Origin of the sequence: Dyadobacter sp. CY323 (genome assembly GCF_021390245.1) — a bacterium.
In the GTDB taxonomy this organism is placed as follows: domain Bacteria; phylum Bacteroidota; class Bacteroidia; order Cytophagales; family Spirosomataceae; genus Dyadobacter.
Genome location: NZ_JAJUXH010000029.1, coordinates 1 through 57,671 on the forward strand (window position 1 = coordinate 1; position 57,671 = coordinate 57,671).

The following is a 57,671-nucleotide window of genomic DNA, read 5'->3' on the forward strand; positions in this document are numbered from 1 at the left end:
CTCTTGGATTCTCCTAAGAATGTAATATGTACAGTCAATGATTATGCAGGTCGTTTCACTGGCGTGGACTGCAACTATATCCAAGGTTGGGCCTGGGACAAAAACTTTCCTAATGCCGCAGTCACGGTGGAGGTTTATGAAGGTAGTATAGTATACGCGACAGCGGTAGCAAATATTTACTTGGAGGATCTTAAGAACAGTGGGACCGGTACCGGTAATTATGGCTTTAAAATAGCTACTCCCGCAAGTCTTCGGGATGGCAAAGCCCATCAATTGAGCATGCGAGTTAAGGGGGCTAGTTCTGTACTTTCAACGTCTTCTCAGAATATAACCTGCGCTGCCAACGAGTATGCTGGCCGTCTCAAAGGAGCGGACTGCGACTATATCCAAGGTTGGGCTTGGGATAAAAATGCTCCTGATGGTGCAGTTACGGTGGAGGTTTATGAAGGCAGTACTGTTCACGCCACAGCAGTTGCGAATATTTACCGGGAAGATGTAAAGGTTAGCGGGATTGGCACGGGTTATTATGGTTTTAAAATCCCTACCCCGCTAAGCCTTAAAGATGGCAAATCACATCCATTGAGTGTAAGGGTCAAAGGCAGCAGCACAATCCTTACGGATTCTCCCAAAAGCGTAACCTGTGTAGGTAACCAGTATGCCGGCCGTTTAAAAGGAGCAGACTGCAACTATATCCAAGGTTGGGCGTGGGACAAAAACTTCCCTGATGTCGCTGTTACGGTTGAGATTTATGAAGGCAGTACAGTTTACGCGACAGCCGTAGCGGATATTTACAGGGAAGATGTAAAAGCTAGTGGAATTGGTACTGGCTATTATGGTTTCAAAATTTCCACCCCATCAACCCTTAAAGATGGGAAAGCCCATCAGTTGAGCGTGCGCGTAAAAGGGAGTGCCACAGTCTTGCTCGATTCTCCTAAGATTATAACTTGTGCTGCGTCAGCCAGATTAGCAGCAATCACTGAGGCCCAAATGGAGCCAGAAGCCGTTGAGGCGAAGGATCTTGAATTATTTATAGCACCCAATCCTACAAATGGGAAGTTAGTAGCGACTTTTAGTTTGAAAAAAAATCAAACAGCCTCATTAGCCGTAATGAATACTCAGGGGCAAGTTGTCTGGACGCAATCAGCTGTTGGACAGCACGGAACAGTTCGCCGGGCGGTTGATGTCAGCAATCATGAAAATGGGGTCTACTTTTTTCAGCTTATAATAAAAGGTCAAATACAAACAAAGCGTTTTGTATTAATAAGGTAACTCGGTTTCTAGCTCGGCTAAGTCCGATGTTGAACTGTCACTGGACGGAATCGAGGCTCTAACCTGAACGAATTCCTGGCGTCGAGACGTTTCAGCTGGTGTGCCGCACTATGGTTTTGGCTCCTAGGTTTGCAAATTGATTCCAAAAGTAAATAGGCCTACGCGCTTTTGCCAAGTTTTGTGATCGGTTCCTACTTCTTAACAAAAAGGGATCCATAGAGACACGTATTCTAACCTAATAGTTGTTTTTTTAACCGCATGGTAAGGTGTCATTGGCCCGTAGCACTTTTAACGACTCATCGCCCTGGCCAATTTCAACTATAAAATGGATACACGATGGTTAGGCGTGATCCGACTTTGACATTTTCTTTCTGTAAGACAGCTTCACAATTTTTACATCACCTCCTAGAAGTTTGTTTGGTTCGGCTCTCGCCATAACTAGCCTGCATGTCTGACCTGCCCAAGCTCGAAGCGATCAGGTTTCGTCAATTTAGTCTAAGACATGGGGCTTTTCTACTGAGAAATCAGAGCTTTCGAACAAATCGGTGAGAACCCAGAAAGGGTTCGTCAGCAGTGCTGCAAGAACTTCATGCAATACATCGTATAGGGATAGCAGTAAAAGCTTAACTAAGAAATCTGCATTACCCAATAAACTATTTGCAAAAACTTATAAATATGAGAACATTTACCGATTTTAATCGGGATGAAAACGAAGGACGAGCTCTTTGAAAATTGTATTACTGGGCTAATCCATTGACAGCCATTTAGGTAGAGAGGGTTATAAACCAATGCTTAATTCAGAATAAAAAGTAGCACGGTGCGAGAATTTAATAGCAATAACATATTTTTGTCTGTTACTTAAAAGCTCTGGGTCTGTATAAACAAACTATGTGAAGAATATAATGCAAAAAATCTTTATTAACATGTATACGGATCGCTGGCTTACACGCTAAATATCAAAAAATCCCGATAATACCATAATACTCAACGTAAAAATAGATACATGACGATTAAATATAGGCCTGAGATTGATGGACTAAGAGCTATCGCTGTTGTTCCGGTGGTATTATTTCATATGGGATTTAACTGGATAGAAGGAGGTTATTTTGGCGTTGATGTTTTTTTCGTCATCAGCGGCTATTTAATCACCTCTATCATTATTAAAGAAAATCATTCCAGTTCTTTCTCTTTTAAGAACTTTTGGATGCGACGAGTTCAGCGTATCCTACCAGCATTACTTGTGATGGTAATTGCAGTTCTTATCGCCAGTTATTACATTGTTTATCGTCCAATGTTGAAAACCTATTCCGGTGATGCCATTTCTACTGTATTTTCATATGCCAATATTTCGGCGCTTTTGAAATTTGGCGACTATTGGGGAGATGCAGCAGAATCTTCACCTTTTCTGCACGCGTGGTCATTATCGGTTGAAGAACAATATTATCTGTTTTATCCTGTACTAATCTTTTTTCTATTTAGAAATAGGTTACCTATTGTACCTGTTTTAACTGCATTGGCAGCACTAAGTCTTGTTTGTTTCTTGTTTGCTACAAAAAAGTACCCTACAGCCGGATTTTATCTACTTCCATTTAGGGCATGGGAGATGGCAGCAGGAGGCCTACTGGCCTTCAGTAGCGTCCAGACTTTGCCAAAGCCTCACCTGAAACTAGGAAAACTACTATCAGTGCTAGGTTTGCTTTTAATTATAAGCTCATATTTTATTTTTTCAGGCTCTTCGGGCATAGGGGTAACTGCGCTATTGCCAGTTATTGGATCCGTATTAGTAATTGCTTTTGCTTCCGACACAAATAGTGTCGGACGGTTATTAGGCTCTAATAGTCTGGTACACATTGGGAAAGTATCTTACTCACTTTATTTATGGCACTGGCCGGTGATCGTATTAGGAAGGGAATTTTTATATACCCTTCCCAAACTTCCTGACTTTTATGACCTGTTTATTGCGTTATTGATGATAGTATTCACATATTTATCGTATTTTTTAGTAGAGAAAAAGACTCGTTATCGTAAGAGTATATTGCAGTATGTTTTTGTATTACTTGCAGTGTGCTTGACCATCAGTTTTGTTTACAAGAATTTGCTTCCAGTTAGCTACGTATCCTCATTTAATAGAACAAAATTTTTTGGACTGATATATGACGTCACACCCACAGTCGAAGTTTCTCAGGGAGCACTGGCTAAGCGAGATGGTATTATTGCTCCTACCCGAAGCAGTATTTTTAAAGGTATCCACCCAGAAGAAGGCATCATTGTTGGGAGCGAAGGGTTATATCCGGGCATTGTCGTTGTTGGCGATTCACATGGCGCCATGTGGGGAAAAGTCATTGATGAAATAGGAGAGGAACTAGGGGTAAAAAGGGCTTTTTACACGCATGTCGGTGGCAATCCATTCTTTAAAATTCCGCTCTCTGATAAACCTGAAAAAGCAAAAGGATTCTCTGATCAACAACGACATTTGTATGAGCAAAGCTTGCTAAACAATCTAGCGATGTGGAAGCCAAAGTTGCTAATTGTGTCGTGCAAATGGTCGCATAAATCAAATGAAAATATTTCTCAATTAGAAGGTCTCTTAAAGTTTGTTGATACACATTCTATTACAGTTGTATTATTAAATCAACCTCCTATTGTAAAGCAAATCGGAGAGAAGAACAGTAGCCAATATCTTGCGTACCTAGGGTATAAGCCAAGGCAGGGCAGGCAATACCTACCTTCAATCGAGAACACTGATGTAGTACTTCAGAATGATATGATCAACTTGATCGCAAAAAAATATGCCCATTGCGCTGTATTAGATGTTGCTTCACTTTATCAGAAAGACAAGAATGTGTTGATTAGCTATAATAACGAGATTGTATATTATGATGACGATCACCTTAGCTACCAAGGGACGGTCCTTGCTAAAGATAAATTAATGGCAGTAATCAGACAAAAAGTACAATAGGAGTGATGCGGACATAATCAAGGAAGTGGCTTGACAGGCCTCACATTTTACTACAATTTCCCCGACGTGTTGCAAAAGTTAGAAGTCGACAATAGATAAGCAAGTAGATATTGTTAGACTGATGTAAAATTCAAACCTTTCTGAGTGAATTACTCGCTGACTCAGCTAATCGCTTCCAGGCTTTATTAAAGTTAGCATGTAATTGTCAATAGCTATTTAAGAACCAATTGCTAAAAATTAATAATTGAATAAAAGGCCTTCTTGGGGGTCATCTTTTCTGTAAACAAATATGGATATGCAGATGTCTTAAGTCGTTTACTGAGAAAATTCGGCCAATCGGCACCGCCCCATAGGGTAATTCCGGTAACTGCTGGTTCCTCTCTGCATACTCTGAAAAGAATCTCATATTGTTTTGCCTGTTTATCAATAATATCTTCTGAATATATCCTTTGCTTTCCTAATTCGTATTTTTTTTCACTAGTGCGATCAAACATAGCAATATCAACTTCTGTAAACTGAATCTCCAAACCAATGCTCTTAAACTTTGCTAAATCTGCTTTCAAGCTTTTTTCCGTGAAACTATTCAGTCCATAATGTCCTTGTATTCCCAAACCGTCAATCGGTACGCCTTTTTGCTTGAGTCGTTTTAGTAGCTCAAATATTTTATCTCGTTTTTCTTGAGTGACAAAATGATCGTTATAGAAAAGCTTTGTCTTGGGATCCGCTTTTTTTGCGATTCTAAACGCAGCTTCGATATACTGTTCACCAAGTATTTCATAGAGCCTGTCATTACTCCGGTGCATAGTATTGCCTCCATAAATCGACTCGTTGACTATATCCCAACAGTAGATCTTGCCCTTATAACGTTTCATGGCAGTCGTGATAAGCGTATCTATTCTTTTTAAGAGTAAAGATTTACTTACTTTCTTACCATTTTCTTTAAAAAACCAATCAGGCATCGTTGAGTAGAAGATGGGACAATGCCCTCTGATTTTTAGATTGTTTTTATATGCAAAATTAACAAGACTATCAGTTTGGGAAAAATCAAAAATTCCTTCTCTAGGATATATTGTACGGGCTTTTATATCTGGACAGGTAATGCTCGAATATTGCGAGACAACAAATTTTTTTAATTCTTCATTCTTTAGATAGTGATAGAACATAGCTGTTCCAACCGGAAAATAATCTTTGTAGGCGCTTTTTAAGGTTACCCCCGCGCCTTTCTTTGTATCCGTTTTAGTTTGTATCAATAACCTTTTGCTATCGGAGTTATCATTTCTCGATTCTTGGGTTTTTGTGGTCAATCCCAGCAGAGGAATCAACAGCATCCCTATGACGTTCCTCATATATCATTTGCCAAATTATTTGTTTTAAATAAATACTTTGCAAATATTTTTAGTGATTGATAGTTGGTGACCAAATATCTTTTAAATAGTCTCCTGGGCTGCAGATAAAGCCTGAATAACCATTCTAATCCTAAACGACGCATTATCAAAGGAGCCCTGCGGTTATTTTCTGCAAGAAAATCAAATAATCCTCCACAAGTTTTGATAATACCAACTTCACAATTGTCTCTTATGAGTAATGAGAAGAGCTCTTGTTTAGGCCTACCAAGTCCTACCCAGATAAAATTCGGGTGCGCATCGTCTATTTCTTTCAAAACTTTTTCATGGTCAGCTTCCGAAAAATACCCATTTCTAAATCCGGCAATTTTTATGCCGGGGTATTGGCTGCGGACATTAGCTACGGTTTTTTGTATGGTGTCCTCATTACCACCTAGGAAATAATGAGATTCGCCATTCTTCCTAGATTGTGAGGCCACATTATGAAACCAGTCTGTCGTGGCAATTCGTTCAGGAAGACCTTCTTTTGATAGCATTTTTGAAGCGGTAACGATTGACATTCCATCCGCATGAACGTAGTTCGCATTTAGAAATAATTTCTTGAAATCAAGATCGTTATGAAATTTTGCCAGGCTTTCACCATTAAGTGAAAAAGATATTATTTTGCCAAACTTACGGGACTCCTCAATAACAAAGGTGGCAAACTGATCTCTCGTGAGGTTCACTAATTCAACCCCGCAAAATTGTATTGTTTTCATATGTGTTGAGTTTTCTTACCTGAAATAAAAGAAGTTAATAATTTTAATAAGGAATTGTTATTCAAAAAGTATCTTTGAAAATACTTTTCCGCCTTGCTTGTTTAAATGATCTTGATTGCTAAAATACCCATCTTGATCTGCAAATGCGGTTTTGTGATCCAATATTCTTATGCCACTGTCGCTGAGCACCTTATCGGCACCAAAGTTTGCATCACCTAAAACGTCCATATACGATGCGGCCAATGGAAATTTTACGCCTAAAAGAGTGATGTTGTGCTCTTTACTTAAAGATATAATATTTTCCAGTGATATTTTTAGTCGCTCGCTACTTTTCTGCCCCGAAAATTGGTAGTTTTTCCTGTCTTCAGACTTAACGACCCGCTGTTCAGCAGATAATGTCGACCAATCTTCCTCTTTTACCAGCTCGGGATGAATAATCGATGCGACACTCCTTAGAAGAAACCGACGGAAAATGGTCCTTATCTTCGGCTGTAAGATCACAAAATAGTAGGTAATATATTTAGATTGAATATATGTGAAAGTATCAGTGTTATTTTTTGTTAGGTAAAATACACTTCGATCTGTATTGTTGTTATTATCCCGATAACGGCTGAGCATATGATCGTCTACGTTAACATATACAGTATCTATTTGATATTTATTTTCAATTAAATAGAGTAGCTTTCTTTCAATATCAAAATATGACTCGCTTCCCGCAGAAAAATTATAGACATTATACTCTTCGGGATATTTGGCTAGCGGCAGACCGTGGGAATCAGAAAAAACAAAAGAATGAAACCGCTTTTCAGGCACAACACTATATCCATTATAGTATGTCTTATAGGCGAAATAGTACACTACGCAATTAAATGCAATAACTATGCCAATAAATATCATTATGTTTTGAACGAACCTTCTCATATCATCACACCAAAAGTTAGAACTGGAAATATATAAATTCAACTGTCTCTTCAAAATTTCCAAAAAAATAGATGGCGAGTGTAATCATACAGTAATAAACCCAGCGGAATGATTTAGATTTTATACTGGGGATACCTTCAATTGCATAATTTTTTTCTCTTCCAATCCACTCAATGAACAAAAAGAGTACAAGGAGGACCACTAAAATTAGAATTCTATCCATTTCGGGAAGTTTCGGAGCTGAGAATAGAGTAGGGGAAACTATACCGGAGATATAGCTAAATGCATGGATGACGCTTTCCGCGCGGAAGAATATCCAGGCAAGGGTAACTAATGTGAATGTTACAATCAACTGCACTGATTCTTTAAGTGATGGCAGAAATCTTCCTTTTGCAACTGTTTCTAAATTGTTTCGATTAGTTCTAGTAATAATCGATGGCATCATATATAACGCGTGCAGCCCACCCCAAATAATAAAAGTCCAGTTCGCTCCGTGCCAGAACCCGCTAACTAAAAATATAATAAACGTATTTCGTATTCGCAACCAGTTTCCGCCACGACTTCCTCCTAAGGGAATATATAAGTAGTCCTTAAACCAAGATGATAGTGATATATGCCAACGACGCCAGAATTCAGCTATATCTCTGGAGAAGTAGGGAAAGTTGAAGTTTTTTAACAATTCAATACCTAGAAGCCTTGCACTTCCTAATGCAATATCTGAATATCCAGAAAAGTCGCCATAAATCTGGAAAGTAAAAAGGATTGCACCTAGGGCAAGGTTGCTCCCGCTTTGATGAGTACTATCATTGAAAATCTGATTAGCGAAAATTGCACAATTATCTGCAATGACAACTTTTTTAACAAGTCCCCAAAGTATTTGTCGAAGGCCGTCAACTGCCTTCGGGTAGTCAAATTTTCGCGGCCTTTCAAGTTGCGGAAGCAAGTGTGTTGCACGCTCAATTGGTCCCGCAACCAGCAAGGGAAAAAAGCTGACAAATAATGTATAGTTCACCCAATTATAAGACGGTTTTAGCCTGTTATAATAGATGTCAAATACATATGAGAGCCCATGAAAAGTATAAAAGGAAATGCCAACAGGAAGTATAATTTGCAAAGTTGAATAATGGGGTTGTAGACCGAATCCTTGTAATAGTTCTGCGAAAGACTCTATGAAGAAGTTATAGTATTTAAAGAATCCTAAAAAGCCTAAATTAATTCCAACACTCAAATACAGCCAAAGTTTCTTCTTAAATTTTGTCTTGGCTTCATAAATGGTAATTCCTGAGAAATAGTCAAGCCCGGTTGAAAACGCTAACAGAAACACAAAGCGCCAGTCCCAACAACCGTAGAAATAGTAGCTGGCTGCCAGAAGCATTAAGTTTTGCCATTTTAACGATTTTTCATTTAGCCACCAATAAAGTAGGAAAATGAAAGCAAGAAATATAGGGTATTGCAGGGAATTAAAAAGCATTCTTTCTTTTCTTTTAATTTGTTTTTACCTTATTTATTCTGCTTGCTTTTTATGGCTCTATCAACAATTGCTCTATACACAGATTTAGGCAGAAATATTTGCAACCCGATTACAACTGATAGTTGTGGGCTGTAGCAACCTCGGACTACTGCATTTAGGTATAATTTTATCCCTTTAAAATAGTCTCCTTTTTGGACATAGGATTTTGCAACGAACCATCCGTTATCGGCATAAAAAGCTTTCCTGGTAATGATTGGTTTGACTTTTTCAAGCCATTTCTCCCTGACTTCGGGTCGAGATTTTGACGATATCCTTTTGCCATCATAAACATCTCTCCAAACAACTGCAGGTAGCTCTTTCATATGGAAGCTTGCACCCTCCGCATATAGACGAATCGCAAAATCAGTATCCTGACCAAAAGGCAAGTTGTCGTCAAATCTGACTTTCCTAGCCAAATCGGTAGGCAAAACTAGCGTCGATGTTTGCAGAAATCCTCTATCGCTCAAAAGATAGTCAGACATGTGTTCGTCCTTCAATATCGATCGCGGGGGCTTTAAGAATGTTTTCCCTTCACCCCTGTTAACTACTATTTTTGCATACACTACACAGTTAGGGTTGGTATCCAGTACTGTCGCCGATGATGATAAATGATCTTTCATATACAAATCATCAGAGTCTAGCATTGCTACATACTTTCCTCTTGCAACATCTATACCATGATTCCGCGCAATATTTGCGCCAGAATTATTTTGGTATATATACCGGACTCGAGAGTCTAAAAGCTCTCTAACTTTTTCCGCCGAAGCATCCGTCGAGCCATCATCAACAACAATAACTTCGAAAGACTTTTTTGTATCCTGGTTTAATACAGATTGAATTGTCGTCTGAATAAGCTCTTCCCTGTTATATAAAGGAATTATTACCGAGAAAAATGGCTCCTCCATGTTTATTGAAATATTTTATTCACTAGAATATTAGACAACTCTATATATTCTTTTTCTACCTTTTGGATTTTTTTATAAACCATAGACTTATTTTCAAGTAGATCAGACAGGCCAGCAAGTATTTTTTCCGAATTGTCATTTGTATTGGCCATTAAATCAGATAAGCCGGCATCTTCATATATGCCTTTGATTTTTGTATGCTTATCTATATCCGTTAGGATGACAGGTAATGCGCCATATTTATATGCCAGAAGCGCTCCATGAAGACGATTGGTTAACATACATATTACATCGCTGTAAAATTCCTGCGCACTCCCGAGTGTTATTTGATCTTCAACAAAACTAATGGGATATCGCTCAGATAGCTTATCATAGAGCTTTTTACAGAAATCGTAATCCATTTGCACCTGGTATACAACTACAAACTCGTATTTGTGCTGATATTTGTTTAGAGTGGCATCCAATATGCGATCTATCTTATGGAGGTATGTATCATTGTAATCGCCTTTTCCAACGGCATCCCTGAAAGTGATTAGGATCTTATTTTTCGGATATGTGACAGTGCTATTGACTGCACTCATTACAGGATGATATGTCCATGCCAAATCAGGGAAAAAAACGGCCTTTTTAATACCAATGTCTTTGGCCAGTTTCAGTGAAATGCTGTCTCGTATGTAATAGAAATTCGTAAAAAGTGAACGGAATTTCTCTGCAAAAGCAATGTAATTACCAATAGACCCCAAGGAAAATCCTACCTTGATAATTTTTACTCCCAGTAATTGAAGGAAACAAAAGAAGAAACCAGAGATGATATTTCGAACTGCCTTACTCTTGGAATTGCCACTTTGGTGGCCAGGAGGACCTGCTATTAAGTAAATTTTCAGTGTTTTTCGGAAAAAGAAACCTCTTAGAGCTGCGGATATTAAGTATCCCTTAAAGCTTTTACCAATATTTGAAATACGTTCGGATTGCCCGACTCCCAATTCATCTACGTACCAGACTGGCATCCCGGCATCATTTACTACAATATTGGCATAATGCTTCAGGTGATCCAGCAGGGATTTGTTTATCAACACATCGCCGGTGTTTTCATATTGCGTATTTGCCTGGAAGAAAACCAGTCTCTTAGGTGTAACCATCAGAATGAACTATTTGTTTTTTGTCAGCTCGATACTAAAAAGTTGAATAAAGGGTTTGTCCCCGTGATATTCTTTGAATATTCTTAACTTTTAGAAAGCAGCGTGGAAAGTTTTTTTCCAAGATCGTCCCAGCTATATTGTCTGACCATCTCAGCAACAGCCTCTTTATCAATCTTATTGAATTCCTTATCTTCTAGAATTTTTATAATATCGTCAAAACTGTTATAAGTTAAAATCACACCGCGTTCTCCTAGTTCCTTAAATGCAGCATTGTTCGGACCTATGACTGTGGTGCCCCAAGGTATTGATTTTATCAATGCACCTGAATTAAGGACACTGCTACCAGAATATATAAATAAAACATACCTTGATTGTTTATGTAATGTTTTGAGTTTGCCATTCTCGACAAATTCATTCTCGATGTTTATATTTGGATATGCAGCATATTGCTCTTTCAACTTATAATAGAATTGGTCGTTAGAAAACTTACCAATCAATTTCACATTAAAGTGTTCAGTCTTTTTTTTAATCTGCAGATAATCCAAAAATTCACGAACCCCCTTGCTTTCCCTCACATTGCCCCATATTAGCACATCATATTTAATCTCAAGTGCCGATCCATTAAAAGTATTTTCAAAAAAAGGATGAAAATAGTCCAAGATCCGTTTATCTTCCTGGGTTAAAGACAGAATGTTATAACTCTCTCTTGTATGAAAGACGATAACGCTTGACCAATTTTTCATTACACGAACAACCAACTTACCCGCCCATGTGTCTCCTTTATGAGGGTGTACGTTATGGTGTGTCCAAATGACTTTCTTCCCTGCTATTTTAGAAATGACAACCAGCGCCGCAAGCAGGGGCAACTGATGCCACGTTATATTTTCTATCCAATTAAAATAAAGAACATCTGCCTTGGTAAAGAATTTAAATACGTCGAGCATCCCGTTACGGGTGGGTATGCCATAATTTACCACATCGAAATTAGTGACCAAGCCTTTACTTAAATTATGCATGTAAGGACTCTTTTCTTCCAGGTCCTTTAAATTCCGCATCGGGTACAGATAAACTCTTTTACTCATTGCGCACCTTTTAACTTCAATTGAAGCAGAAAAAACATATACATATAGGGTAGCTCCAAGGCCCTTAACTGCTCAGTTATAAAATCAGTGGATTCCTTTGGAGTTAAGACAGGTTTGCACTTAATTAAGTAGTTGACAAATCGTTTTGCCAACAGAAAACGCTTTTTAAAGTTTACGTCAGAGCCTTTTTGTCGATAGAAATTTACAACCCACTCTGCAAATTTGATGCTTGCATTTAGCTTGCCCTTTACGATATTTATGGATTTTGTATCCGGAGTAATATTCACACTACTGCGACGCCAGTTTACCATTGCATCGGAAATAGTTACTATACCTTTTTCCCAACCAATTTTCGTCCAGGTGGCTTCATCAGAATGCCAGGCGTGAGGGAAGTTTAGAAATCTTCCGGTTTCTCTGTACTTAGCTGTTCTAAAAATGTATTCCACTACATATGAATTAATTTTAGATGACCATTTAAGGGTATTGAATTCATCTATGGTAATTTTTTTCTGATAACTCGGAAGCTCTTTTATTGTTTCCCCAGCTTCTCCGATAATGCGAATATTAAAATGGAATACATCACAGTCAGTATTTTTTTCCTGCGTTTTGTAAAATGCTTCAACGCAGCCAGGCTCCATGATATCATCGTCAGAAAAAAGCCATATCCATTCTTCATTTAAGGTCATCTCAATACATCTTTCCCAGTGTGCCACCAGGTCATTACCTCCGAGGTTTTCACTAAATTTCTTATAAACTATATTAATCTTCGACTCATAAGAAGATATTATAGGTTGTAAATTCTCGGGACTGCAATCGTCTCCTACATAGACAGTAAAGCGTCTGTTGGTTTGACCGGCAATTGAGGCAAGGGCAGCATCAAAAAAGGCAGACTTATAAGCCGGGATGACAATTGCCAGATTCTTATCCATTTCAATTCTGTTTAATCTAGGTGATTTTGTCTCTATTTTTCTAAACAAAATCAGATTTTAAGGCTTGCTTTCGTATTATACTCCAATTTCTTCTTACTACCTGTCAAAATACTTTTCAACAGCAAGAATATGGCAACAATCCAAATTAATACAGAGAGGTAAAGGTTATTTTCTTTTTGATCGTAATCAAAAAAAATGTTTCCTCCCGGAACACCTCTAAACAAATTAATTAATCTTACGCATAACAAGACAATGGAAGTACTTACAAGAGCGATTTTCCAAGGTTGTTTTTTTAACGCATGTTCAAGCGAGTTATACCAAGATGAATAGTCTAGGAAAGAGACATAGACTATAAAAAGGTTCATAAAATTGATATTTAATATTACACCGTTTAGGAAGTGGAAAATACAGGCAGCTATTAGCCAGAGCTTCCAAGCCATCCTCGAATGTAAGAGAAAAAAAATGGGCGTTAGCTCAAAAATTACACCAAGGTAGTCCATCACCTTAAAACCCCAAAACGGCATAAACTTTGGTATATAGGGCGCTAATAGATAGGCCCTAAGGTGAAGTTCCTTGTAAAACCACGCACCTGAACCGTTAGTTGTAAAATCTAAATCTATCCACATGATGGCCTTTTCAAAACCAGCAGAAAAAAAGCCAAAACAGACAAATACGCTCAATAAAGGCAGGGACATGTTAATTTGATTCACTTTCCTGGGCTTATCTGGAATAAGTGCCAGATAAGTACCCCAATCGCTAAATATCATACAAACCAGAAGAGCCAAGATAAGAACCGGCGAGTGGTCAATCTTTCCAAAAGAAAATTGAAAACTGCAGCAAACTATGTAAATTATGGTATATGTAATGGTCGAGAATCTGGCTTTCACACCAAGGAAAAGCATTGCTGACAATATGATGAGCAAAACGTTGGCAAGGACTAAAACAAGATGCCCTGGAAAGCCTCCAAAAAAACTTGCGATACTGAAAAAAGGAGGTTCGAAAAAAGCCTGTGGAACGTCACTTAGCCAGAGGAAGTTAGGTGAATTAATACAAAGAAGGTACAGGCCCACCATCATTCGAAAAACGGCCAAAGATTTAGAATCAATTGCTGTGGACCGAATGATAGCTGCCCAAAACCAATTATTCTGACCTCTAATCCAAATTAACAAATTCCTCATTTTCTATATAAGTTTTTGTAATTAAACCAGTTGTTAGAGATATGCTCCTTACTTCCGTAAGGATTCTTATTTTGGAGCTCACAATGCTTTGTGCTGATAAACGATACTTTATCCATTTCTTTACTTCCTCTTCTCGCTCTTTACCTATGTCATTGTTTTTTATATCCATTTTGATGCCCAGTTTAGACATCAATTTCCCCTTTCTACTTTTAGCAATAGCATTTCCTTTATCCAAGCCAAATTTTTGATCTGTTAAATATCTGAAGTAGTGAATAGGTATCGGCTGGATAAATTTCCCTTCATCCACATCTATCCATTTTTTTGAAATTACGTCGAAAGCTGACAATTCCGTAGTCTTAAAAGTTGCCAGGCCATTATTGTTTTTAATTCGTATCCCACCAGTTGGCAGAAGAACTGCTGGATAGGGTTCAAATCCAATTGTCTTTAAAAAAAAAGGGATCAAAAGGAAAGCTCCTAGTAATGCTGTTTTATAAAGTTTCATATGAGAATAAATTTTGAATCAAACTCAACATTATACGTTGATCGCAATTAAACAAAATATCAAAGCTATGAAGCTACTGCCTTGGCAACTTTGCATAATTAGAACTCACTGAACTTTTAAGCTGTTTAGATCTTTTAAAGCTTAAGTCGGCTATGTAAAAGAGTATGCAAAGGAAGGGTATTGTTGAGGCATTTGAAAAATATTCGGAAATGAAAAGCAGCATAGTTGAACTGAGAAACACAAATGGAACCCACATTCTTGTTTTTTCATAAAGTTTATATCTCAGTCCTTTTACGCTTATAGACAAAACATTCAAAACGTAAGCGATTCCGAAAGTGTTGTACGCGCCAATCATTCCTACATCAGAAGCGAAAAACCGATAGCGCTCCTGAATCATCAATACCTCCGCACCGTATTTAGTTACACTATGTGGAGCGCCGTTACCCAATATCCTTGGGAAAACCCCCGGCGGCCAGTTTCTTTTAAGAAAGAAATCAGCTGATAGAAAACGAATATAATCTTCGTTTCCAACGTCGCTTTCTGTCAGCTGAATATATTGCCCAAAAATTTGATACCTAAAACTATATAAGACGAAACCAATGACACAAAGAACAAGAATAGCAACAAATCTTGCCCCGGAACCTCCTGATCCTAACACTCCCATTAGCACACAACACACCACGAATGACGCTGCAAACTGCCGGGTTCCGAAGTAATAAAAGCCCACCAATATAAATAGGAACATTAATAGGTACTTTATTTCTCTCAAATTGAAAAATCTGTATAAGAAATATAACCCGATCAAAATAGCATAATGGTGACGAAAAAGCAAAAACCGGTATACACCTGCCCGTAATATCTCGGAGCCAGAATCTTCTGTCCTTGATGCAAAATAATACAACGGATATGTGAACTGTTGTATTATTGTTAAAAAAGCCCAAACTAGAGCTACAAGAGTGCAGAGTTTAATTATTGTTTTAAATTGAATGTTGAATATATGTAAGATAAAGTAGAACTGCCAAAATAACAGCCGCCTAAGCGTTAAGGCGCTATAAAGGAAACTTTGGCCATGATATAAATATGCCGCCAACATACTTATGACTGGTATTACAAACAGGAAAACCATGACGTTGTTTCTAAACATCATGTTACGATTTCGTATTGTATGCCAATTGTTAATTATTATGAATGCCAGAACGATATTCATAATGAATTCTAACCCATCATATATACCGTCTGGAATTACTATAAAACTCCAAAAACGAATACTTATGAGAACAGCAAAAACTACAAGATAAAACCCAGTTTTATTTTCCCTTCTTGATATGGTTGATGAGTTAGCTATCACCTAATTATTTACATTTTTTCGGTTTAAAATTCTCCTTACATTACTTATCTCAATCAGTTTTGTAGTGAACAAACCTGCTGTATACAAAGTCGCCCAAAGGGACAATTTAGCTGCGATATCGATAATAATAACACCCGTATTAATATCAATAGTTATAATACCGACTGCAATAAGAATACCCATTGCCGCAGGATAAATAAATGACTTGAATACTTTCCATGAGTTTAATTTAAGTATAGCACCATTGAAATAAAAATAGTAAAAGGACATTTGAATGACGATATACACGGCATAACCAATAATGGCTGATCCAACTTCAAAATATTTACATAGCATGACATTCAAAACAACTGAAATTACGCAGGAAATTGCCGAGCTAATGATAAGCATTTTGGTTTTTCCTGTTGAGAGGACCAGGCTTGCTATTGGCGAATTATGGAGAGAAAATAGAATTGTCAGTACCCATATAGTTAACCAATTATATAGATGTACATACTCACTACCTACATACAGATGTAAAATTTCTCTACCAGCTACTACAAATGGCATGCAGAGAAATACGCATATGATTGTTGTAAAAAGGGTATTGCCATAAGCAAACTCTTCTATCTTTTCCTGATTTTTCTCTGTAAGAAGCTTCGAAGTTACAGGCAACAATATGGTAACAAACATTCCTCCAATGGAAATGATAAATATGGTAATGGTTTCCATTATTCGATATTCAGCAAGCACCTCTGACACGTTGTTTGAAAAAATACCTAATACTACTGGTCTTAATTTTGTGGCTGACATTTGAAAAATTCCCATAGCTATAATGGCCATACTATATTTGAAAACAACCTGAAAATTAGCCCAATCTTTTTTTGGTAAAAACCCGGATATCAACCCAGAGCTTTTTGCTTTAAGAAAATTTGGTATTACAATAAAGCTGTTGGCAATACAGAATAAGAAAAAATAAAGTGTGATATTAAGCTTCAACCATATGGTGAAATAGATAACAACCAGGTTAGCAACTGTCTTTACCAAACCCAACTGTCGAACATATTTTATGTTGTGATTTGCAATTAACAATTGATTATAAACACTCGTGCTCCAGTTAACAATTGCAAAAATAGATAATATAAAAAAGAGTACTCTTAACGTTTCCGCTTGATCTGGTGTAATGGAGAATATAGACATCCCCCAAAGAGCGATAATTATTAGAACCAGTGCATTGATAATGCCAATGATTCCGTAAAATGTTATACTAGTACGAGCCGTTGAGTCAAGCAAATCATATTTCTTCGCAGCAATCCATTCTGAGAAGTGTTTTATTGAACCTGTATTAATACCCATATCCAACAATTGCAAATACGCATTTATCGAACTGGCAAGAGCTATGAGACCAAATTCATTTTTGCCAAAATAGGACAGTAACAATGGTACGGATATGAATTTTACAAGTGCGTCGAAAACCTTTGCAACAACTCCCCACAAAAATGAATCGACTATATATTTGTTACTCACAACACATTTAATTTACAAACACAACTCAAAAGCGGCTCCTTTAATAATATTTCTTCTTGGCCGACTTATCCATTAATTTGTCTTTCAATTTTAGATATATTTTCCATCAAGGTTTTTTTATCCATGTCCCACCATCGTGTTGCTTCAAGCCTAGCAATTGTCTCGTCGTTAAATCTTTTTCCAATAACCTTAGCAGGATTTCCCGCTACAATTGTATACGGGGGCACATCCTTTGTTACCACGGCTCCTGCTCCTATCATAGCTCCATTCCCTATTTGTTTCACACGCGGTAAAATAATAGCCCACTCGCCTATCCATACATCATGTCCAACGTTAAGCTTCGGCCGGATAAGTTGATCGCTATTTACGTATCCCGCCGACGGATTGTATAATAAGGGGTGAGAGGTGAATGAATCTTTGGGATGGTTCGCTCTGAATATTCGGATTTCCGGAGCTATAGAACAATAATTTCCAAATGTAACGCCAGGAGGGATATTTTTTACGGAAAAGCATCCTCCATAGCTGCCATATCCTATTTTAATTTCCCAAAGCTGATTATAGATAGCCCTTAGTGTATGGGAATACATTTGCCCGCCTTCTTTTTTTGTGATGTATTTAAGAATGGCGTTCCCGATTTTTTTAGGAGCTAAGAAATACAGCCTGTATAGAAATCTGTTAAGCATTACGGCGTTTTTTCAGTCTGGTATAGGTTCCCTTAAACTCTTTTAACAGCGAAATTGGTTTAGAGTAGCTCATGTTACCATAAATTGCTAAATTCTTGTAGTTAAGACTTACGCCTTTCCTTAGGTAAAATGCAAACAGCCGAGCGCCCAACCTAGTCCTTCTGTTGAACTGGTACGGCTGCATCAGTTTTATTTTTGCAACAGCAAGATCGGCAAGCACAACAAACTGATCTGATTCAGCTTGCCGGAGTATTGTACTACCGACCGAGGTCCTTGAGATAATAAGACTTTGCCCATCTTTTTCTGCAAAATCAGGATAGCCATCGGTGGTCTCCCATGCATCTCCCACAGCGATATCTGCTTGTATACCTATCCCGTCAGGGCATAATTTACACCTCAATTTCAAGTGTCTGTTCAGTACTTTTCCCCAAGAGTCGTTATATGTTTTTCGATATAACTTTTCTTTTTTATCCTTGAAAGAAAAGTAGCCCGGCCAGCCGTTACCCCTATAAACAAGGTCTTTTACGGGATATTCAGCGTCGAACTCATTGATGATAGCAGCTGTTCCATTAAATGAAGGCATTCCCGCGCAAATAATGGACACAGTGAGCTTAAATCGGTCCTTGTATTGCGGAAACTCGTTCAAGAAATTTTTTAATGCAGATATATCACAAGGTTTTCCTATGAACAAATAGGTTTGTTTGTCTTTATCAAGAATGTTGAAAATTTCTGTGAAAATATGTGCAGGAGCATAACGTGACGAAGCACATTTTACAACATCCTCACGCGTATAGGATACCCTTAAAGAGTTGCGCTCGTAATCATTCGCATCTCCACCAACCTGCATTACTCCGTCCACAAGACCGGTTCTGAGCGCGTAGATACCAAGTGCACTGACGATACCGCCAGATGAACCTTTAGTTCTTACTTCTGTATCTGTAACAAAACCCGACCATAATTTATCGACATGCCCCCATACACTTTCATTAGGTTCGAAATCAATATCATTTATTACGTTAGTCCCGGGGCAAATTCTATTGATGATTGCTTCCTTTTCCGGAATGACCTTCTTTATTTTAGGGTGTATGAATCCATCCTCTCTCAATTCCATTTCAACTGCATCCTTGCCACATACACTTTCACATAGGCCGCAGCCTAGACACAGTCCAAGTTTATCAATTTTTTCGATTACGGAAGAATTCATCATTTGTAATGTACTTTATTGCAATAAAGACTGATGTAGCAGTTGTTTTAATTTCTCCAGCCTTGGTTTTATAATTTCAGCTTCACTCTTTTGTATACCAGAAGCGAGTTCCTGTCTGTTCTCAAATCCTTTAATTATTTTATCCAATACGACTTCTGTCTCAGTATTTACGCAGTCTGCCATCCAGGGATAGTTCAAAGTATCCTGAAACAAACCATTAAACTTACGGCTATATGCCATGGGAACAACCGGAACTCCTGATGAAAAAGCGGCTATACAGGCATGCATACGCGCACCACTGAAGAAGTCCATTCCACTAATATAGCTTTTTGCTTCAATAGGGTTTTTGAAACGTGGAGATACAATGACTTGTGGATACTTCGATTTAAGATCTAACGCCACCTGGTAATCGTCTTCGACAGCATAGTTTTCTGGTACTACGTGGGATACAAGGTGCAACTGTACGGTCTCAATTTTTGAAAAGTATTCCAATACTTTGACTATAAGATCTTTATAATCAGTTTTCATACTGAACTGATTATTTCCGGTATACCCTCCGCTCCAAAGCAATCCAGAAATATTGATACCCACATTTATCTTTCCGTTGTCGACATTTTGTCTCTCAAATGGCATATAGAAAGCTACATCTATTGACTCAACTATATTGTCCGGAGATAAGAATTTTGCACTATATTCAAAGCTTTGCTTATCTCGGCTTATGACCGTGCTTAACTTTTTCATAGTGTCAAAAGCATCTTTTTCATTGTTTTCTGCTTTAAAAGGGCCGATCGTTTGCGGAAGCAGTGTTTGCTTTTTACCAAGCCTATTGAAGAATATTTTCGAATTAAGAGTTTTGCGGAATCTCTTGTCGCCATAAATATCTGCAAAGCTATCTCCCTCACCAATGTCAAAAACATAGTCTACCGAGAAAAGCTTAGATAATCCAAACTTTGAAGGTTTTAAAAGAATTTTTGTCCAAGACTTCAAGTTGCCATAATCTAAGCCGATAGCATTATCAAAGACTATTTCTTTTTGATTGATGTTTATAGAATCTCTACCAACTTTATAACTGCCAATAAATGTTATATCTCCTTGAAGCCCATTTTCGTCCAGCACATCCTTTATAAGTATCAGGGCGGAATAGGCCAAGGCGCCTACTCCTAAATTTACACTATACGGATTTGCCCAAACTATGGCTATCTTTTTGTTTTCCTTCATTTTAATATATTTTTCCCTTTTTTTGTTTGTTCAAAAGCATATTGAAGTTTTTTTTAGATAGTCATTTTAAAGGATTCTTTTCAGAAGTATACCATTCGACAAAATCACTAATACCTTCACTTAAACCCACCATCGGTTTGTAGCCTACGCTTCTTTCCAGTTCAGAGGTGTCCGCATAAGTTTGATAGACATCTCCTGGTTGTTTAGGTAAAAAGTTCTTCAAGGCTTCCTTTCCAAAGCTTACTTCCATCTGCTTTATGAAATTCATAAGATTTACAGGCGAGCCGTTTCCTATGTTTAATACGCGATACTGCTGACCGGATTCGAAGTCAGCGAGCATCGTTTTAACAACTCCTTTAACAATATCACCCACATAGGTAAAATCCCGCTGCATATCACCGTTGTTGAATACCTTTATTCCCATTCCTTCGGAAATCGCCTTCGCAAAAAGCATGGGAGCCATATCCGGTCTTCCCCACGGCCCATATACCGTAAAAAACCTTAAACAGGTAATAGGAATGTTATAGAGCTGACTGTAGGCATGAGCGGTCAACTCATTGCTTTTTTTAGTAGCGGCATATAAACTCACAGGGGAATCTACCTGATCACTTTCCGAAAAAGGTACCTTACCGTTCTCTCCATACACGGATGAGGAGGAAGCGTGTACCAAATGTTTAACAGGAAAGGTACGGCACGCCTCTAAAATGTAATGAAATCCCAGAATATTAGATTGGATATACACATCTGGGTTTTCGATCGAATATCTCACACCTGCTTGCGCAGCAAGATTGATTACGTAGTCAAACTTTTGCTTCTGAAACAATGCGAACAATTGTTGCTTATCTTCAAGGTTGGCTCGGAAAAAACTAAGGGCAGCATACTTGGTACTAGGCGCAAAATTATACCATTTGATATCTGTTTGGGAAATACCTAACTCTGCTAGACGAGCGTATTTTAGTTGTGGCGAATAGTAGTCGTTAATGTTGTCCAAACCCACGACCTCTAATCCATCCTCTAATAATTTTTTTACTGTATGGAAACCAATAAATCCCGCACTTCCTGTAACTAATACTTTCATAATGTTTTAATATTTACTATTACATCGCTTTCACGTGCAAACTGCCCACGGAGTGGTGTTTACGCTACCTGTTATAATGAAATCCTACGGGAATAGTACAGCAGCAATAGGAAGAATATGCTACTACTCACCCAAAAGAATTTTCTAACATTCAGGGATAAATACATGATTTGTAAGTTGAGTTTTCAAGTTCAGACGACTGAACATTTTTCAGATTTAGCCTATCCGCATACCGTTCCCGGTGGGGCATATCATCTAAGGCCGTAAAAAACAGACTGGGTGGCTAACTCTTCGTTTCCGTGAGCGCTAACTTGAAAAGGTGGCTTTTTGCCTAAAATTGGGACGCGCTGCCTATGCAGCGAAGTACCGGATATGAGCCAAGATCTGCAGCTAACCCTCCCGGATAGTAAGAAGTAAGTGATTTTCATGTTACTGTCAGCTGTGGGCGACTGCCGTCAAGCCTTGATTAGTTTATAACGTTGAGATATTTTAACTCAGAGTTAAGTACACCGGATCTGAAAATGCTCTCAGCCGTAGCACTTAACCCTGCAACATAAATCTAAGACTGACCAAACTCATCAGTAACTCTTAGAAGATCTTTCAATACGCCTGAGTCTTCTCCAACCTGAGAGATGAATAATGAGGCACAGTCATTGCATTCAGCATTAAGATCGATACCATTAATGATACTTAGCTCATTCCAACCAGCTTTTTTAAGCGGCTGCCTACGCCCGTATCTTGCTTCTCGTCTGAGTAATATCCATATCCGTACCCTCCATATCCGTACCCTCCATAACCATATCCTGCGCCGTAGTTTACACCGTTGAAAATGACAGAAAGATTTGCAAAGCGCTTTGTTCTGTTAAGCTCAGAAATTCGAGATACGTGGTCAAGCAGAGTATAGTTAAATCTTGCTAAGTATAAGGTTGCATCAACAAACTCACTAATGATAGATGCATCTGTTACCAACCCAAATGGTGGAGAGTCAATTAGTATGTAGTCATATTGCTCTCGCAGTTCCTTAATTAACAGTGGTAGACGGCCATTGCTCAGAAGTTCCGATGGGTTCGGCGGGATAGGGCCGCTGGTAATTACATCGAATTTAGGATGGACACCAGTTGACTGTATCAAGCTAGAAATATCCCTATGTCCTATTAGGTAATTTGTTGCTCCTTTGTTGTTGGAAACATTCAAACGTTCATGTAAAGTTGGTTTGCGAAGATCCAATCCAATTAAAACTACCCGTTTGTCTGAATAGGCCAAGCTTGCTGCAAGGTTGACGCTGACAAAACTTTTGCCTTCTCCACCAATTGATGATGTAAACATCAAAGTGCGGCAACTTCCATCGCCTAAATATTGTAGGTTTGTCCGTAAAGCCCGGAATTGTTCTGCGACTGCAGAACGGCTTGTAATGGCTACAATTGCGTCTTGTCCAGGATCCACTTTTAAGACGCCAATTTCTCCCAAGATTGAAAGTCCACCAACCTTTAAAATATCGTCTTTTGATTGTATGGTGTTATTCAGCAGGAATAACAAATTTATAAGCAGCACAGGTATTAGAAAACCCGCCATCAAAGCACCTGACCAAATTACTAATCTCTTTGGTTTAATAGACAAAATAGACGCATTTGGGGCATCTATCAGGCGACTATCGGTAACCGTTGATGCATAAGCAAGAGCAGTTTCTTCACGTTTTTGAAGCAGGTACAGATATAACCCTTCCTTGATCGTCTGCTGCCGTTTAATGCCAACATATTCACGCTCCTTTTGAGGAATGCTGCGAAGACCGGCGGAAAACCGCGTGTTTATACCTTCAAGGTTTTGCTTGGTTACGTCCATTCCCCTTCTAAGATTCTGCACGTTCTCGCGGATGGCCTGTTTCGTTTGTGAAAGCTGGGTATTGATTGTCTCAAGAAGAGGGTTACTTGCCTGAGTAGTGCGAGCGTATTTCTCGCGCTGTAAGCTCAATTCGTTGTAATTTGTAAGAAGGGATACCAAGACGGGGTCATTAATCATATACGTTGCCGGTGCAGAGGCCCCAGTTCCCGAATTCTTAATATAATTGTCGACACTTTCCAGAATACTAATCTGTGTATTTATTTCACTTAGCTTAGAGTCATTTTCTTTTATATTTTCCAAAAAGATTTGAGATTCCGAACTTATGTCAGTAAGTCCCTTTGAAGTTTTATAGGCTTCAACATCATGTTCAACGTCTCCGAGCTCACCCGTGATTAAACCTAAACGGGTTTCAATAAACTTAAGCGTATTACTTGCCTCGCTGTTTTTATCACTGAGCGATGACTGCACGTAAACGTCAAGCAACTTATTCAAAACGTCTTTACCTCGCTGTTTAGACGGATCTTCAAAAGCGAGCTGAAGAACAGTACTTTTGATGTTCGGAAGGGTTATCGTCAAACGGCTAAGCATGTCGGACGTCAACGTCGGTAAACTGAAGAATCGAACGTCTATATCAGTATATTCAGATGCAGTACCGGCTTCGACAGAAAATAGTCCCCAGGGGTTACGGAATTTTTGCCCGAAAGTATATAACTGTTCTTCATCATTGATCTTATAATGAAGACTATCAACCAAATGAATGGACATAGGGTTTTCCAAAGCATAAAGCGAAATGATCTCAGGCTTAACAATGACGGGACTACGACTATATAAGTCCACCGTCTTTAAGCCATTTTTCGAGTAAAAGGCTACGTCCAGATTTAGGTCTTTGGCAACCTGGGCCATTAAGGATTGTGATTTGAGAATTTCCATCTCATTTTCAACCAACTTATTGCCACCAAACTGGGTCATTTCTTCCAATATCGAGCCTCCCGCATCTAGGCCTTTTTTTTCATCTTTAATTAAAATAGATGCCTGTGATAAGAAGATCGGTTTGGTGATCTGCAGATAGACAAATGCGGTAATTAAGGAAAGACCCGTAAAAATGGGGAAAAGGTACCAATAGCGCAGATATCGGCGCAAATAGCCCTGCAAATCAGATTTGGAGCGTTCTTCTTGAAAATATTCGTCTTCGAGGTCTTCGTGTCTTCTACTCATTTTAGAACCTATTAGTAAGCAAGGTTATAGATTTGATTGACGTTATCTGGAAACTCTGTAAAACAACAATGAAGCTGCCGCAATAACACTGACGAATAGAGGGGCTAGTTGGAGGGTTCTGTCTGTCGCGTTCATTCTAACCTTTGAAGGCTCAACATATATTACGTCGTTCTTATGAAGGTAGTAATAAGGTGAATTAAATATATCACGTGACGTTAAATCAATGCGGGTATAAAGTCGCTTCCCATTCTCTTCCCTAATTATCAGTACATTTTCACGGCGACCATAAATAGTTAAGTCTCCGGCAAGGCTCAGCACCTCTGGTAACGTAATTCTTTCGTCCGGTATATTATAAACCGCTGGCGAACGAACCTCACCTAACACCGAGACCTTAAAATTGATATTTCGGATAGTAACAGATGGCTCCTTTAAGTACATGAGCAGACGTGCTCTGAGGGTATCTGCTGCGACTTTGGTCTGTAACCCCTCCAGTTTCACTTTGCCGACCAAGGGTAATTCGATATTTCCATCAGAATCTACAAGATATCCGAAAGGCTGGATGGCAGCAGAGGCAGAACTTCCATAACTGGCGGTTGCGGACGCATACCTGTTGGGCGCATTAAATACTTCGTTAGCTTCCGCATTCAAACTTCCAACGATGATAGATAACATATCATTTTTTTGGATGGTCGGAACATAATTTTGCAAGATTGTGCTGGATGAATTTCGTAATGTATCTCCTTGGAAATATACAATCGACTTGGGGGATACACATGACGTCATTCCTCCGGTTATCAATATGTAAATGAAAAGCAAAATGGAGCCGAACTTTGTCAAATGCCTTGAAAGCAGTTTCATAGGGGAACGATGAGTGTAAATAGAATTATTGTAAGTTATTGTCAATCAGTTGATTAATAAACTGATATATCTCAATGATTGTAACATATTGATTTGTTAAACAAATCTGTTTTCTAAGTCCAATTCAGAGACCTTTATCAAACGGGTAACTGCTTTCTTGATAATGTACAAGTGTCAGCTTCTAAGGTATGACTACAAATATAGAATAAATTCAATTATCGTCATTAAATATTTATAAGTTTTTGATTCTGAAACGGATATTTTGTCAACCAATTGTTTTTGTTGCTCCGCTGTATCATCTCTAGATGTTGAATTTTGTGGGCATCGGTTCCCAAAAATGTGATCAGGTTATTGCGCAACAGCCATTCCGCCATCTTGGTAATGTTATCTCCATAGTACCCTGAGAGTGATAATATATTCACCTGGAGCTCACATCCCTGATCTACCAGCTTTTTATAAACATTAGGATCTGTGTAAAAATAGGTATATCTCTCTGGATGCGCCAAAACGGGTTGATACCCTTTTTGAATGATAAAAAAAAGGGTCTCGGATGTATTCATCAAAGGAGTAGAGTAGGGGAGCTCCACTAAAAGCCTGTTTCCTGGAAGCGTTAAAAGTTCCTGGTCCAGGGAAAGCAGCTCATTGAAATGCTCATCAATAAAATATTCTGCCGCTGCGCTAATTTGAATGGTTAAGCCCGCTGCCTTAACGGCCTGTCGAACTTCTTCTAAGCCAGACTTTATAATTTGAGGGGTATTTTTATAACAATCCCAGATTACGTGTGGAGTAGTTACAATATGCCTGTATCCGAGATCCTGCATTTTAGTGATCATCGCAACGGATTCTTCAACAGTCTCAACGCCATCATCTATTCCTGGAATGAGATGAGAATGTATATCTATACCTATGTGGTCTAAACCAACGCGTTTATTCTTCGTCTTATCAAATAACCAGTTGAGCATATGAAATTCGGCCTTCAAGTCTGTGTTTCCTATGTAAAATCGAAGTTGCCGACCGGAATTTTAGTTTATTAAAGTTGGACAAATTTAATATAAAAGCTTGACTTCATGCAGTATTTCAGATGGAAACTTTTGACGAACTGTAAAAGTGTAAAATGGTACTATTCTTTTGTACCATTCACTGTTTAACCATTACCAAGCTGTTTTCCTCTAGAAAATGCAGTTGTTAAATGCTAGATCTGTTCTGCGTTTGTGTCCGGTTGGTCAAATTGTGCTTAAAGAAGATCCTTTGCATCTTGAAATACGTACTTTCAATACTTGCATATTTTGAATAATTTACGAAACACGTGGAAGTTATCCACTTTTCGTCTTAATTTTTAGTGAAGAACCGGACACTGAAATTCCGGTAACACATATCTTTCCTAGTGCCTTTATAGGGAAACAGTATAACAGTCCGACATCTCGATCGAATTTGGTGAGGTTATTGAAGGGAAATGGCATCAAGCACCAAACAGAACGACTAGAATTCGTTTTCGTAAGGATCGGAGAAAACGTGCGGGTAGCTGCGGCAATGCAAGTAGCAACCGAGAGACTGCTGGACTTTAATAAATGCACATTATTGAAAACGGGTATGTTGCCAAACATCCGGAGATCTAGACATAAAGCAATAGCCGAAACGCTGGTTGACAGGTTCTAAAACACTATAATCGTTTCTGTTTAGACTAGTTCAATGAGACTTCAGATTCTCTTCTACTCGTTTTAAAACGATCTGGCAATTTTCACAAGAATGCCACCGGAATTGGGCAGCAGTTTTCCAGAATCAAATGCCAGTATTCCACCAGCCGTCAAATTGGCCCCTACATTCCTTTGGAAGTCAAAATAGCCAGAAAACTGGTTTACAGGTTTGTATGTTTTGCTGGTATCATGTGTCCCGAAATTCTTTGAATAAGAAACCTTACCGATGGCATTCCACTTACCAAAAATAAAATCGGATCCCAGGTGTAGCGCAATAATTCTGTTATTAATAAAGTAATTGATTGGAATTGAGGATTGTCCTGGGCGCGCATGATTAGCCGGTGTAATAAATGGGGTCCCCAGACTTAGTCCGTAATAAGACCATCCATCTTGGTAGAGATAGTGATTTAAATAATTTTCGTTTCCAGATGGTGTCGGCTTTGACCAGGTTTCACCAGCTTGATTTTTTGAGTAGAGAAATTCAAAGACAAAACGCTTCCAGTAAAGGTCACCAGCTTTCGCTGTTTTATTCACTAAACTTACCCCATTAATCCCGTCAGCAACATTAGCCAAATGGTAGAGGGCGCCAACCTCATAGAAACTCTGGCGGTACAGCCCTAACTTAAACTTGTCAAAGTCGTACTCGACTCGAACATCGATATTTCCAGCATGATTTCCCACCTTGCTGAAGGCCCAACTTTTTCCCAGAACGACTGACTGATACTTCTGCCAACCAGTCAAGATAAATGACTCGAAAATCTGCGCTTCATGACCCCAAAAGACCTGATCATTAAATCCGCCATATAATTTGAGTCGCCAGTTAGGCTTCCCAATTCTGGCGTAAAAAGCTTTCTGATGGAAATATGTCACAGCCCGGTCGATTCGTTTATTCTGAATTGTTTTTTCTCCCAGCCATCCCTGGGCGAAAACTCCCTTGAATGCAAAGATCCTCCCAAAGACGGGAACGGCATAGAATTCAGGAATTGCGATTTGGACTTTTGGAATACCAAGGGCGTTTCCGGAAATAGCAAAATTACCTGTTGTCAACAGTGTATCAGTCAGCCCGAAAGTTTCTCTCATTCTACCACCCTTCAATTCAAAAATTCCAAGTTTGACCTTGCCGTAGCCTTCGACCAGGATAAGGTTAGAACCCTTTCCACCATTCGCCCGGCCTTCAAAACGTGCGCCCCAATCAACCAGCCGAACTTTTGTCGTGTCGTAGTCTTTATAACCCGAAGCAATGACGCTTACAGAAGGTCCAGAAAGTGGGATGCTTCCGAATTGATTGCTGCGCATCCAGAATGGGAGATGGTCAGGAGTAGTCAGAGAGGTCTGTGCTTCTAATTTGGCTCTGAAACTACTTGTTTGTGAAAAACACACAGCGTTTAGGAGTAGCAGAGTAGAAGCTAATAGGATTTTTTTCATACGTTGAGTAAAAAACTGCGGGTCGAATGTAGCTAAAATCCCGTTGCTCATAGCATCTTGTTCGTAGAAATTCCACAACACCTTTTTTCTAAACGTCCTCCTGGTGCCTACTTAGACTGTTCCAGTTCAAGATTCTAACCAGCAAATCAGTAGTTTTTACCTTAATTCGAATTTTCACACCAATACATTATTTGATCAACTTAAACTATTAATGTGATATGAGAAACCTCAACTGGTTTGGAGTAATATTGGTCCTTGTCACCTTGTCTGCCACTTCCTCTTCCGCCCAGGATGGCTGGATCTCAATCTTTAATGGCAAAAACCTGGATGGCTGGAAAGTAGGCGCGAATGCCAGCTCGTTTTCCATTGTCGATGGCACCATCAAGGTGGCTGGCCCGCGGGCACATTTGTTCTATGACGGACCAGTGAAAAACCATATGTTCAAAAATTTCGAATTTAAGGCTACGGTGAAGACTACGGCGGGGTCGAATTCCGGGATTTTTATCCATTCAGCTTATCAGGAAGATGGCTGGCCCTCACAAGGCTACGAAGTACAGGTCAATCAATCGCATACGGATTACAAACGCACCGGAAGTTTGTACAATGTAGTGGATGTGAAGGAAACGTATGTGAAAGACGGTGAATGGTACACAGAGTATGTCAAAGTCGAGGGAAAGCACATCACGATTAAAATCAATGATAAAACGGTGGTTGACTACGAGGAAACAGATGTCGATAAAAGAGGAGGGGACATGAAGACCAAATTTCTGAAGTCAGGCACTTTCGCTTTGCAAGCGCATGATCCTAAAAGTGTCGTGTATTATAAAGACATTATGGTAAAACCATTGACGGAATAATTTCCTACTTACAATCAGGTATGACAGCGTTACTACATGTCGAAGCAACATTGCGTCGCCTCCCATGAAAGGGGGGCGAATTTTATTTGTTGGTACCCGATCAGATAGCTGCCCAATTTGTGCAAGGTCGTAAACCCGCTCGCGTAAGGTGTCCATTAACCGCTCACACTTCATCTTCTGTCCTGTGTTTTTCATTCCAGCGCACTTTTTAGTATCTTTGCTTAAATCAAGCGGTTTGCTGACTGGGAAATTTGAAGTCAGCTCTTTCACTAACACATTCTCAGATACACGATCTGAGAACTTTAAAAGCTGAATTTTGAATTTCAATGAATTTGAACTCCACGAAGACGTATTAAGCGCCGTGGACTCCATGAATTACCAGCAGGCTACCCCAATACAGGAACAAGCCATTCCTTTAATCCTCAAAGGCAAAGACTTACTTGCCTGTGCGCAAACTGGCACCGGTAAAACGGCCGCTTACCTGATTCCTATATTAGACAAGGTTGCACACCAGTCCAATGTCCATACCGGCGCGTTGATCTTGGTGCCAACGCGTGAGCTGGCCGTTCAGATCGACCAGCAGATCCAGGGTCTGGGTTATTTTGTGGGCGCCACAAGTATTGCTGTTTATGGAGGTAATAAAGGTCCTGAGTGGGATCAGCAAAAAAAGGCGTTAACCCAGGGCGCGGATATCATCATCGCAACACCCGGCAGATTGATCGCTCACCTGCAACTGGGCTACGTTAGCTTTAAAGACATAAAGCATTTGGTGCTGGATGAGGCCGACCGCATGCTTGATATGGGATTTCTTGGTGACATCCTAAAAATAATGAGCTATCTGCCCTCAGAGAGGCAGACACTTATGTTTTCGGCGACCATGCCTTCTAAAATTGGGGAGCTGGCAAAACGGATCTTGCAAAAACCGGAAGAAATACGTTTAGCTGTTTCCAGGCCGGCCGATCGCATTGATCAGCAGTTTTATCTGGCAAAGGATGAGCAGAAATTGCCGCTGTTAATCCATTTGCTGAGCCAGGTGCAAAGCACGAGCATGGTTTTGTTCACGTCTCGAAAGTCGAATGTGGAGCCGATAGTGAGATCTCTGAGAAAGCTTGGAATGGGTGCGCAGGGAATTTCATCTGATTCCGAGCAAAGTGACCGCGAAGTAATGTTGCGGGATTTTAAAAATAAAAAGTTTCCAATTCTTGTAGCGACCGACGTTCTGTCCCGCGGGATCGATATCGACAATTTAAGTCACGTGGTCAATTACGACGTGCCCCGTGACCCGGAAGATTACGTCCACCGTATTGGACGCACAGCCCGTGCAGAGTCCAAAGGAACGGCAATTACTTTTATTAATGAACAAGATCAAAAATACGTTCTGAAAATCGAGCGTCTTTTTGAGAAAGAAGTAGAAAAAAGGTCGATCACACAGGATCTTGGTCTGGGGGAAGCTCCGCTGTTTGAGCCGCGCAAGTTTAGACCTCCCGTAAAGAAGCTGAAACGTTCCGGCAAACCAGGTGAAAAACCTTCTGGCGGGCATAAAAGACTTAACCCAAAACGAGAACAAAATAAACCTTCCCAGGCGTAAGCCATATTCAGTGTTTGTCAGGTGTGCGGCCTGAAATGATAAGTAGTTCTAGCATTATCTCAATGTTTAGTGTAATCAAAACAATGAAACAGCTCAGGTACGCTATTTTTCCATTTCATTTGTCTTGCTTTAATCGTCCTGGATGAACCTAAATTAAGTACTGTTGGACCGTTTGATAGATTGGATAAGAAATTACAAGTTTAGCGTATCCGACCCGCCCATTGTTTCGATGGAGGGCTTGTTTTCGCTCCTTCTGCTGCTGGTATTAAGCCTGGCAGCTGTATTTTTCCATCTGATCCGCATTCTCTTTAATTCCCCGGTTGACTTTTCACTGGACTGGAACCTGTTTTTAAGCTGGATTCCGTTAATTGTTGCCTTTCTGGCCGACAGCTTAACAAAGCGATACGGCCAGATTCCGGTTATACTTGCGTTTTTGAGTGTGACCTGGCTGGCATTTTTTCCCAATGCTCCTTATATGATTACCGATCTGGCGCACCTAACGGTTGATTATCAAAGAGATCTGACCTGGCACGACACGATCATGCTGTTCTTCTACGCAGAAGTCAGCCTTTTCAACGGATTGGTTTCGCTTTACTGGATCCATCGATCATGGAGAAGGGTTTTTTCCAAAAAGACAGGCAACATTCTCCTGGCAATCAGTTTGCCGACGGCCGGATTCGGCGTATACCTTGGAAGGGTAAAGCGGATGAACAGCTGGGATATTATTCATGAGCCGCGAGTTGTGCTGGATCAACTCGTTGACAGTCTTTTGGATCGCACCGCAATGGTATTAAGTATAGAAATGGGAATGCTTCTGGGAGTACTCTATCTGGTGCTTTGGGGGGTTATTCGTTTCAGGATCAGGTACAGTAAAAAGAACCAATAAATTCGCTTTGAAACATGCACGTTTCTGGAAATGTCAAAGATTCCTATTCATCACAGTATGATGATGCTTCTGTCGCCTGGCGAAATACGGGCGCAAAATACAAAGCAGTAAATATTGTCGAGCTCGCCAAAAACATCAGCTTTAAAAACGTGCTGGAAGTAGGAGCCGGGGAGGGAAGCATTTTAAAATGGCTGTCAGAATGGGGCTTCTGCCCGGATTTGAATTGTGTTGAAATCTCAGAAAGCGGCATCGATCTGATCAAATCAAAAAACATTAAGAGCCTTCACGACATTTTGCTATTCGACGGATACAAAATTCCATATTCAGATAACCATTTCGACCTGGTGATTTGCTCCCATGTGCTGGAACATGTGGAACATGAGCGGTTACTACTTAGGGAAATCAAAAGGGTATCAAAACACCAGATTTTTGAGGTGCCGATCGATTTTTCGTTTTATGTTGATAAAAAACTTAAGCATTTCCTTTCCTACGGCCATATCAATATTTACACGCCGGCTTTGTTTAGGTTCCTGCTTTTGTCTGAGAACTTTAAAGTTGAGAAAGATATTTGCCACTTATACCACGATGATGTGATCAAGCAAATGTTCAAAAATAGAAAGTCTGCCTACTACTTCATGAAACTCAAACAACAAGTACTCAGGATGTTCCCGTACTTCCTTGGCATCAAGCCGCATTCCTACGCGGTGCTGACTTCAAAATCCGAAAAGGAACTTTCCATTTTTTAGGTGTCGCCAGAGGAATTTTCCCCACTGTCCATTTTATATCAGGACAACGATCTCATCGCCATTAACAAGCCGCATGGCTTATTGGTACATCGTTCTTCGATTGCCGCCGACGCGGATGTTTTCGCCGTCCAGCTCCTTCGGGAACAAATCGGCCAAAGAGTCTACCCGGTCCACCGGCTCGATCGCAAAACGGGAGGCGCATTACTGTTTGCGCTGAATGAGGAAATGAACGGCCTGATGCAGCAGCAGTTTCAGGAAGGCAAAGTGGAGAAAACCTACCACGCCATTGTCAGGGGTTTCACTGAAAACAGCGGTGAAATTGATTATCCACTAAAAAGGGACGACGGCGTGATTCAGCAGGCCTTCACCTCCTACAAAACACTCGACCGCTCAGAAGTACCATTCGCCATTGGCAAACATCCCACGTCGCGCTACTCCCTTGTAGAGCTCTCCCCGCAAACCGGCAGAATGCACCAGTTAAGAAAACATACGGCGCACATTTTCCATCCCATTATCGGCGACAGGCCACATGGGTGCAACAAGCAAAACCGGTATTTTAAAGAGATGCTTCAAATGGATACGATGTTACTGCATGCCACGAGTTTAAAATTTGTCCATCCGGTGTCACATTCAGCTGTGCTGATCGCCGCTCCTGTGCAACACGAATTTGTGAGGATGGTGAATGAACTCGGTTTTGCCGGTTACTCACTTATCTGACAATTTACGTTTTTTACTGCAACGATATCGCCCTCGCAAGTGTCTAGGAGTAAATTCCACCTTCTTGACAGCCATGCAAAAATTTCTCCTTTTTCTGTTCTGGATAGCAGCGTCGCTAGCCTGCACGACCGCACCGGCAACCCAGCCCATTAATGGCATACCATTCGATGGTACCGCATATAAGCCGATTTACTCCTCCGCAGAGGATCTGGCAAAAGTGAAGATCTCTGCCGCAGAACCACTTGCTGAACCGGGCAAAATCTACCTGTTTGATCCCTATATCTTTATAAATGAAAGTGGAAAGGGAATCCATATCATCGACAACTCGGATCCTAAAAACCCGAAAAATCTTTCCTTTATTTCCATTACCGGAAACTATGATATGGCCGTGAAAGACAACTGGCTTTATGCGGATAACCTGTCCAATCTGCTCGTGTTTGATATAGGCGACCCAAAAGCTCCCAAGCTGACCAAGACCATTGAAAATGCCATCCCGATCAACAGCTTTCCTCCCCATACTAACATTTATTTTGAATGTCCGGAGGCTAAAAAAGGTATTGTCGTTGGCTGGGAAAAGGTAACGATCTCCGAGCAGCCTAAATGTTTCAGATGATGATCCATCCACTCAAAAATACAACCGTAATGCGGGAGCTAACTACCATGAAAAGAAAAATCGTCCCCATTCTGTTTCTCGGGCTTGCCGTAGCGGGCTTGCTGCTGATCCTGTCTTCCTGCGAGAGCAGCGATAAAAGTTCAGATCTTTCACCGCAAGCAGGAGTTGGCGGCTCTATGGCCCGATTTGCAATCACGGGCAACACACTTTACATCGTTTCAAAACAATCCCTGGAAGTGTACAACATCACAGACGGAGGCAGCCCGGTCAAAGCGGTCAAAAAGAACATGAATGTGGGTATTGAAACCATTTTTCCCTATCAGAGCCATCTTTTTATCGGGGCAAATGACGGGATGTATATTTATAACAACAGCAATCCAAACGACCCACAATTACTATCCAAATTCACACACGTGCAATCCTGTGATCCGGTGGTCGTGCAGGGGAAATATGCTTATGTGACGCTTCGCAGCGGCGCTTTATGCCGTCCTGGGAATACGCTTAGCTCGCTGGATGTGGTCGACGTGAGTAACCCCTCCAATCCGGCTATGGTGCATTCGCAGGTAATGTCATCGCCATTCGGGCTGGGGGTTTCCGGCAACAAGCTTTTCATTTGTGAGGGAGACCAGGGTTTTAGGGTGATGGATATATCCAATCCGATTTTGCCGGTTCAAAAGCATTTTTTCGCGGAAATACCTTCCTACGATGTCATCGTGAGAAATAAACACTTGATCATCACCGGGAAGGGCGGCTTGTTTCAATACCAATTTGATCAAGATGACAAGTACGAACTTCTGAGCAAAATCCCGGTTTTATGAAGTCAGGTTTAACACTTACACTTTTCATTTTATTGATTTTTTCACAAGTATCCGCGCAAATTGATGCGCAAACAGCTGGCAGCCATGTGATTCTGAAATATTCCCCGTTGCCAATGTTTGATGTCGACAACACGTTTCAGCTCGGGGTGGAGGTGCCGTTGGGAAATAGCGGATTTAGTTTGCAGCAGGATCTGGGTTACGGGCATTCCAAGTTCAATATCTGGTACCAGGAAGACAGTAGTCCTCCTAATAAAGACATTTACAAAAGCCGGACACAGCTGCGGTATTACTTTTATGAAAGGCGCCGCACAAAAGCATATGTGGCTGGGGAGTACCTTTTCAAGAAAGTCGTGTATCGAGAAAATCAATGGGTGGGAATGGACTGCTCTGGCTTTGGAGGCTGCGGATATTTTGAAAACAGAGATGTGAAGATCGGTAGGATCGTGGGCGCGGGCCACATTAGGGCTGGCTGGCAAATCTATTTTGCAAACCGGATGACCCTCGATTTTTTCGGTGGATTTGGAATGAGAAGGATCAAGGTCAACACACTTTCCTCCGGACTTGAGAATGCAAGCGTCCGCAATCCCGAGTCATTCTGGTTTAATGCGGCCAATGGTGCAGACGATTTTATACCAAGTCTTGTGCTCGGGGTACATTTTGGATTAATCCTGGGAAAATTGGAGAACTGATTCACTTCCTTAAACCAAAAATCCCGTCAGATACTCATATTTGACGGGATTTTTGGTTAATTAAACCTATATTGTCCTATTATTTCTCACCAAAATACTCAACGTTATGAAATATCTCTCTACATCTTTTCAGTAGCGACCCCGTCCATCACATCTGTTTCCGATTTCTCTGTTTGCTATCTCGCATTCGGAGACTGTTTATATGTCTATCTGTAAGCACGTTAACCAAGAACTTAATGGTCAGAACTTTACTGAATTGCATAGCATTACTATCTCTCTTGCTTTGCCTGCTGGTACCTTCTCACGCTCAGAAAACAAAAGAAACGAAACAATCAGAATTGCCAGGTAGCCCGAGGCCAGGGACGTCGGGCGATGTATTGAAATGTGCCGTTCACGAATTAACCATCGACCAGCGAATCGCATTAGAGATGGAAATGGATAGGGCCGCGCGGATCAGGAATGCGGGCGGCAGAGTATTTGCAGCTATTACCTGGATTCCCATTCGTCCGCATATACTGCGCAGAAACGATGGAAACGGGGGCTACAGCGTCAATAGTCTTAACAACATACTTGCCCTGGCCAACAGCTATCACATTCAAAACGGCACCGGCATCCAGTTTTTTTATGCGGGTACTTCATTCGATTATATTGATAATACGAATTGGTACAACAATTTCACAACCACCATTGAAGGCGCTGTTGCAAACTCCCGGGACGCACCCAATGCTCTGAACCAATACTACGTCAACTACACGAGCGAGGCCTGGGCAGGATATGCTTATTACCCCACCAATCAGCAGTCTTCTACACGCTCTTTTATACTCACAGGATATCCCGAGACGGAAGACGACCTGGCAAACCGTGTGGTGCCTCACGAACTGGGGCACACCTTTAACCTGCTCCATACTTTTGGCAATAGCAATGGTACGGAACCTTCTACCGAACTTGTAACCCGAGGCCCGGGTGCGAATTGTTCGTACACGGGCGATATGCTTTGCGAAACCCCGGCGGACCCGTTCGGAATGGAAGGCAGTTCCGTCATCAACGTGAACGGATGCATTTCCTACAATGGAACGGCATTGGATGCAAATGGTGAAGCATATACTCCCTCCGTTTCCAATTTGATGGGATATTATCAAACCTGCGCCCACCATTTTGTGCCCAGCCAGTATGAGCGTATGCAGACAGCCCTTGCCCTGCGTCAAAGTCATACTGCCTATTCGCTTGACTACCCCTCGACTGATGTTCCGGCAGTCACTAACCTGACAGCCAGCTACAACCAGGCTGCTGTGAGCGTAGTGCTGACCTGGCAAGACAATGCTTCCAACGAAATGGGGTATTTTATTGAACGTTCCCTCTCTTCTGAATCCGGTTATATACCTATCGGGGGTGTGGGGCCGAATATGACCACATTTACAGATACAAAGGCCGGAGCTACCACCAGCTATTTTTATCGTATAAGGCCCTCCAACAGTACGGAGGGGATCAGCGCGACGGCGTCGGTCACAACAGACTGCTCTGTACCACGAAACATGAAAACGATTGACGTAACGACCTCCCGTGCTGAATTGGACTGGTTAGAGTCAGGCCCGGGAGTTAATTATGATTTGCGCTGGCGGGTTGCCTATACGGCCAACTGGACGGATGTCGACAACCTCACTACACCGAATTACACATTAGGCAACCTGACGCCGGGCGTGAATTACGAATGGCAGGTGCGCAATAAATGCACATCCGGATCTTCGGCATATACCGCGTCCATGGTTTTCAGCACGGCACTCTGTCCATATCCTCTCGGCGCTGAAAGTACCAACATTAGTACCAACAGTGCGCAGCTCAGCTGGATCAACATGGGAGTAAGCACCGTGTACGAGTTGCAATGGAAGGAGGCTTCATCTTCCAGCTGGACGATAATAAGTAATCTCACAACTCCAGGCTATTCATTGACAGGCTTAGATGTGGGTGTCAGTTATGACTGGCAAGTACGCCGGGCCTGCGAACAGAATACGTTCTCTGAATTCACAGGTGGGAGTTTCCGGACACTTTCCCCTAATTGCACGCCGACGTATGCTGGCGGCTGTTCAGATTATGGGTTGAAATCCGTTTCCCTCAACAGTGTTATGCTCAGTGAGAATTCGGGCTGTTCACCCAACGGATATGACACTCTCCCAGGTACAACGACCGTATCACCGGGGCAGACAGTGCCCTTTGTAGCCACGTTTCTAAATACTCTGAATCCTTTGGGGGCTGCCATCTGGATGGATGCTAACCGGAATGGCTTCTTCGAGGACAATGAGCGGGTGTTTTATACACCTTCGCTGGTCACAGGTTTGGTATCAGGGGACCTCACCATTCCTATAACTTCCCCAGGGCCTCTTTCTATGCGTGTCTCAGTTGCATTTTATGCGACCCCCAACAGCTCTTGCGCTAATTACTCATTGGGAGAAACAGAGGATTATGTTCTCACTGTGGGTGGCGAAATCATAACCTGTACGCCGACTTACACGAATGAATGTTCAGGAGAGGCTGGGTTGAGACGAGTCGTCGTAAATGGTGCCGTATTGAGTGAGAATTCCGGTTGTTCACCAAACGGATATTCAGAAATGCCGGGAATTGCCTATGTCCAGGGGGGGCAAACTGTCATGATCAGTGGCAATCTCCTCGACGAATATGCGCCTCATGGAATTGCCGTTTGGCTGGATATAAACCGGAACGCTGTTTTTGAGCCTGGGGAACTGGTATTTAGTACTCCTGAGGCGAAGCCGAGTGCTTTTTCAGGCAGTTTCGTCGTTCCTTCCGGACTTGCGCCGGGGCCACTTCCCATGCGCATTGTTTCCGCTTTCCAAACAATTCCGATGAACGCATGCGGGAACTACAATTTTGGAGAAACAGAGGATTACACCTTAACAATTGAAGACCCGACGCAATGCATTGTTAATATTTCGGATACGAGGACAATACTTAGCTGCAATAGACCGTCCATCGAATTAACGGCCTCTACGGCATTTCCGGGTGCCACTTTCCAATGGAGCACAGGAGCTACCACAGCATCCATTGATGTGGCCACTGCCGGAATCTACACCGTGACGATGACGAGTGGCAGCTGCACGGCAACGCAGGCGAAAACGGTTACCGGGAGCTCAACGACAATATCTGCAACAATTTCGGGCCTTGACGCGCTAAGCTGCAGCGAAAGAAGGATCACATTGACTGCCAATACCGATTCTCAAAACCCGACCTACATTTGGAGTACCGGGTCGACTGCAAAGACGATCAATGTTACTACTCCGGGAACTTACACCGTGACGGTCACAAGCGGAAGCTGTTCCACTACTGCAACCAAAACAGTTACGGGAAGCACCGCACCGCCAACAGTCAGTGTTACAAGTCCGTCAACCGTACTATCCTGTTCACGGACATCAATCCAGCTGACGGCGACAACAACTGCAACAAATCCGACCTACCTGTGGAGCAACGGTGAAACAACCAGACGAATCATTGTCACTACTGCCGGAAGTTACACCGTCACCATTACCAGCCAGGAAGGTTGTATCTCGACCGCCTCCCGAAATATCACTGGCTTTGGCGATCCTTTGACTGTCAGGCTTGTTCCCAGCACTACCGTTCTTACGTGCGAAAACCCCAGTTCGACGATTAGTCCGGTCGTCAGTTTTGGGAATGGCGTCACCTATAAATGGAACACGGGTGCAACAACACCCGGACTGTCGGTTTACACTGCTGGTACGTATATTTTAGTTGTTACCAGTGGGACTTGCACGGCAAGTGATACGGTTGTTATCACCGGAACGATACCTACACCCGAGCTCACTACAATCCTCACGAATCAGACCTACTGCAACTATGAATTCGTACCCGAGTTTGCACTGGCAGGCACGCAGGAAGGGGTTACTTTTAACATTACCGGCGGAAGTGCAATCAATATGTCTAACCAGACGGGTGTGACCTCGATTTCTTCATTTTACGCCGTCAACCCAGGAACTACGCCGATAACTGCAACGATCACGGTCACTCCCAAAACAAGCTGCGCCACAGGAAGTCCTGTCACTTTTACCATTACAGTCAACCCTTCCACGCTGGCCATTGCCGGTGATCGGGTCACTACTATTGCAGGGTCAGATCCCGCCCAGATCTTTGCCGACGACTGCCGGATTATTGCCTCCATCACTCCTTCCGGCGCCAGCCCGGTCAGTGGGGAAATTGTGTCAACGGTCTACATCGACGAAACGGTACCTTCGGCCAGGCCATACGTTGCAAGACATTATGATCTGTCTCCGACCGTCAACCCCGCCGGGGCCACCGCTACCATCACCTTATACTTTACTCAGGAGGATTTTAATAACTATAATGCAGCCGCCGGGGACATCCTGCTGCCCTCATCACCTACAGACAGCAAGGCAAACCTGTACATCAATCAGTTCCACGGAACATCCCAGACCGGTGCTCCCAATACCTACTCGGGAGAAGCAGGCCTTCCTTTTCATCCTGGGGAAGACAACATCCACTGGGCCGAGGTTTTGAAGAGGTGGGAGATTACATTTGATGTGACTGGGTTTAGCGGATTTTTTGTTACTGGAAACTCAAGCCCACTACCGGTTACCCTGGCCAGAATGAGAGCCAAGGTAATTGAAAACACGGATGTCGCGATTGAATGGGAAACCAGTTCAGAAGTAAATTTTGACCGCTTCGAATTGCAAAAAAGTTCAAATCCCAAAAATGGTTTCGTTTTTCTGTCAAACATCGCTCCGCAGCCAGGTACAGGCAAATATCAGTACCTGGACAGGGATGTCCAATCGGGTGCCACGCAATATTACCGCCTGAAGATGATCGATCTGGATGGTAGCCACGCATGGAGTAAAATCGTTTCTGCCCGGCTGGAAAAGGCGTCAGTTGAGGTAACTGTCTTTCCAAACCCTGCCGGAAACGAGTTTACAATTACTTCCTCAGTGCCGATTGTGGGGTTTAAGTTGATTAACGATGCAGGAAAAACTGTTTTTGACAAACCGACCGAGAGTGAGACCCAAAAACAAAAATTGAATGTAAATAGCTATCAAAGCGGGATATACCATCTCAGGATTCGTCTCAGGGATGGCACTGAACTAGTCAGAAAGATTTCATTGATCAAATAATTCTTTTACTTCCGCAGCCATCCCAGCTTGCTGATCTCCAAAGAAATTACACGCCTCCGATTTCACATTGGCGGGCACTTTTCACGTATGTAAAACCAGGTCCGGATCCGGGTGCGCCGGCTAAGCTGCAACATCGCATGAAAACTGAAGTTCTCGCAATCTCATAAGTTTACGACTTTAAGAAGGTGCATGGGGTTTTAAGCCGCTTACAACTTTTATTGGAGGACAAGGTCGTCGATGTATATGAAAAGTGTGGTTGAAAGTCACTACACAATCGGTACCAGCTCTGCTTACTGAAAATAGTAGATACAACATCAATATTCTGTTAGTTGATGACCATTTTACGAAAGACTTCAAAAATTTTACCGGCCAAACACCTGGAAATTTCAAACGGTCGATATAATCATCTGCATACGGATCAAATTACTATTCCACTGCCGCCAATTACTTTAATACCTCCATTGAATTTTTTCCAAAACCGGATATAGCGATAGGTAGCCTCAAATGCTACATCATTATATTTTCCTTTCAAATCCATGGTCAAGATGATAACTGCGGTGTCACCGATGATATTCAGGTTTTCAACTTTGGGGTCGAGCTCATCGATCTTGAGCGCCCCATCCTGATATGTTTGCAGATCCATCTCTTTGGTAATGACCTCTCCACTGGGAATGATAAACAACAAATCCTTGTGTAATAACTCATCAAGCATAGATGCACTGCCTTCTTTTATCGCCTGATATAGTTTGTTCTCCTGTTCAAGGATGTTTTTCTCTGTCAGTATCTTATCCATTATCTCTTCGGTTCAGAATCGTAAGTAATTGTCATAGCCTCGCAAATTTAGATGATAACTTGTATGGTGGGGAATGAGTGGATAGAAAACGATTTTACAATTACTGTAAGCTTCATTGCTACACCTTTGCAATGTAGTCTTCCACTTAGGCTCTATATAGTAGGCGCTTTTGGGGTATCCAAATCGATTCGTTGGGCCGACAGACGTTGGAACTGCATCGAACCAGATCCTATGACTACGGTCTTTACAATCTTCACGCATTGATGACACTGGCAATAATGGGGGAGCAAGTCGGTGTGGATCTTTGGGGGTATAACACCGATCCGGGCAGCAAAAGAAATATTCGCGAATCCATACGTTACATGGCTGGGTTCGGGACATCGGATATGGTATGGCCCTTTGAGCAAATCGCCGAGAAATCGATCAGTCTTGCCTATGAAGACGGGGATCATTTCTCGAGATATTATCCTTATGATCTGTACAGCGCCCTTCGCATAGGCTATAATCTACGGGGACCCTTACTTTCTTGCTGTAATGGCAAAATTGCCAAATGAAAAAACCGGTACAAATCGGTCTAACCTCATTGTGGCTATTGAATAATGGTTCGGGTCGAAAGTGACAGTTGCGTTGCATTTATAGCCAGTTTTGGTTTTAATACGGAAGAAAATAGCCATTCCAGTGGCGTGTCATAAAATCTATTAAACCAATAGATTTTATATCATTCCTGCTTAGTTTTGGAATTGACTGATACTAATCGCGTGAAAAACGGAATATTCTTTCTGGTCATAACCCTGGTAACCGCCTGCCTTTTGGCATTCAGAAATCCTGAAAACGAAACAACCCGAAACAAACTGCCTAATATCATTTTCATTATGGGGGACGACCTTTCGATGACGGATACCGAGCCTTTTGGAAGTACCCAGGTGCGCACGCCCAACATGGTGAGGCTTGCCAAAGAGGGGCTTTGTCTGGATAATATGTTCAACATGATCCCGATCTGTGCGCCCACCCGCCAGTCACTGCTGACGGGGCTGGGGCCTGTACGCAATGGCGCATTTCCGAATCACAGCCAGATTTATCCCGGCATTAAAACACTGCCTGTTTACCTGAAAGAACTGGGTTACAACGTGGCATTGGCCGGCAAGCGGCATTATGCGCCGGAAGCGGCGTACCCGTTTGATTTTCTAGGCGGGCGAGATCATGACGACGGAAGCGGGCAGGACATCGATCTGATCAAAGCAGAGGATTATATCAAAAAATCCACGGGCAAGCCATTTTTCCTGATGTTCACCAGTAACCAGCCGCACAGCCCGTGGACGCGCGGCAACCAGAAAGCCTATGATCCGCAAAAGATCAAACTGGGCGCCAACATGGTCGACACCCCATTGACGCGTAACCAGATGGCCAAATATTTTGCCGAAATAACTTATTTGGATAGTCTGGTAGGTGTTTGTCTCGATATGGTGGAACGCTCGGGACAAAAAGAAAATACCGTTGTAATGTTTGCCACAGAACAAGGCAATTCATTTCCTTTTTCCAAATGGACACTTTACGATCAGGGACTTCGCTCTGGTTTTATTGTGCGGTGGCCGGGGAAAGTAAAACCGGGGACCCGGAATGCCGCGATGGTCGAGTATCCTGATATTCTGCCGACATTGATCGACATTGCCGGAGGGAATCCTTTTAAAATCAATACCGGTTCAAATGATGCCAATGGTAACGCCGGTTTCGATGGGTTGAGTTTCAAAAAAGTATTGCTTGGTCAAGCCAGCGCTTTCAGGGAAGAGGTTTACGGCGTCAACACCACCCGCGGAATTATCGATGGCAGCGATGCGTACGCGAGCCGGTCCGTGCGGAACCTGGATTATCTTTATATCCGTAACCTAAACTACCAGGCCAGATATGCCAATGTGGTGACTAATTCAGCTTTGTTTAAAACCTGGGTAGCCAAAGATTCGGTACGCGCGACTGCATATGTGACCCGACCGGAAGAAGAGCTTTACAATGTCAAATCCGATCCTTATCAGCTTACAAACCTGGCAGCAAATGCAAAGTTCAAAACTGTAAAAGCTCAATTACGCACTAAACTCGACGCTTTTATGAAGCAGCAGGGCGACAAAGGCATTGAGACAGAAATGCAGGCGATGGAACGCCAGCCAAAAAACAAAGCAGAATGAAATTCTTAATCGCTTCGATTGCCTTTTGCACAATGGGCTTCACTGCCGCCCTTTTTAATAAACCGGAAGAAAAACCGGTCGCTGCAAATGCCAAACCAAATATCGTTGTCATTATGGCCGACGATATGGGTTTCTCCTACATCGGTTGTTACGGCGGGGAAATAACCACCCCGAATATCGATGAACTCGCCAATCGGGGCGTCAGGTTTACGCAATTTTATAACAATGCCCGCTGCTGTCCCACCCTCGCGAGTCTTCTCACCGGCCTACATCCGCACCAGGCTGGAATTGGGCATATGTCCGAAGATCCCGAGAGCACTACCGGTCACGACGATGGCGTGGATGGTTACCGTGGATATCTGAGCAAAAATACCGTCACGATTCCCGAGGTATTGAAAACCGCCGGGTACCACACGTATATGTCGGGCAAATGGCATGTGGGTATGCATGGTAAAGAAAAGTGGCCTTTGCAGCGCGGCTTTGAGAAGTTCTACGGAATTCTGGGCGGTGGATCAAGTTACCTGCGCCCGTTCGCGCCGCGCGGCGTCACGACCGACAATGGGGAAATGCAGTATGATTTTCCGGATGGTTATTACACGACCGACGCTTTCACCACCAAGGCCATTGATTTTATTAAAGACCAAAAAGATAGCAAACCTTTCTTTTTGTATTTGGCATACACTGCACCGCACTGGCCGCTGCAGGCAAAAAAAGAGGACATTGCGCTATTTATCGAAAAATATGAAGTCGGCTGGGATTCGATAGGGCGGGAACGGCTCCGAAAACAACTTGCCCTGGGCGTTACCAAACCCGAATGGGGCAAAGCCCAGCGCGAAATGCGCCCATGGAACCAACTGACCGAAAAAGAAAAGGATGATGTTTCTTACCGCATGGCCGTATATGCAGCCCAGATTTACAGCATGGATCAGAATATCGGAAAAGTAATCAGGGAATTAAAGGCTCAAAAAAAGTTTGAAAATACCCTGATCGTCTTTCTGTCTGACAACGGTGCCTGCGCCGAACCTTATCAGGAGCTGGGCGGCAAGCCCCAGGCGGAAGTGAATGATCCCTCCAAATTCTGGCTGGTTTCGTACGGCACAGGTTGGGCCAATACTTCCAATATGCCATTTAAGAAATGGAAGAACTCGACTTATGAAGGTGGCATCGCAACCCCTTTTATCGCCTGCTGGCCAAATGGGATTAAGTCCCAGGTAGGAAAATGGAGCCAAACACCCTACCATCTCATTGATATGATAGCAACGTTTGCGGAAATCGGCGAGGCGAAATATCCAAAGACAAATGCGGGCAATATTATTATCCCTACGGAAGGGATCAGCATGTTACCTGCATTCAAGACTGGAAAGGGAGCGACGCACGAGTACTTTTATTGGGAGCATGAAGAAAATTGTGCAGTCCGCCACGGGGATTGGAAGGCAGTGAAACGACTTCCAAAAGGTGCCTGGGAGCTATACAATCTCAAAAATGACCGCACCGAAAGAAACAACCTGGCTGCGGCCAATCCGGAAATAGTCAGAGATCTCGACGCAAAATGGCAGGCTTGGGCCGATTCGCATAAAGTTTTTCCGAAAGGACACCGGTGAAAGCCAAGCGCAAGGGGCAGCCGACAAACCGGCCAATGACAAACCGGCCACCCGTCCCAATATCCTTTTTCCATTCGCCGATGACCTGCGTGCCGATGCGCTGGGCTACGCGGGAAACTAAATCATTCAAACCCCAAACCTCGACCAGCTCGCCCAATCAGGAGTGCGCTTCTTTTTAAGGTGCCGGTAACAAGAAAATGGTGATGGGCAAAGTCTTGCGTACGTAATTGCAAAAATCTTCCAAATGAGTAAACGCGGGTTTGTTCCGGTCGATCAATTTTATGTATAATTCGAACTTTCTGTCTGGCGGCGAAATGCGCCCGGAGAAAAGGAAGTTTCGCTTTTGAAAAATTTGGCAAAATGTGCAAAGTCGGAAAAACCAAGGCTGTCGGCGATCTCGGCGATGGTCCAGTCGGTATGGCGGAGCAATGCTCTGGCTTCCTGTGCAATGCGACCGGAAATCAGTTCTGTCGTGGACAGACCGGTGGAGTCCCGGAGTACTTTGTTCAAATGGTTCACGTGAACAGCAAGCTGGTCGGCGTACTGTTTTGCACTGCGCAGTGCGATTTTCTGCTGCGGATTTTCCAGAGGGAATTGTCTTTCGAGCAGCTCGATAAATAACGATGTTGTACGTGCAAAGGCGCTGTGATTGGGATGCAGCATCGTGATCGATTGCAGCTTTTGACCGATATGCACGAGTTCAAGCGCGTAGGCGCGGAGCAAGTCATATTTATATGCATAATTGGAAGCGATTTCGGCTTCCATGTCGTCAAAAATGCCCTTTACACGTGCAGCCTGGGTTTCGGACAATGCGTAAACCGGCTGCTCCGGGGATCTAAAAATGGGGAGTTCATCAAGAATGACGCCGCTTCTGGTCGGGTGAAAAAAGTCTGCTGTGAACACGCAAAACTGTCCGGTTTGCCGGCCTATTGGCCACCAGGTGAATGGGCTTCTAGGTGTTGTAAAGATGAGCGATGGCTGCGTGATCTCCACGGTGCGGTCGGGATATTCCGCCCGCGATTTTCCGGTCAGGAAACTGATTTTGTAGTAGGCGCGGCATGGGTAGGGTATCGCCGGTTTTTCTCGGGTTGTCTGCGTGAGCTCGGTCAGGTTGAACACGTTAAAATGTCCCACTTCGTGCTGGATGCCGTCGGGAAGCAATGCACTTAGTTCGGTCGACGTGCCATTGGACAAGCTGCTGCAAAGCTGTTCAAATGAAGTTACACTCATGATTTATTCTTTGTAAAAATCAAATTTACAAAAGAACAGGAACAGACTGTAATCCGTTTAAATAAATTCTGGTTTGTCGAAATTCTGAATAATTCTTGGAAATAGTAAACTATAAAATAGGTAGACTAAATTGTTTATTTAGATTTGCATTACGACCACCACCGCGAAAGGCGACCGTCTTTTTGATATCCTGTATTTTAGAACATTCCATTTGACAATGAACCAGTTACATTCCTTCCTGAAGCGTATATCACTGTTTGGCATAGCGGCGGCATTATCCTTAACCTCCATTGCAGCGCAGGCACAACAACCATCCAAACAGCAAATCGTAACGCCCGACGCCCAGGCGCTGGAGAGAGTCAAGGCTGGAAAGGCGTATCTGGTGGATGTACGCACGCCGGAGGAATTCAGCGCAGGGCATTTGCAGCATGCGACCAACATTGATTACAATGCGCCGGCATTCAGCACGAAACTGGCGAAATTGGATAAGACAAAGCCCGTATACCTGTATTGCCGCAGCGGCAACCGCAGTGGCAAGTCCACCGATGCGCTTAAAACATTGGGCTTTCAGGAATACTACAACATTGGCGGTTTTGAAAAACTCAAAGAGCAAGGTTTCCCGGCAGAACAGGCTTCGGCTGCGATTAAGAAGTAGCTCCCTGACTTTGACAGACCCTGATTTTGAAAACATCATTACTCAAATCCCTTCTGCTGGCCCTTGTGGCCTCTTTGCCGGCTTATGCCCAAACCCCACGCCGACCCAACATTCTGCTCATCATGACCGATGATCATGGCTATGGCGACTTCGGTTTTACGGGTAACCCGCATGTAAAAACGCCAGATATTGATCAGCTTGCCGCGAAGTCGGTGCGGCTGACGAACTTCCACGTGTCACCCGTGTGTGCGCCTACCCGGGCGAGCCTGATTTCCAATATTGATGATAACGTCGGGCGGATCCTGCAAGAACTGAAAGCCCAAAAGCTGGAAGAAAATACGATTGTTGTTTTTATGACCGACAATGGAAATCAGCAGCTGAGGTTCAATACAGGTTTCCGGGCATTAAAGGGATCGGTTTACGAAGGCGGAACGCGGGTACCCCTGCTCATTTCCGGCGCATACGATTTGCTGCCCACGCTGTTGGAAGCCACCCGTATTGCATTGCCGAAAGAGCTGAAACTGGACGGGAAGTCGGCTTTGAAGCATATTCAGGCCAAAGTGGCCGCTGAGCCGCGCACATTACAATGCCCGGAACCGCGGCTGGCCGGAGCCGTACCGCAATGCAGCTGTGTATGATGGAAACTATAAGCTGGTCGCTATGGATGCGGAAGTTGCGGATATCAAAACGTTTGGTCGTTTCGATCTTGAAAAAGATCCTTTTGAAACAAACAACCTTGCCGCCAGGGAGACAATCCGCGCCTCGGGACTGAAAAAGTCTCTCGACAGTGTGTTTGCGGATATTACTGCCGGTTCACTCCTGGCGCCCCGCCGCATTGTGATCGACACGTCCCACGAACCTGTTTCTGTGCTGACCCGCCAGGATTTGCTGGGCACAGGTGTGGGCGCGTGGCTTTCGGATAAGGTTTTCGGCTATTGGATTCAAAAAAGTGCTGCTGCCCAAAGGCAATTACCGGATCGAAACCTGGTTTGAGGGGAATGATGGGGTGACGATGCCGTATTATCTGGAAGTATCGCCGGCGAAGTGAATTCGCAATGGCTAAACTTTACGCGAAGCAGACCGTTGGGCGAGGCTGTCAGGAAATTTAATCCTGGTAATCAATCCGCAGACCTAGCAGGTTGAAATCTCCGATTACTGTATCGGGGCTGCCCAGACTCTTGTAACGAGCAATAGTGAGCTTCAGAACCCTACTCGAACTAGGCGGTGCAGCACATAAAGTAGTTGTAAATTGCATCAATCCGTTCGGAGCAGAACTTGCAGGGATCGGTAGGCCACAAAGACTATTGGTTCCGCTAATAACCGAATTTAAGCTTAAATAAACGGGTATGAAAAACAACGCAAAATTCCCGGTGGTTGCTTGCGAAGCGTAAAAGCCAGTTAGCGTGAAAGGTGAAGTTCCATTCCAGTCCGCTGGAATGGGCACTACGATCTGAATGTACGAGTCAGATTTATCCGCAAAAGAGATAACTGGTGTCAGACCTAGTGATTGTTTTGTTGGGATCTCTGAGCTGCTCCCAGGCATGAGATCAATATCGCCCGGACCGTAGGAGATTGAGCGGGTTCGTGAGACAGGTGCGCCCACTTTGACAAAGGCCGATCCGTCATAAAACCAAAATCCACGGTTAGCTGCTTCATCTATGTAGATCATCAGCCCACTGTGATCGGTACCATTGAGGGTAGGTAAACTTTTCGTATTCGCGGACGCAAGTGTGGAGTAGCGGGGAATGAGCATGCCGCTGGTAGGACTGACAACCTCGAGAATAGCTTTGGGGCTGGTGGTGCCAATACCAACCTGAGCAAAAAGGCTGGTGGAGACAAGCAGTAAGAGATTAATAAGTACAGTTTGTTTCATAACCCTTCTCTGAGAAAGTGGATGTTTTAAGAGCATATCATTATCACTTTATGAATGTATATGTGTTCCGCTGGCCGTTTGTCAGTACCGTTTTTAGCACATAAATTCCAGGCACGAGGCCTTTGGTTGCTACACCTTCACCCGCTTTTATTGAACCCTCCATAAGCAGGCGACCCGAAATTGCGTAGACGGATATCGCTACTGCGTCTTTGGCAGGGACGTTCCTGAGGTAGAGCTTGTCGACCACGGGATTGGGGAAAACAAAGGGTGCATCCTGGCCGGAAAACAAAAGGCTTCTGATCTGACTGTAAGCAAAACTTCTGTCGTTGTCGATCATCTTCAGCCGGTAGTAATTGATTCCTTCTGGCACATCAGCATCTGTAAAGGAATAGTTTTGCAGCACTCGGGAAGCGCCAATGGCATTTTCCTGACCAATCTCGGTCCAATGCCTGACATCCAGGCTGCGCTCTATTACAAATTTGTCGGCGTTGATTTCTTCCGATGCTGACCAGTTTAAGACCGCGGTGCGGCCTTCGGATATGACGTCGAAACGGATTAGTGTGACAGGTAATGGCGTAATCGGGCCGGACGCGGATATAACTATCGGCTTTTTATCAGAAAGTACATTGGATACCCTGTGCACGGCCTGGTCTACGGTACTGCCCGTTGTAACTGTAAACTCCGGATTTTCAGTCCTTTCATCACGGGAATAAAGAATCTGCAGATCACTTTCGGTGTTGCCATTCAGCTCGCTTGTCAGGTACGAAATGGATGCAGTCCCCGAAAAATTAACGGGCCTGGCAAAGCGGTAAACACGGTTGATGCTCCCGGTGGGCCTGCCTGGTAAGGCTGTCTCGGATTTTTGCAGGGTATTTTCAGCGATGGTAAAATCCGAGGAGGGACGCAGCGACAGGTTTTCGAAGCTTACCTCCATTCCGCTCTTAATGGTCAATCCCCTCTGACCTGCGTGAAACTGGGCGTGCGAATGCGCTACTGGGAGGCATGCGAAAATCACATATAGTTTTTTCATAAAAACCGGGCAGGGTAATGGATCCGTTATTGTCTCAGGAATTTCCGGCTCATAGCCGATCCGTCCGCCATGTAAATTTTCAATGTGTAAATCCCGGCGGGCAAATCTTTCAGATCTATATGGAGGATAGCATTTCCATCCATTTTTTTGACAGGATCTCCTCGTAAGTTTGAAATTTGTGCAAAGCTGATGTTTGCCGGTTGCGGGGTTTGGATACTCAGCCGGCCGGTGGAAGGATTGGGGTAAATAAATGTTTCAGAAAGCGCCTCGTCACTCATTTTCACTTCACGGATCCTGCTCCATGCATAAGTGCCGTCGGCATCGATCATTTTGAGCCGGTACAAATTGGAGCCTTTCACAGGAAATGGATCTCTGAAAGCATAAGAATGATGGCCGCGTTGTTCGCCCGCCGCATCTACGCTGCCGATGTTGTTCCAGTCCTTACCTGCAAAGCTGCGTTCAATTTCGAAACTGCTGCTGTTGACTTCCGATGAGGTGGCCCATTCGAGCAATACACTTTGTTCTTCCCGTGAAGCTTTAAAAGCGATTAGTGTTACCGGCAGCGTGGTACAGCCTACCCTGATTTCCGCTCTCGTGTTACAGCCTGTCGCATTGCCGGAGATTGTCGGCGCCATCACCCGGGAGGCTGGTGCAGGGCCAATGATCGTGCAGATCATCGCGACCGAACATTCGCTGAGTACCGGATTGTTGGTGATTTGCAGCGCGCCAGTCATCGAAATAGCGTGGTTAAATGCCTTGATGTCCGTTAGGAGCGTATTCTGGTCGATGATCAGGTCTCCGTACAGATTCTTGAGCTTGTCAAACCCTCGGATGCTTTTCAGGTTGTTATTGGTGATAATCCGCAAGTGCCCGTAAATGATCTCAATCTTTTTGAGCTTGTCGAAACTAACGATATCGTCGCCCGAGATGGTGACATCGCCCACGATAGCGGTGTATTGATCTTCATCTGTGTAATTATCAATGTCGGTCTGGCTCGTAAAATTCAGATCGCCCTCATATTCTCCGGGAGCCTGTGCAAAGGCGGGGTTGGAAATGGCTGCAAGATGTTGACAACAAAGGATAATCAGCAAAGAATGTACAAGGATGCTTAAAGGTTTTTTCATGAAAAGGGGAAAATCTGGGATGTATGAAGTATGGAACCTGGGTTTCGTCCTGAATAAGAAAGACGGAGTGCAGCGTGAGCAAAGTCTTCTTCCAAAGCAGGTTAAAAAGTTCAAGCATCCCTAATTTCGACCGTATACAAAGTGTAGACACCCGTGTAGACAAAGTGTAGACAACGGATGTATCACTCAGTATATCAACTGGTTACATCACATAGTGGTACGAGCAGCGACTAGCTGTCAGAGCTGGCGGATCAAACTATCCAGGTTGGTGTCGAGCTGGTGGCGTTCGAGTTTGCGGCGCAGCCGGTAGCGGGAGGTGCGGATCGTATTCATGGTAACACCCAGCATATTAGCCATTTGTTTGGTAGATACCCCCAGTTTCAGCAGGGCAATTAACCGGATCTCGGCCGGCGTCAGATCGGCAAAGCGTTGTTGCAGGGAAGTAAGAAAAGCGGGATAAACGGCTTCAAAAAGCTGTTTGAACTGCTGCCAGTCTATTTCGGTCAGGATAACCCGGTCGAGCAGGGTCTCTATGGTTGGGGGGTGGGTCCTCAAATTAGCCTGGTCCAGGTCGGCTGATATGGTTTCGATCAGCTGGTTCTTTTCGTGCAGATTGGCCATGTATTGGGCCAGAAGTGCTTCGGCTTGTTGTTGCTGGCTTAATAACGCCCGTTTTTCGAGGAGCCGTTTTTGCTGATTTTGCCGCAAGGAGTAAATACCCGACCCGGTCAGCAGCAGCATGGCCAGCAGGATGATATTCCGGACCTTCTCGGCGCTGGCCTTTTCAGATTCGAGCTGGCGGGTGTTATTCAGGTATCGTTCCGCATTCACCTGCATTTGAGAAGCGGCCAGCAGCCGGCTGTTAAACCGGGCGCGCAACGTGTCCTGTAGCCGCAGGCTGGAATCAAGGTAGGCGGTAGTATAGCGATAATTGCCTGTTTTTCTATAATACAGCGTTCGTGCCTGGTAATAATGCAGATCGTAGTCGGACCAGTGCTGGTTTTTGTAGAACCTCGTCGAGCCGTCGAGATAAGCCCTTGCTTTTTGGGTGCTGTCGAGGGCCAGCAACGCCTTCGCCAGGTAAATCGCCGTGAGGGCGGCATTTTCCGGAACACGTGTCTGGCTCAGAGAGTAAGCCTGATAAAGGTAGGGTAATGCCTGCCGAGGTTTGCCGGTCAGCAGCAATACATGGCCGACATTGGTACTGGTGATCGCCAGGTGGGTTGTGTCATTGCGGCTTGCAGCCAATGCCCGGCCCCGCGAGAAAAAAGCTTGTGCGTTTTGATAATCACCTAATTGGCGATAACAAAGACCGATCGTATTGTGGATAATCAGCGGAGAATGTTTATTCACATTCGGGTATCGCAGCGCGGCTTTCATGTAACGGATGCAGGTTTGATACTCTCCGAAAAAGTAATAGCGGCCCCCCAGGCCCGAAAGGTATTCGTGAATTTCGGGAATGTTCTCGTACCCAATCCGTTCAAAGGCATTCTGTGCGCGTAATAACCAATGGAAGCCAGCATCAAATCGTTTTTTGCCGAAATCAAACCGCCCTCGGTAATACCAGTAAGATGCCTGGACTACCGGAACCGGACATTGATCCATAAGCGGCTGGGCTTCTTCGAGCACGGTCGATTTTTTCCCTGCCACATCAAGCAGTGTATGGCTTACCAGGATTTTATGCAGTTGGGCCGACCAGTATAATCGGTCGTCGCCTTTTTCCCGGGCGAAGTCACCTAGCCGGTCGAGCCGGATGAACATGGCCGTCGAATCCCGGGCAGTCAGGTGGGGGGGATTAATAATGTCGAGATAGGGCGCATTCTGCCACAAATGGAAGATTTGCTGGCTGGGGCTGAGACGAAGCAGGCTATCGACCTGGGCATGGGTAACGGTGATGAGGAAGGCCCAGCCCACCAGCAGGAGCCCCATTCGTCGCAGAAACAGGTGACGCTTCATTAGTATGTCAAATGGAGGTACAGGGTATATCGAACGCGTTGACCAAGTAACTAGAAAAACCAGCGTTATCCTAGGGTTTTAGGCAATGCTTTCTTAAAGGATGTGTTGAAGTCAAAGTTCTTGTTTACCGCTCACTTTGGTAATGTGACACGGATCGGCTTTTAAAACGTAATCCTCTCAAACGACGACTTCGCTGCTTGCCGATTATGGAGCTCTGGTTTGCGATCAGACCGATCCGTTTTCCTTAGCTATTTTTGAGTCTGGTCGGCACCTGTGATAATTCCCGACTTACTTGGATATACTTTGCTTTCACGTTGCAGTTTGTGCAGTACATTCAATGTTGCAGATTGTCAGGATCATTGAAAAAAGAAAAATAGATCTTATCATTTTAGAAACCTCATAATTTCTTTATCAGCATTAGTGCAGGCAGGATGCCTTCAAGTCACGGCGGCAAATTCGGCCAACGTATCATAGATGCCGTGGGAATTCCGTTCGAACCGGATTGGAGAAGCCAGTCGGTTTCTCAAACCTTTACCAATGGTTGGCTCTGGTATGTGTTTGCAAAACCGAAAGCCTCCCCTTCATACTGCATAAATACTAAAATTGTCTGGCACCTTTCAATGAATGATTTAAAGGGACCAATAATTGAAATGCTACCCTACCACGATGGAGGATGTTTTACTCATGAGCTGCTTAAATATACCCCCATCGGGGTATTGTACGACCTATGTTATCCTGTGCAATTTTGTCAATGGTAAACCTATCTATCCTATTTTTCTAATTGAATAACGGGCTTTACACTTTTTCGTGTCTGTTTGAATCTTCATGGGCAGAACCCTTGTGTTCGTCACCCTGAACATATCGCAAATCACCCCTCAACCCTCTCAAAAACAATACGAAATGGAAAGAAATTTATACAAAACAATCGTTGGCATCGGCCACGCTCTTTTAATGACAGTCATTGGATCGAACCTGTTAGCACAATCCGCTGATGTTCGATACAACAATCTGCCACAACAGTCTTCTCAGCTTAATATATCTCTCAAACACGAGCAATTCTATAATGCCTGGTTTGACAAACAGAATGCGGGTGTGATTGTCTCCAATCGCACCAATGATAGGGTATTCGTCAAGTTACGTTTCAGCGTAACCCTTACTTGCGGGGAAGTAAGAAGTCAAAGTCTTGGCTATCTCTCTGGTGACGGAATCGTGTTGGAAGCACGTCAAACTATAGGAGAGGCTGGTTACTCCGATGAAAAATCAACTTCAATAGATGCGGCATTCGGTGTGCCGGCCAGTTGCCGACCGGATCCAAATGGCAAAGAAAAAAATGTTTCCATCATCCGATCCGTCAACTATCAGGTAATCTCTGTGGAAAACCTTGGTGAGAAAGATAGGCAACAGGCAGCGGTAAGGGCTAAACAAGAAGAGGCCGATAGGCAAAGCAAGTTGCAATTGAACAGGGAGAACGAGGTATATCGTGGTGAGATACAACTGATGATTGACGAGCTACCGGGTATTGAACAAGGTACCTTCAAATCACGTCTGGCATCCATAGCTAGTCAATCTGTTGATAGTCAAAAAGCGGCATACCTGAGTCTTCAAAGAGATTTGACCGAAAAAAGCAGAAGAATTGCTGCTGAGAAAGCTGCAAGACGAAATGAGTCTTCTTCACCATCATCGAGTATTACGGGAAGCAATTCCAGATCCTCAGGCGGTATCACAGTAGCCACAACGAATGGGGCTGCTAGTGGTTCACAGACCACTAATAGTTCATCAACTGCGAAAAGTAACATTGTAAACGGTATTGATCGTTCGAAATTACCTGAGTTAGGGAAAGACTTTGATGGCAATCATTACCGAAAAGGGGTCAATAATGAATATCAGAAGATCAGTGCTCAGGATTACCAGGCTTTGAAGCGAGAAGCTGCTGCCAAGGAAGCGGAAGCGAAGCAGTTGGCCAAACAAAGAGCTGCTGACCAAGCCCTTGCCGAGTGGAATAAATATCAACAAGAGGCTGAGGCCAAACGCAAACAGCAAGAGGAGAGTGTAAGACAGGTTACACAAGGACTCACAGACATGGCAATGAATATTATGAATGATGTCAATGCATCTAGACAAAGAAGAGAAGAAGACGCCAGACAGACTGCCGAGCAAAAGGCTATTATAGATAAGGCAAATAATGAAAAGGCAAACGTTCTGCTTAAATATTATCTTGAGGATGCACGCAGTGGAAATGAGCAAGCAATTATTAAAGTGGCCGAAGCATACAGACTAAAACAGCAAGAGGAAAAAAGAGAGAACTTCCTGCTAGAAATGGTTAACAAAAAATACAGCTCCGCGGCAACGACTATTTTGCTTGTGCACTACAATGATATCATGAATGGAGTTAAACAAGAATGTAAAGCGTATAAACAGCGCGGAAAACGTTATGCGATTTGGACAGGTATTTTGGGTATTTGTGCATATGCGGGTATGACTTACGGTTTAAGTGAAAAGAATTACGCTCCTGAACGAGAAACCGGTGCTGAGATTGCATATTGGACTGGTGGAGCTTGCATGCTCGTTTCCCCATTCTTGGCTATTGCTAGCGCGTGTCAATTTATGGGCACCAACTATAGAAAGCAGGATAAATATATTAATGCCAAGCATGTCGCTGATCAGCTAGAAAAAAGACAAAAAATAAAGGTTTCCTTTTCGCCCGTCATTAGCCCTTGGAACAGTAGTCTAGGACTTTCCTTGCGAATGAAAATCTAACGATAGCAGCCCGCAAAATTCGTAAGGGAGCTCGCTCAATCTGTAACGAAAATCTACTTTTATGAAAAAGTATTACTTCATTCTGTTTAACGTCTTTTGTGTTATTTGTTCATTACAGGCCCATGCCCAGGATGCAATCTATTTTGCCAATGGAAACAACGTCCAGAATGCGTTAATAACTAAGATAACTGAGGAGATGGTGTCATTTCAGGTCAAACGGGACGATAAAGAAGTCCCTTACTCTTTTCCTCGGGAAAATGTACTAATCGCATTCTTGAAAAATGGTAATTACCTCGTGTTATCGGTGATTCAAGGGGATCCTAACCAGTTTTTGCAAACGTTCTTAACTGCCCCTCCCAGAGAAAACACTCTGGATATTATTGTCAAAACCACCCCTGTCGAAGTTATAACGGGCAAAATATCTTATGAAAGTGACGAGATAATAAATTTCGAAAGTGCGACTGGGCAAGCGTCCTCGATCGCTAAGGAAGAGATATCCGTGATTATTTATAAAGATGGCAGTCACAAGTTATTACTGGAACCGACTGCTGCTGCTGCTGTGATTGTAGAGGCTAATCGGACAATTCGAAGGCTCGTGCCGCCAGCTAGTCGCAGACCGAGCAATGAGTCGTCTGAACAGCGGGAGAAGCGCGTGGAGTCAGAAGCCATGATTTCAAAAACAGATGCCAAACCCGCCCTCAGCGAGGAAGACTACAACACGTACAGCAAAAAAGCATTGCAAAAAGTGGACGAATTTTCGGCCTATTTAAATATCATAACAGATAAAAGTAGAGATAGCGACGAGAAAGATAAGGCCATTGAACAGGCATCCAAACTCTTTATGCCTACAGCCACCATCGAAGTCACCTCTAAGTATCGCGCTTCGACTCATCAATACAAAATACAGGATTACCTTAGCAGATTAAAATTATTGCCTTACAGCAGAACAAACATTGAATGGATGGAGGTGCAGTACGTCAACGAACTGAAACAGGAAGCCGACGGAAATTATTACGGAAACATCAGCGGACAGCAGACTTTCACAGGTTACAGCAAAAACGGGAAAGATGTGCTTTACAGCGACGTTACGCGAAAAAACGTGAAAGTGAAGCTACAATCTTATGACAAATCTGTTGACGGTCAGCAAATGGCCAACTGGGAAATTCTGCTTGGGAATATCGGTATCAGCGTAAACCAATGACAGTCAATGCTTCGGGTGTTTCTTAAATTTGGGTCATAGTCGCTCCATTATTTTCATTACGACCTCTTTTTATAATTGCCCAGCTGAGAAATAAAACAAAGGGTAAAACGGCGATTATACTGATCAGACAGGCCAACGGTCGATTGATCCAGGAAAAACTGGGACCGGGGTTTGGCATGAATAGGAACTATCCGTCTGAGTCATTTGAAATACGGGTTTTATACGAAAGTTATAACCCGACAACTCCGACTAATTATATCGATTTTGTAAAAGATCAAATTAGGAAAAGGGTCATAGCAAGAACAAAATACATTACCGGCGCTAATTCCAGATCGCCATTTGAAAAACGCTGCTTAATATAAATCGTATCACTATTGGAAGTATTTATCGAAAAAGTATCGATAAATGTGTCGCTATAAGCCAAATTCAGTAACTATATCTGGATCACTCCAACCTAAGATTATCCACAGGATTAGAATTGGCAGCCTTCATAGTTTGAGAAAAGACGGTTGTCAGTCCAAGGGATAACACGAAGGCTAGGCTTATGACAATTTCAAAGGCACCAATGGGTGCGTGATAATACTGTGCCTCACTCAGCATCAACTCCATTAACAGGTATACGCTTGGAATAGCGAAGATACCGGCGATGG

47 protein-coding genes (1 of these 47 running past the window's edge) are annotated in these 57,671 nt (G+C 42.9%); 20 read left to right on the forward strand and 27 right to left on the reverse strand.

Annotated features, from left to right (window positions below):
- Positions 1-1,269: T9SS type A sorting domain-containing protein (locus tag LZG72_RS26760; RefSeq protein WP_233878221.1), on the forward strand; the 1,269-nt coding region annotated here is incomplete at its 5' end.
- A gap of 1,003 nt (positions 1,270-2,272) precedes the next feature.
- A complete protein-coding gene (locus LZG72_RS26765; RefSeq protein ID WP_233878222.1) occupies positions 2,273-4,228 on the forward strand; it encodes an acyltransferase family protein in 1,956 nt (651 codons plus the stop codon).
- A 230-nt stretch (positions 4,229-4,458) separates the two neighbouring features.
- Here LZG72_RS26765 and LZG72_RS26770 read toward each other — a convergent pair whose 3' ends face one another.
- The 20 genes from LZG72_RS26770 to LZG72_RS26865 all read right to left on the reverse strand — a co-directional run bounded on the left by LZG72_RS26770 (position 4,459) and on the right by LZG72_RS26865 (position 28,614).
- Positions 4,459-5,574 (reverse strand): endo-1,4-beta-xylanase, encoded by a 1,116-nt coding sequence (locus LZG72_RS26770; protein WP_233878223.1) that lies wholly within the window; start codon positions 5,572-5,574, stop codon positions 4,459-4,461.
- Positions 5,571-6,329, reverse strand: a complete 759-nt coding sequence (locus LZG72_RS26775) for a WecB/TagA/CpsF family glycosyltransferase (protein ID WP_233878224.1) — start codon at positions 6,327-6,329, stop codon at positions 5,571-5,573. The genes LZG72_RS26770 and LZG72_RS26775 overlap by 4 nt, the downstream gene beginning before the upstream one ends.
- Before the next feature lie 57 nt (positions 6,330-6,386).
- Positions 6,387-7,142, reverse strand: coding sequence for a hypothetical protein (locus LZG72_RS26780; protein ID WP_233878225.1), 756 nt, complete (start codon positions 7,140-7,142; stop codon positions 6,387-6,389).
- 124 nt (positions 7,143-7,266) lie between these two features.
- Complete coding sequence (locus LZG72_RS26785; RefSeq protein WP_233878226.1) at positions 7,267-8,721, reverse strand: MBOAT family protein; 1,455 nt, start codon at positions 8,719-8,721, stop codon at positions 7,267-7,269.
- 29 nt (positions 8,722-8,750) lie between these two features.
- Entirely contained in the window at positions 8,751-9,665 is a 915-nt protein-coding gene (locus tag LZG72_RS26790; protein WP_233878227.1) for a glycosyltransferase family 2 protein, read from the reverse strand.
- A 2-nt stretch (positions 9,666-9,667) separates the two neighbouring features.
- On the reverse strand, positions 9,668-10,804 hold the full coding sequence (locus LZG72_RS26795; protein WP_233878228.1) for a polysaccharide pyruvyl transferase family protein: 1,137 nt from the start codon (positions 10,802-10,804) through the stop codon (positions 9,668-9,670).
- 83 nt (positions 10,805-10,887) lie between these two features.
- Positions 10,888-11,886, reverse strand: a complete 999-nt coding sequence (locus LZG72_RS26800; protein ID WP_233878229.1) for a glycosyltransferase — start codon at positions 11,884-11,886, stop codon at positions 10,888-10,890.
- Positions 11,883-12,815 carry a glycosyltransferase gene (locus tag LZG72_RS26805; protein ID WP_233878230.1) on the reverse strand — a complete coding sequence of 311 codons (933 nt, stop codon included), beginning with the start codon at positions 12,813-12,815 and terminating at the stop codon, positions 11,883-11,885. Before LZG72_RS26805 ends, LZG72_RS26800 begins: the two co-directional genes overlap by 4 nt.
- Positions 12,816-12,865: 50 nt before the next feature.
- Positions 12,866-13,993, reverse strand: coding sequence for a hypothetical protein (locus LZG72_RS26810; protein ID WP_233878231.1), 1,128 nt, complete (start codon positions 13,991-13,993; stop codon positions 12,866-12,868).
- Positions 13,968-14,495 (reverse strand): hypothetical protein, encoded by a 528-nt coding sequence (locus LZG72_RS26815; protein WP_233878232.1) that lies wholly within the window; start codon positions 14,493-14,495, stop codon positions 13,968-13,970. The genes LZG72_RS26810 and LZG72_RS26815 overlap by 26 nt, the downstream gene beginning before the upstream one ends.
- A gap of 73 nt (positions 14,496-14,568) precedes the next feature.
- Complete coding sequence (locus LZG72_RS26820) at positions 14,569-15,240, reverse strand: hypothetical protein (RefSeq protein WP_233878233.1); 672 nt, start codon at positions 15,238-15,240, stop codon at positions 14,569-14,571.
- 603 nt (positions 15,241-15,843) lie between these two features.
- Positions 15,844-17,349, reverse strand: coding sequence for a lipopolysaccharide biosynthesis protein (locus tag LZG72_RS26825; RefSeq protein WP_233878234.1), 1,506 nt, complete (start codon positions 17,347-17,349; stop codon positions 15,844-15,846).
- 65 nt (positions 17,350-17,414) lie between these two features.
- Positions 17,415-18,032: a CatB-related O-acetyltransferase gene (locus tag LZG72_RS26830; protein WP_233878235.1), complete on the reverse strand. Its 618-nt coding sequence runs from the start codon at positions 18,030-18,032 to the stop codon at positions 17,415-17,417.
- Entirely contained in the window at positions 18,025-19,239 is a 1,215-nt protein-coding gene (locus LZG72_RS26835) for a Coenzyme F420 hydrogenase/dehydrogenase, beta subunit C-terminal domain (protein ID WP_233878236.1), read from the reverse strand. Before LZG72_RS26835 ends, LZG72_RS26830 begins: the two co-directional genes overlap by 8 nt.
- Positions 19,240-19,251: 12 nt before the next feature.
- A complete protein-coding gene (locus tag LZG72_RS26840; RefSeq protein WP_233878237.1) occupies positions 19,252-20,454 on the reverse strand; it encodes a polysaccharide pyruvyl transferase family protein in 1,203 nt (400 codons plus the stop codon).
- Positions 20,455-20,515: 61 nt separating this feature from the next.
- Entirely contained in the window at positions 20,516-21,532 is a 1,017-nt protein-coding gene (locus tag LZG72_RS26845; RefSeq protein WP_233878238.1) for an NAD-dependent epimerase/dehydratase family protein, read from the reverse strand.
- 690 nt (positions 21,533-22,222) lie between these two features.
- The gene (locus LZG72_RS26850) at positions 22,223-24,586 is read right to left on the reverse strand and encodes a tyrosine-protein kinase (RefSeq protein ID WP_233878239.1); all 2,364 of its coding nucleotides are present in this window, start codon (positions 24,584-24,586) and stop codon (positions 22,223-22,225) included.
- Between the two features lie 42 nt (positions 24,587-24,628).
- Positions 24,629-25,444: a polysaccharide biosynthesis/export family protein gene (locus tag LZG72_RS26855; RefSeq protein WP_233878240.1), complete on the reverse strand. Its 816-nt coding sequence runs from the start codon at positions 25,442-25,444 to the stop codon at positions 24,629-24,631.
- Between the two features lie 224 nt (positions 25,445-25,668).
- Positions 25,669-26,406 (reverse strand): tyrosine-protein phosphatase, encoded by a 738-nt coding sequence (locus tag LZG72_RS26860; RefSeq protein ID WP_233878241.1) that lies wholly within the window; start codon positions 26,404-26,406, stop codon positions 25,669-25,671.
- A gap of 756 nt (positions 26,407-27,162) precedes the next feature.
- Positions 27,163-28,614 carry a capsule assembly Wzi family protein gene (locus LZG72_RS26865; RefSeq protein ID WP_233878242.1) on the reverse strand — a complete coding sequence of 484 codons (1,452 nt, stop codon included), beginning with the start codon at positions 28,612-28,614 and terminating at the stop codon, positions 27,163-27,165.
- Positions 28,615-28,781: 167 nt separating this feature from the next.
- Here LZG72_RS26865 and LZG72_RS26870 point away from each other — a divergent pair, with 167 nt between their 5' ends.
- The 9 genes from LZG72_RS26870 to LZG72_RS26910 all read left to right on the forward strand — a co-directional run bounded on the left by LZG72_RS26870 (position 28,782) and on the right by LZG72_RS26910 (position 40,624).
- Complete coding sequence (locus LZG72_RS26870) at positions 28,782-29,420, forward strand: DUF1080 domain-containing protein (RefSeq protein ID WP_233878243.1); 639 nt, start codon at positions 28,782-28,784, stop codon at positions 29,418-29,420.
- A 316-nt stretch (positions 29,421-29,736) separates the two neighbouring features.
- On the forward strand, positions 29,737-31,008 hold the full coding sequence (locus LZG72_RS26875; RefSeq protein ID WP_310590574.1) for a DEAD/DEAH box helicase: 1,272 nt from the start codon (positions 29,737-29,739) through the stop codon (positions 31,006-31,008).
- A 163-nt stretch (positions 31,009-31,171) separates the two neighbouring features.
- Positions 31,172-31,894, forward strand: coding sequence for a DUF1361 domain-containing protein (locus tag LZG72_RS26880; protein ID WP_233878244.1), 723 nt, complete (start codon positions 31,172-31,174; stop codon positions 31,892-31,894).
- A 14-nt stretch (positions 31,895-31,908) separates the two neighbouring features.
- Positions 31,909-32,640, forward strand: coding sequence for a class I SAM-dependent methyltransferase (locus LZG72_RS26885; protein WP_233878245.1), 732 nt, complete (start codon positions 31,909-31,911; stop codon positions 32,638-32,640).
- The gene (locus LZG72_RS26890; protein ID WP_233878246.1) at positions 32,641-33,357 is read left to right on the forward strand and encodes a pseudouridine synthase; all 717 of its coding nucleotides are present in this window, start codon (positions 32,641-32,643) and stop codon (positions 33,355-33,357) included. It begins immediately after the preceding gene.
- Positions 33,358-33,430: 73 nt separating this feature from the next.
- Positions 33,431-33,970 carry a hypothetical protein gene (locus tag LZG72_RS26895; protein WP_233878247.1) on the forward strand — a complete coding sequence of 180 codons (540 nt, stop codon included), beginning with the start codon at positions 33,431-33,433 and terminating at the stop codon, positions 33,968-33,970.
- Positions 33,967-34,788 carry an LVIVD repeat-containing protein gene (locus LZG72_RS26900; protein WP_233878248.1) on the forward strand — a complete coding sequence of 274 codons (822 nt, stop codon included), beginning with the start codon at positions 33,967-33,969 and terminating at the stop codon, positions 34,786-34,788. Before LZG72_RS26895 ends, LZG72_RS26900 begins: the two co-directional genes overlap by 4 nt.
- A complete protein-coding gene (locus LZG72_RS26905) occupies positions 34,785-35,477 on the forward strand; it encodes a DUF3575 domain-containing protein (RefSeq protein ID WP_233878249.1) in 693 nt (230 codons plus the stop codon). The genes LZG72_RS26900 and LZG72_RS26905 overlap by 4 nt, the downstream gene beginning before the upstream one ends.
- A 236-nt stretch (positions 35,478-35,713) precedes the next feature.
- Positions 35,714-40,624, forward strand: a complete 4,911-nt coding sequence (locus LZG72_RS26910; protein WP_233878250.1) for a GEVED domain-containing protein — start codon at positions 35,714-35,716, stop codon at positions 40,622-40,624.
- A 418-nt stretch (positions 40,625-41,042) separates the two neighbouring features.
- Here LZG72_RS26910 and LZG72_RS26915 read toward each other — a convergent pair whose 3' ends face one another.
- Entirely contained in the window at positions 41,043-41,417 is a 375-nt protein-coding gene (locus LZG72_RS26915) for a nuclear transport factor 2 family protein (protein WP_233878251.1), read from the reverse strand.
- Positions 41,418-41,599: 182 nt separating this feature from the next.
- On the opposite strand from LZG72_RS26915, the gene LZG72_RS26920 reads away from it, so the two are divergent.
- From LZG72_RS26920 to LZG72_RS26930, 3 genes are all read left to right on the forward strand, one after another.
- Positions 41,600-41,971, forward strand: coding sequence for an alginate lyase family protein (locus LZG72_RS26920; protein ID WP_409017750.1), 372 nt, complete (start codon positions 41,600-41,602; stop codon positions 41,969-41,971).
- Between the two features lie 204 nt (positions 41,972-42,175).
- Positions 42,176-43,594 carry a sulfatase gene (locus tag LZG72_RS26925; protein ID WP_233878253.1) on the forward strand — a complete coding sequence of 473 codons (1,419 nt, stop codon included), beginning with the start codon at positions 42,176-42,178 and terminating at the stop codon, positions 43,592-43,594.
- The gene (locus tag LZG72_RS26930; RefSeq protein ID WP_233878254.1) at positions 43,591-45,195 is read left to right on the forward strand and encodes an arylsulfatase; all 1,605 of its coding nucleotides are present in this window, start codon (positions 43,591-43,593) and stop codon (positions 45,193-45,195) included. Before LZG72_RS26925 ends, LZG72_RS26930 begins: the two co-directional genes overlap by 4 nt.
- Before the next feature lie 279 nt (positions 45,196-45,474).
- Here the strand turns inward: LZG72_RS26930 and LZG72_RS26935 are convergent, their stop codons facing one another.
- A complete protein-coding gene (locus LZG72_RS26935) occupies positions 45,475-46,425 on the reverse strand; it encodes an AraC family transcriptional regulator (protein WP_233878255.1) in 951 nt (316 codons plus the stop codon).
- Between the two features lie 217 nt (positions 46,426-46,642).
- Between LZG72_RS26935 and LZG72_RS26940 the strand changes: the two genes are divergently transcribed.
- The 3 genes from LZG72_RS26940 to LZG72_RS26950 are packed head-to-tail and all read left to right on the forward strand — an operon-like array spanning position 46,643 to position 48,073.
- Positions 46,643-47,080, forward strand: a complete 438-nt coding sequence (locus LZG72_RS26940) for a rhodanese-like domain-containing protein (protein ID WP_233878256.1) — start codon at positions 46,643-46,645, stop codon at positions 47,078-47,080.
- Positions 47,081-47,106: 26 nt separating this feature from the next.
- A complete protein-coding gene (locus LZG72_RS26945) occupies positions 47,107-47,718 on the forward strand; it encodes a sulfatase-like hydrolase/transferase (protein ID WP_233878257.1) in 612 nt (203 codons plus the stop codon).
- Positions 47,719-47,740: 22 nt separating this feature from the next.
- Positions 47,741-48,073: a hypothetical protein gene (locus LZG72_RS26950; protein ID WP_233878258.1), complete on the forward strand. Its 333-nt coding sequence runs from the start codon at positions 47,741-47,743 to the stop codon at positions 48,071-48,073.
- 112 nt (positions 48,074-48,185) lie between these two features.
- Here the strand turns inward: LZG72_RS26950 and LZG72_RS26955 are convergent, their stop codons facing one another.
- The 3 genes from LZG72_RS26955 to LZG72_RS26965 are packed head-to-tail and all read right to left on the reverse strand — an operon-like array spanning position 48,186 to position 51,107.
- Positions 48,186-48,953 carry a hypothetical protein gene (locus LZG72_RS26955; protein ID WP_233878259.1) on the reverse strand — a complete coding sequence of 256 codons (768 nt, stop codon included), beginning with the start codon at positions 48,951-48,953 and terminating at the stop codon, positions 48,186-48,188.
- Positions 48,954-48,996: 43 nt separating this feature from the next.
- On the reverse strand, positions 48,997-49,983 hold the full coding sequence (locus LZG72_RS26960; RefSeq protein ID WP_233878260.1) for a T9SS type A sorting domain-containing protein: 987 nt from the start codon (positions 49,981-49,983) through the stop codon (positions 48,997-48,999).
- A gap of 26 nt (positions 49,984-50,009) precedes the next feature.
- Complete coding sequence (locus tag LZG72_RS26965) at positions 50,010-51,107, reverse strand: T9SS type A sorting domain-containing protein (RefSeq protein WP_233878261.1); 1,098 nt, start codon at positions 51,105-51,107, stop codon at positions 50,010-50,012.
- Here LZG72_RS26965 and LZG72_RS29230 point away from each other — a divergent pair.
- Positions 51,106-51,231: a hypothetical protein gene (locus LZG72_RS29230; protein WP_255701123.1), complete on the forward strand. Its 126-nt coding sequence runs from the start codon at positions 51,106-51,108 to the stop codon at positions 51,229-51,231. The genes LZG72_RS26965 and LZG72_RS29230 overlap by 2 nt on opposite strands.
- A 113-nt stretch (positions 51,232-51,344) precedes the next feature.
- On the opposite strand, the gene LZG72_RS26970 is transcribed toward LZG72_RS29230, so the two are convergent.
- A complete protein-coding gene (locus LZG72_RS26970; protein WP_233878262.1) occupies positions 51,345-53,063 on the reverse strand; it encodes a tetratricopeptide repeat protein in 1,719 nt (572 codons plus the stop codon).
- A 900-nt stretch (positions 53,064-53,963) separates the two neighbouring features.
- Here LZG72_RS26970 and LZG72_RS26975 point away from each other — a divergent pair.
- Entirely contained in the window at positions 53,964-55,820 is a 1,857-nt protein-coding gene (locus tag LZG72_RS26975; protein ID WP_233878263.1) for a hypothetical protein, read from the forward strand.
- Positions 55,821-55,881: 61 nt separating this feature from the next.
- Positions 55,882-57,021 carry a hypothetical protein gene (locus LZG72_RS26980; RefSeq protein WP_233878264.1) on the forward strand — a complete coding sequence of 380 codons (1,140 nt, stop codon included), beginning with the start codon at positions 55,882-55,884 and terminating at the stop codon, positions 57,019-57,021.
- A 444-nt stretch (positions 57,022-57,465) separates the two neighbouring features.
- Here the strand turns inward: LZG72_RS26980 and LZG72_RS26985 are convergent, their stop codons facing one another.
- Positions 57,466-57,671, reverse strand: the end of a protein-coding gene (locus tag LZG72_RS26985) for an ABC transporter permease (RefSeq protein WP_255701124.1). It continues 2,434 nt past the right edge of the window; the window shows 206 of its 2,640 coding nt (coding positions 2,435-2,640); its start codon lies off the right edge, out of view; it ends in the stop codon at positions 57,466-57,468.

Excerpts from the sequence above, each read along its gene's own strand:
- LZG72_RS26765 (WP_233878222.1), top strand. The coding sequence starts at position 2,273 with ATGACGATTAAATATAGGCCTGAGATTGATGGACTAAGAGCTATCGCT.
- LZG72_RS26770 (WP_233878223.1), bottom strand. The coding sequence starts at position 5,574 with ATGAGGAACGTCATAGGGATGCTGTTGATTCCTCTGCTGGGATTGACC.
- LZG72_RS26775 (WP_233878224.1), bottom strand. The coding sequence starts at position 6,329 with ATGAAAACAATACAATTTTGCGGGGTTGAATTAGTGAACCTCACGAGA.
- LZG72_RS26785 (WP_233878226.1), bottom strand. The coding sequence starts at position 8,721 with ATGCTTTTTAATTCCCTGCAATACCCTATATTTCTTGCTTTCATTTTC.
- LZG72_RS26790 (WP_233878227.1), bottom strand. The coding sequence starts at position 9,665 with ATGGAGGAGCCATTTTTCTCGGTAATAATTCCTTTATATAACAGGGAA.
- LZG72_RS26795 (WP_233878228.1), bottom strand. The coding sequence starts at position 10,804 with ATGGTTACACCTAAGAGACTGGTTTTCTTCCAGGCAAATACGCAATAT.
- LZG72_RS26800 (WP_233878229.1), bottom strand. The coding sequence starts at position 11,886 with ATGAGTAAAAGAGTTTATCTGTACCCGATGCGGAATTTAAAGGACCTG.
- LZG72_RS26805 (WP_233878230.1), bottom strand. The coding sequence starts at position 12,815 with ATGGATAAGAATCTGGCAATTGTCATCCCGGCTTATAAGTCTGCCTTT.
- LZG72_RS26810 (WP_233878231.1), bottom strand. The coding sequence starts at position 13,993 with ATGAGGAATTTGTTAATTTGGATTAGAGGTCAGAATAATTGGTTTTGG.
- LZG72_RS26815 (WP_233878232.1), bottom strand. The coding sequence starts at position 14,495 with ATGAAACTTTATAAAACAGCATTACTAGGAGCTTTCCTTTTGATCCCT.
- LZG72_RS26820 (WP_233878233.1), bottom strand. The coding sequence starts at position 15,240 with ATGTTCCTATTTATATTGGTGGGCTTTTATTACTTCGGAACCCGGCAG.
- LZG72_RS26830 (WP_233878235.1), bottom strand. The coding sequence starts at position 18,032 with ATGCTTAACAGATTTCTATACAGGCTGTATTTCTTAGCTCCTAAAAAA.
- LZG72_RS26835 (WP_233878236.1), bottom strand. The coding sequence starts at position 19,239 with ATGATGAATTCTTCCGTAATCGAAAAAATTGATAAACTTGGACTGTGT.
- LZG72_RS26840 (WP_233878237.1), bottom strand. The coding sequence starts at position 20,454 with ATGAAGGAAAACAAAAAGATAGCCATAGTTTGGGCAAATCCGTATAGT.
- LZG72_RS26845 (WP_233878238.1), bottom strand. The coding sequence starts at position 21,532 with ATGAAAGTATTAGTTACAGGAAGTGCGGGATTTATTGGTTTCCATACA.
- LZG72_RS26850 (WP_233878239.1), bottom strand. The coding sequence starts at position 24,586 with ATGAGTAGAAGACACGAAGACCTCGAAGACGAATATTTTCAAGAAGAA.
- LZG72_RS26855 (WP_233878240.1), bottom strand. The coding sequence starts at position 25,444 with ATGAAACTGCTTTCAAGGCATTTGACAAAGTTCGGCTCCATTTTGCTT.
- LZG72_RS26860 (WP_233878241.1), bottom strand. The coding sequence starts at position 26,406 with ATGCTCAACTGGTTATTTGATAAGACGAAGAATAAACGCGTTGGTTTA.
- LZG72_RS26865 (WP_233878242.1), bottom strand. The coding sequence starts at position 28,614 with ATGAGCAACGGGATTTTAGCTACATTCGACCCGCAGTTTTTTACTCAA.
- LZG72_RS26870 (WP_233878243.1), top strand. The coding sequence starts at position 28,782 with ATGAGAAACCTCAACTGGTTTGGAGTAATATTGGTCCTTGTCACCTTG.
- LZG72_RS26885 (WP_233878245.1), top strand. The coding sequence starts at position 31,909 with ATGCACGTTTCTGGAAATGTCAAAGATTCCTATTCATCACAGTATGAT.
- LZG72_RS26895 (WP_233878247.1), top strand. The coding sequence starts at position 33,431 with ATGCAAAAATTTCTCCTTTTTCTGTTCTGGATAGCAGCGTCGCTAGCC.
- LZG72_RS26900 (WP_233878248.1), top strand. The coding sequence starts at position 33,967 with ATGATGATCCATCCACTCAAAAATACAACCGTAATGCGGGAGCTAACT.
- LZG72_RS26905 (WP_233878249.1), top strand. The coding sequence starts at position 34,785 with ATGAAGTCAGGTTTAACACTTACACTTTTCATTTTATTGATTTTTTCA.
- LZG72_RS26910 (WP_233878250.1), top strand. The coding sequence starts at position 35,714 with ATGGTCAGAACTTTACTGAATTGCATAGCATTACTATCTCTCTTGCTT.
- LZG72_RS26915 (WP_233878251.1), bottom strand. The coding sequence starts at position 41,417 with ATGGATAAGATACTGACAGAGAAAAACATCCTTGAACAGGAGAACAAA.
- LZG72_RS26930 (WP_233878254.1), top strand. The coding sequence starts at position 43,591 with ATGAAATTCTTAATCGCTTCGATTGCCTTTTGCACAATGGGCTTCACT.
- LZG72_RS26935 (WP_233878255.1), bottom strand. The coding sequence starts at position 46,425 with ATGAGTGTAACTTCATTTGAACAGCTTTGCAGCAGCTTGTCCAATGGC.
- LZG72_RS26940 (WP_233878256.1), top strand. The coding sequence starts at position 46,643 with ATGAACCAGTTACATTCCTTCCTGAAGCGTATATCACTGTTTGGCATA.
- LZG72_RS26950 (WP_233878258.1), top strand. The coding sequence starts at position 47,741 with ATGGATGCGGAAGTTGCGGATATCAAAACGTTTGGTCGTTTCGATCTT.
- LZG72_RS26955 (WP_233878259.1), bottom strand. The coding sequence starts at position 48,953 with ATGAAACAAACTGTACTTATTAATCTCTTACTGCTTGTCTCCACCAGC.
- LZG72_RS26960 (WP_233878260.1), bottom strand. The coding sequence starts at position 49,983 with ATGAAAAAACTATATGTGATTTTCGCATGCCTCCCAGTAGCGCATTCG.
- LZG72_RS29230 (WP_255701123.1), top strand. The coding sequence starts at position 51,106 with ATGAAAAGGGGAAAATCTGGGATGTATGAAGTATGGAACCTGGGTTTC.
- LZG72_RS26965 (WP_233878261.1), bottom strand. The coding sequence starts at position 51,107 with ATGAAAAAACCTTTAAGCATCCTTGTACATTCTTTGCTGATTATCCTT.
- LZG72_RS26970 (WP_233878262.1), bottom strand. The coding sequence starts at position 53,063 with ATGAAGCGTCACCTGTTTCTGCGACGAATGGGGCTCCTGCTGGTGGGC.
- LZG72_RS26975 (WP_233878263.1), top strand. The coding sequence starts at position 53,964 with ATGGAAAGAAATTTATACAAAACAATCGTTGGCATCGGCCACGCTCTT.
- LZG72_RS26980 (WP_233878264.1), top strand. The coding sequence starts at position 55,882 with ATGAAAAAGTATTACTTCATTCTGTTTAACGTCTTTTGTGTTATTTGT.